This is a genomic window from Dokdonella aquatica (assembly GCF_051987395.1).
Classification (GTDB): Bacteria; Pseudomonadota; Gammaproteobacteria; order Xanthomonadales; family Rhodanobacteraceae; genus Dokdonella.
In genome coordinates, this window is sequence record NZ_CP197094.1 from 3,926,134 (window position 1) to 3,982,634 (window position 56,501).

Below are 56,501 nucleotides of genomic sequence, written 5' to 3' on the forward strand. Positions count from 1 at the left end.
GGGGCCGGGCCAGAAGGTCACAGCCAGGCAGATCAGGCCGGCGCCCACCATGCCGAAGCCGACGTCGGCTAGCCGACGGAACCTCCACGTGGGCCCCTCCGCAGGCAATCGCCGGAAGTTCTTTCTGATCGCCAGTCCCCACACGATCACCGCAATGGCGAGCAATACACGAAGTGCCACTTCCACCGTCCTACCCCCCAACTCACTGCTTGCCCAAGCTCTAGAGTGATCGAGCTGCGCAACCACTCCACAGCTCCGCCCCCCCCGACTTCAGTAGCGGAGCTGTTTGGGGTCCATGTTCGCTAGATGAGACCTGGGAAGGGGATCGGGCGCCCCAATGCGACAGCGGCAATGTTGGCCGCCGCCTTCTTCTCACGCAGAGTCTGCTCGGCTATGAAGACGGCGTCCTCGTCATCACTGAGCAGTGCCGCGTCAAGCGCTCGCTGGGCTGCCGCCACAGCATTCATGGCGGTAAGGTACGTGCTGTCCGCAGGCGTCCACTCAGGCGCAGAGAGCTGGGTAGCCAACGCTTCCCCATACGCCGCTCCCCGGGTCTTGAGGGAGGTCGCAATCGCCTTTAAGAACTTGTTCTCGTCGCGCACGAGGGTAAAGCGCACCTGCACATTGGTGGTGCCAAGCTCCCGACTAAGGAAGTCGGCGTGGGGGAGACAGCCGGGAATTGTTGCTCCGTCCTCGCCCACCGTATCTTTGCAGGTGTTCGACGTAATGAAGCCTGCGCGGTACCCGTCAAGGGTCGCCATTGCGCGCCTGGAATCCACAACGCTCTCCTCAAGCGTGCGCCGCGCCCTGCGCTGTTCTTGCGTTTCCTTGGCTGAGCCCTTGGGGTCTTTCGTGGCCCCTTTTCGCGCATCATTCATGACCTGCAAGTCTTCTTCTGCGCCGCGCAGTTTGCGCTTCTCGGTGAGCCACTGAGAGTAGTAGGTGGCCAACGTCTGAGCGGCGTTAGACGCGCTGCCGTCGAGGGGACGCATCGGCATGACCGGACTCACGAACTCGATCAACTGTGCGGGGTTCATGGACTCGCCTGGCGCAACCCGAGGAAGCTGGATCCTTGCCAGCGCAAAGGGAGACGGGCCTGCTGTCCCATTGGCCGGCGCGCCAGGCGTCGCAAACGCCATATGGATCTCCGCTGGAAGTGGCTTACCAGGAATCCCCTTCAACGCATGGCGATACCAAACCAAGGTCGGGCGGACCACAAAGCCGTCCGGTCGGGCCTGTAGCTCGGCCTCTACATACACGTCAGGGCTATTGGGAAGATTCCTGTTAGTCCACTCCGCACTGTATGTAGCGTGCGTCTTGGTATCCGAGAGATTGAGTCGGTCAAGCTCCTCGGGACTCGGAAAGGCCACCGCCGGAGGCGGGTTCGAAGTGGCGTTTGCAGTGTTCTTCTGCGGCATTGAACTGGAGTAAGAAATCACAACACAGTGAACGGATTCAGCGGCGGCTACTTCGGGATTGGGCATCGCCGGTCTGACTGTAGCGACCGGTGCTTCGTGTTCTCCCCAAGCGCGTGCTTGTTTCACCATATAATCGTAGAAGTACAGATTCGCCTGCGCTGATACGTTGAATCCCTTTTCCTTGGATGCCTCCTCAAGCGCCTCTGCGAGTGCAGCGAATCCAGCACCCACGACGTCACCCGCAATGCCTGCAGCCAGTGCTACCCCAGCGGCCCCAAGGGCTGACTCTCCAGACTTGGCAGGCTTGTCATAAGAAGGCGCCAAAGGACAGGATGTTAGTACCTTGGCGACGGCATGAAAATCCACCTCGGCTCGATTGGTCTGCCCGAAGGCTGGCGAGACAGCCACGAGAATGGCGATGACTGAAAAGATACACCTTGGAAACATCGGGCATCTCCTACTTGAGCAGTGGAATCCTGGATCCTGAAAAGGCCATGGTGGTGTCATCTGACACGACCCCACAGCGGGCATCCGGATGGATCGGGGCGCTGACCAAGCCAAGAACTACAAGGGGTTGGCGCTCAGAGAAAATCGGCGAGCCGGAGTATCCAGGGGTGGTCTGGCATTGAAAGGGGGTGCAGCCGGATGAGGACGACAGCACGTGGCAAAGTCCTGGTTTGGACCAGCGCAGCGCCTGGTACCAGGTAGGCACCGCTGCAGAGAGGAAGCCAGCAGACGCGTCAGCGGAGCGGGACCGGTTGAAATGCTGGAAGTGCCCAAGGATCACCGCGCGCTCTCGTCCTCGGGGGTCACGGAACACGATGTCGGGCAGGAGTAGCTCGTCGGACGCCTCGAAGTCGAGCACGACCCCATCGGTCGCAGACATGATTGGCTCGGAGACAGGATCAATGGTCTTGTAGATCAGCTTGTAGCCAAGCCCTGCAACGTCGCTGACCTGACGGACATACGCCCTTCCCTCCTTCAAGGCTGTCTTCGCCCCATAGCTACTGAAGCAATGCCGCGCGGTCGCAACACGTTTGCCAGGCCGCAGCAGGCCACCACAAATGTGCTGCCGGGCGTCGCCTTCAACGATCTCAATGACCGCAATGGCACGCCGTGCATCATCAGGTGGCAAGAACACTGCTGGAAGATCCACCGGTTTCGAATCAATCGGCAGCCCGCTGGAGATCGGAAGGGAAACCAAACACGCGTCGTCGAAGGCGGAACCGGTAGCTTTGCAATCCTTCTTGCATTGCCCTTCCACCGCTGCTTTGTATGAGGCAGCGGCCGGCCCGCACTGATCGAGATGAGGCTCAAGATCGGCAATTGTCTGCCTCTCCTCTGGGACGCCTCTTTTTATCAAGCAGGCGTTGAATCCGGGGCTGCCCTTCTTCGCCACTGCAGCGCAGTCCGCTTCAGCCTGTCGAATTTTCGCGATTGTCAGGTTCATGCTGTATCTCGGGTCGCGAACCTGCAGAAGGTAGAGCTCCTCGTTGTGGATCCCGGATGACTCCAGCCCCCCGATCAACTTTGCGATTCGCTCTTCTAGAGGAGCGGGCTCGATGCCTTCTACGGGGAGTCTTTCCTGAGAGCTGGCAAGCATTTCAGCTAAGGAACCTTCCGACAGGCGACGTGCATCTGCAGATCGGCGCAGCAGCCCTTCGATAAGGGCTCGGCGCTCGACTATGAATTTGCCGTCGCTGCGTAGGCGCCATGCGTTGAAGAGCGCCAGCACGGGAGCCATGGCAGGATCGCTTGGATCGACCACTAGCGGGTCGTTGGGTACGTCATGGGGGTGCATCTCTTGGCCGAAAACTGGGCCAGCAAGAATGGACATCATGATCGAAACGCCGAATGCTGTTGCCAGCATGCAAGTACGCGCTGCCACAACAATGTCGCGAAGATTGCGCATCGATTTCACCTGTGCGGCGATGGTGCAGTAAAGTTCGCCGCAGCAGCGATAGCGCTGGCGCGTTGCTTGTGCCGTACGGCACAGTGGCCGTTGCGCTCATAGGCACTGCGCTGAAATCCTGCGGTAGTCGCCAGGGCAGTCACCTTGATGAAGGTGCATGACATTTGCTGGTCGTTCGCTCCCCGCTTCACGCTGTAGGACTCGCATGCGCCTAGGAAGAGCGTGAGGAAAACTGTAATCGCGGGGCGCAGCAGACCCCGATGACAATGCCGGTGCATCGCCCCCCCCCGCCCGCGGGGGATAAAAAGCGTAGTGATGTAGTGAAGTCTCAAATCCCAAACGAGAAAACATGCCCATCGGTGACGAAGTCCTAAAGTTGCCGCCCGATCACCCTGGTCGATGGTGGCCTCCGCCCTACCTGCTATAGCCTCCTGTCACGGCGGTAGGTTTTACTAAAGCGTGATCAAATCTACGCTTTGATGTTCAGCTTTCAACCTGTCAATTCTTACAGCTATCATTGCGTTAATTTTTGTGATAGGCGAGGCCTTGATTCTGGTCTGGTAGGAAAAAATCGACCGTCCCACGAAGCTCGCAAGGGCTCTTTCGCAGACGTCGCTGCCTTTGCTCTCTTTACTGGCGCGCTCTCAGCCGCGCCCCATGATCCACCCCGCCGCCGCAGTCATCGGCCGATCGAAGCCGGCACCAATGTCCGCGGCCGTCACCGTCGCGCGCACATCGGGAGCGATGCCCGCGTCCGGCGGGCTGCCGGGCGGGAAGTAGCCGATCAGTGGCAGATCGAACTCGAGGCCGCTCGCGGGAAGCCTGACGAAGAAGAAGCAGCCGCCGTTGATGCCGCGGCGGTTGCCGCCGGTGGGTTCGCCGAACAGGCGGATGCGGCCGCTGAGCTTGGCCTTGGCGGCGAACTGGAACGTGGCCGAGCTGTTGACGGGGCCGATCAGGGCCGCGACCGGCAGGGTCAGGCGTGGTGCGATCGGCTGGATCGCGTCGTTGCCGCGTTTGCCGGCCAGTCGCAGGAAGCCGCCGCCGATCGGTTCGGCGCCGACACCGAGGGTGCGGAAGCTGTCGTCCCAGGTGTCGAGGTGGCGATCGATCGCGGCGGGTGTCCTCGTGAAGCGCACGCGGCGTTCGGCGCCCTCCTCCACCAGCGGACGGTCGATGAGCCTGGCGAGGATCGGATCACCGCAGTCTTGGCCGCCCTCGTTGTCGCGCAGGTCGATGATCAGGCCTTTCGCGTCATTCAGGCTCGCGAGACGGTCGTCGAGCCAGCGCCGCCAGTCCCAGGTGCTGTCGTAGAGTGCCCAGCCCGGCATGGTCAGCAGCGCGATGCCGTCCGGACGCATCGTCCACGTCCACACGGGCTGGTCGCCCCGGTAGTCGCGCGGTGTCATCTGCGCTTGGCGCGTGGCCAGATCGATCGCGGGCAGCTCGCGTGAGTGCTCGCGTCCGTCGGGTGTACGCAGTGCGAGGCGATGCACGCCGCCCTCGGGAGCACCGTAGACGAGGCCATGGAACACATCGAAGGTTTCGATCGTGTCGCCACCGGACACGCCGAGCAGCGAGACGCGCTTGGCATCGTTGTGCCCGTCGGCACGGGCGTACGGCATCAGGCTGGCGAGCATTCGCGCGGCGCGGACGCCGTTGACAGACGTGACCTCGGTTCCCGGCGCGAGGCCGTGACCGCCCGGGTCGCCGGTCACGATCATGCGGTCGCCGATCCAGCGGAAATGGAACGGCAGCCGGGTCCGGCCCGCGAACAGGTCGGCCACGACGGCCTTCTTCTGGTTGAAGAAATTGGCGTAGCTGTGCCCGCACAGGATCGTGGCGAGGAATCGCGACAGCACGAGGTAGCGCTGGGCCGATGTCGGCGCCGCGACGAACGCGCGTTCGAGACGCTCGATGCGCGCCTCCACCTCGGGTGGGCTGGCGTAGCGGTACAGGCCGGGATGCAGCGCGAGGGCTTGTCGCAGGATCGCGATGTCGCCTTTGAGGTCGGCTGCGGTGGCGGACTGTGCCGCGCAGGTGGCGTAGGCACCGAGTGCCGCGAGGGTGGCGAGGAAGCGTCGTCTGTTCATGCGGCCAGCCTAGTCGGCCATGCGGAACGACGCGTCCCGGATCACGAAAAACGAGGATTATTCAGGATGTGAGACGCGGCGATACGCCGTGGGGCTTTGGCCGAAGCGCGCCTGGAAGGCCCGGTTGAAGCTCGCCTTGGAGGCGAACCCTGCCTCGAGGGCGAGATCGAGCACGGACCGGCGGTCGCCGCCACGCAAGGCCGCCGCGACCGTCTCGCTGCGGATCGCGTTGACGAAAGCCGAGAAGCCCGTGCCCAGGCCTTCGTTGAGGGCACGCGAGAGGTAGCTCGTGTTGGTGCCGAGATGGCGCGCCATCGTGGCCAGGCTGAGGTCCGGGTCACGCGCCCAACCTTCCGCCCTCACCCGTGCGGCCCATTCTTCTCCGAGCGCGGTCCAGTCGCGGGCCGGGATCGGCTCGGCGGGCGTGTCGTCGAGAACCGGAAACGGCAGCGCGGCATGGCGCCAGCCTTCCACCGCGAGGTAGAGCGCGAACGCGGCGATGGCGAGGTACAAGCCCATCAGGTTGCGGTAGCCGAGCGGCGCGATCGCGTCCCACACCGCGTAGGTCGCCCAGATCGGCAGCAGCACGAGCGCGGCGCCGATGGCACGGCTGAGCCAGGCCGCCGCAAAACGGGTGTCATCGCTGCGTTGTCCGGCCAGCGATTCGCGGTAGCGCCTCAGCAACCGCAGCGAGGCCAGGCCGTACCAGGCCAGCCCTGCCACGGTTCCGATGCCGGCGATGACGCCGTAGGTCGACATCGCACGGTCCGCCCATGCATCCTTGAGCGGCATCGGCAGCACGAACCCGGCGGCGAGGAACAGGACCTGCGCGGTGGCCGGCATCAGATGGCGCCAAGCCAAAGGTGGCCATCGCCTCTCGACCAGCGCGGTCGCATACAGCCAGAGCAGTGGCGCCACCGCGAGCGTGATCGCGAACGGTGCGAAAGTCAGCCAGCGCCAGCGGTCGTAGAAGCCGGCGAACCCGATGGTCCAGGGCATGAGGATGCCCACGAGCACGATCAGCAGCAGCGCCAGCGTCCTGTTGGCGCGCCGGTTCACGATCGGGCGCGTCAGCGCGACGGCGATCGCGAGGATCTGCACGATCGCGACCGTCAGCACCGCCGTACGCCAGCCGAAGCTCAAGTCCATTCGTCGTATCGTCTTGCCCGGTTCGGGCATGGCCCGGTCAAGGATCCGAGGGGCGAGACGTCCCCCTCCACACGATGCGGTCGCTATGCGAGAAGCGACCGCCCGCCGTTCGGAACAGGCTTACGTGCCGGATTCACGATGCCGAGGTGGAGCGATTCCGGATCACCCCGGAAACTTCGGAAACTTCTCGTCCGGATGCGCGGCCTTCCACTGGTTGTAGGCGGCAGTGCCCTCCCAGGCGGCGAAGGCACGCGGGGTGCGGCCACGGCCGGTCCAGGTCTCGCCGTTGTGCGGCAGCCAGTATTTCGGGGCGACCGACTTCTTGTCCGCAGCGGCCGGCTTGCTGCTGGCGGCGGATTCGGGGCGGACCGCAGCGACGATCTCGGCCTTCTGCTTCGCCGTGAAATGCGGACCGAACGCGTTGATGCGCTCCATCACCTCGAGGAATGCGTCGGCGGCGTGACTCTGGCGCAGTTCGGCTTCCTGCTGCTCCAGCTGGCGGAGTTCTTCGGCGAGCTTGGACTTCGCGGCGGCGAGGGAGTCGAGGGTGGGCTTGCTCATGAAGCGCGGGACCTTGGTTGGGGGAGTGGAGCCGTACAGTCTAGCTGACCGCCCCGTCGACCGTCGGGAGGGCACTGTGCGCAGGAGCACAGCTCCCTGCCCTCGGGCTGTCGCACTATGTCCGGGGCTCGGGTCAGGACACGGCGTTCCGCATCGCGAGCGTCGCCACGGTGCCCTGTCCCTGCGTCGAGGTGACGTCGAGCTTCCAGTCGAGGTGTTCGCAGAGCCGCGACAGGAACGACAGGCCGATACCGGCGCCGTCGCGGCTCGAACCGCGCGCGAGGCGTGCGTACACGGCCGCGATCTCCTCGGGCGACATGCCGTGCCCGGGGTCCTCGATGACGACGGTCGCGGGCGCCTGCACGGTGATCGTGATCGTGCCGCGATCGCTGTTCTCGATCGCGTTGCGCAGCAGGTTGCCGATCGCGGATTGCACGATGGCCAGCGGAGCGACGACGGCCTCGTCGCCGCTGGCCACGAACGTGATCGACAGATCCTTGTCGCGCATGAGGTGGCGATGATCCTCGATGATCTCGGGAATCAGCTCCGACACGACGACGCGATCGTGCGTCCTGGCCAGGCGAGCAGGATCCTTGGCGAGCACGAGCAACAGCGTGATGAGCTGCTCGACCTCACGGGTCGTGCGCTGGATGCGCGACAGCTGGCCATGCACCGCAGGCGGTACGTCCGGTTGCTGTAGTGCGATCGAACTCGCGCCGGCGATGACCGCGATCGGCGTTCGCAGCTCGTGGCTGGCGCTGTCGATGAACGCGCGTTCGCGCTCGACGAAACGCTCGTGCCGCTGCAGGTAGTCGTTGAGCGCGCCGGTGATCGTCTCGATCTCCGCACTGGTCGGGCCGTCCACCTGGATGCGCTGGCCCGCCGCGTGCGGGCGCAGCTCGCCGATCTTCTGTGCGAGTTCGGTGACGGGCTGAACGAGCCGGTTGGCGCTGTAGGCGACCGCGATACCGAGCAGGGCGATCATCGCGAGTGCGGAGCCGATCACGCCGAAACCGAGGTCCATCTCGTTCTGCTCGAGATCGGTGATGTCGAGCGCGAGCCCGACGCGTCGGCCGTCGATGTCGCGCAGGAGCACGACCTGCTGCACGCCGCCGACCATGATCTCGTCGTGCACGCCGGGCGACAGGCCGCGCAGTTCCACCGGGATGCCGGCGGGATCGCGCTCGTCGTAGTAGGCGAGCGTGCTCGTGTTGTCCCAGTGGTAGTCCGGTTCGCGCGCCATGCGCTCGAGCACGAAATCGAGTTCGGAATCGAGCAGCGTCGTCCAGACCAGCGCCTCGGCATGTTCGTTGACGACGAAGCCGTGGATGCCGACCGCGAGCGACAGCAGCGCGACATAGGCCAGCAAGCCACCGATCAGGCGCCTGCGCAGGCTCGGTACCGAGCTCACGATGTTGCCCCGGCGTCCGCAGGCGGTGCGATGCGGTAGCCAACGCGCGGCAGCGTCTGGATCAGCTTGACGGGGAACGGACCGTCAACACTCTGCCGCAGTTCGTAGACATGCGAACGCAGCATGTCGCCGTCGGGCGGCGAATCGCCCCACAGCGCGTGCTCCATGCGTTCGCGCGTGACCGCGGCAGGACTCGCCTGCATGAGCACCTCGAGCAGCTTGCGGCATGCCGGATACAGATGCAGCCTGCGCCCCGCGCGGCTGGCCTCGAGCGACGAGAGGTCCAGGCGCAGGTCGGCGACTTCGAGCACGCGTGAGCGGCCACGTCCGGTCGCGCGTGCGACGATCGCTTCGAGGCGCACCTCGAGCTCGGGAAGATCGAACGGCTTGGTCAGATAATCGTCCGCGCCGGCGCGGAAACCCGCGATCTTGTCGGGCAGATCGTCACGGGCCGTGAGCATGAGCACGGGCACGCCCTGCCCCGCCTCACGCAGCGCATGCAGCACCTGCGGCCCGTCCATGCGCGGGAGCATCCAGTCCAGCACGATCGCGTCGTAGGCCTGTGTCGTCGCGAGGTGCAGGCCGGTGCGGCCGTCCGGCGCGGCGTCGAGCACGTGGCCGCGTGCTTCGAAATACTCGAAGAGGTTCGCCACCAGGCTGCGGTTGTCTTCGACGACGAGCAGGCGCATCGCGCATCTCGGAAGGAACGGGACGTCAGTCTGCACCAGGTGAGGTCGGAAGATGGTCGAAGTCCCGGCCCGGGTATCACCTCGATCCATCGAGCAACGGTTCGGCGGGTGGCTTAACGCGTCCGCAACACCGCTCCCACCGTTCTCCGACGGTCGCCTGACGAGGATGCGCGCCATTCCCGCAGGCCCACGGCGCGCCGATGACGTCCCTTCCCCTCCCCGAGCCCGTCGCGGCCGTTCCCCGTGGCCTCGACGTGCGCGTCCCGCGCGTGAAGGCGAAGACCTCGTCGATGCTCATCGTGGCACCGACGATGCTGTTGCTGGCAGCGGCCGCGGCGACGGCAGGTTCCGGCCTCGACACGTGGGTCGCCGATCGGCTCTACGCCTGGCAAGGCGGTACCTGGGCGTTGCGCGACGCGTTCCTGACCTCGCGCATCGCCCACGAAGCCGGGCGTGACCTCAGCACGCTCGCGTGGCTCGGCGTGTTCGCCGCATGGCTCGCGACATGGTGGCGTGCCGGCATGCGCCACCTGCGTGCCCCGCTGATGTGGCTGCTGCTGACGACGCTGGTCGCGTCCCTGCTCGTGGCATGGACGAAGTCGCTGACCAACATGGACTGCCCCTGGGACCTGCTCCGCTACGGCGGCGATCGACCGTTCATCGGCCTGTTCACGGCGCGTCCCGACGGCATGCCGCGCGGCGTGTGCTTCCCGGCCGGACACGCGAGCAGCGGCTATGCGTGGCTGTCGCTCGTGTTCTTCCTCGGCGAGATGCGACCGCGCTGGAAGACCGCCGGGCTCGCCCTCGTCGTTGCGGCCGGGCTCGTCTTCGGCATCGCGCAGCAGCTGCGTGGTGCGCACTTCCTCTCCCATGACCTCGTCACCGCGGCGCTGTGCTGGTGCGTGGCGGCGGCGTCGTGGCGCTTCACGTGGCCGCGCCGCACGGAGGTCCGTTCGTGAGCGCGTGGATCGAATCGGAGTCGAACCGCATGCCGAGCCCGTGGAAAGCGCTGGCCTCGCGCCTCGCATGGCGCCCCGAACTGTCGATCGAGCAGCTCGCACTGCTGGTCAGCGTCTACTTCGCGCTGTTCTGCAACGCGACGTTCTTCCGCGCGGTCGAGGGTACCGGCGCACTCGACGGTCCGCGCGGCCTGCTGTTCATGGGCTGCCTGTTCGTCGCGATCGCGGCGATCAACCAGGTCCTGCTCTGCCTCGTGCTGAGCCGTCCGCTGGCCAAGCCCGCACTCACCGCGATCCTCATCGCGACGGCGCTCGCCGTGCATTTCATGGGGGCGTACACGATCTATCTCGACACCGACATGCTCCGCAACATCCTGCACACGGACGGCAAGGAGTCGTCGGAGCTCGTGACCTGGGGGCTGGTCGGTCCCGTGTTGCTGTTCGGCGTGCTGCCGTCGATCGCGGTCTGGCGCGTACGCCTGCGCAAGCGCCCGTTCGCGCGCGCGGCGCTCGCCCGCAGCCTGTGGGTGGCCGGATCGTTCGCGGTCGCGGCGATCGCCGGACTCGTCTCGTTCCAGGACCTGTCGGCGCTCATGCGCAACCACAAACCGGTGCGCTACCTCGTGACACCGGCGAACTACATGGTCTCGCTCGCCAACGTCGCCCTCGACGAGGGCAAGACGATCCAGCGCACGAAGGAGCCCGTCGGTATCGATGCCGTGCTCGCCGCGCGGCCCGCGGGAGCGAAGCCGCGGCTGCTCGTGCTCGTGATCGGCGAGACCGTGCGCGCACAGAACTGGGGCCTCAACGGCTATGCGCGGCAGACGACGCCGCAGCTCGCCGCGCGCGACGACGTGATCAACTTTCCCGACGTGACCGCGTGCGGATCGAGCACCGAAGTCTCGCTGCCGTGCATGTTCTCGCCGTACGGCCGCCGCGACTACGACGCGGACCGCATCAAGCATTCCGAATCGCTGCTGCACGTGCTCGAGCGTGCCGGCGTCGCCACGCTGTGGCGCGACAACCAGACCGGCTGCAAGGGCGTCTGCGAGGGGCTCGCGTTCGCATCGTACGAACATGCCACCGATCCCGCGTTCTGCGACGACGAGCGCTGCCTCGACACCGTCCTGCTCGACGACCTGAAAGCCACCGTCTCGGCGCACGCCGGCGACGTCGTCATGGTGCTGCACCAGCTCGGCAACCACGGACCGAGCTACTACCGGCGCTACCCCGACGACATGCGGCGCTTCACGCCGGCCTGCGAGACGCCCGAACTCGGCCGCTGCACGCGTGAATCGATCACCAATGCCTACGACAACGCGATCCTCGCGACGGACGACCTGCTCGCGCGCACGATCGCGTTGCTGTCGACCTGGCACGATCGCGACACGGCGCTGTTCTACGTCTCCGACCACGGCGAATCGCTCGGCGAGAACGGCCTTTACCTGCACGGTGTGCCGTACGCGATCGCGCCGGACACGCAGACGCGCGTGCCGATGCTCGCGTGGTTCTCGCCGGCGTTCGCGGCTGCCCAGGGCCTCGACACGGCCTGCGTGCGCGAGGCCGCGGCACGACCCGCGAGCCATGACAACCTGTTCCCGTCGGTGCTCGGCCTCATGCAGGTACGCACCGCGGCACGCGACGAAAGCCACGATCTGTTCGCGGCCTGCACGCGACCGGGCAACGTGCGGCGCCCCGATGCGCACGGGCTCGACGCGGCAGGCCGCATCGCCGCGACGACGCCGCCCCGGAAGGAAGTCACCGGAACGACCGGCGGCACCGCGGCGACGTCGCGGTGATCGCCGCGATCCTGCGCGAGCGCGCCCTGTGGGTGACGGTCGCGGTGGCCTGCCTCGTGTTCGGCATGCTCGGCACGCGCGGCATCTGGGATCCCGACGAAGGCCGCTACACGAACGTCGCGCTCACGATGCTCGACAGCGGCGACTGGATCCACCCCAGGCGCAACGAGGACACGGGGCACTGGACCAAGCCGCCGCTGGCCTACTGGGCCATCGCGGCGAGCGTCTCGGCGCTCGGCGAGCACGCGTTCGCGGCACGCCTGCCGGCGGCACTGTCCTACCTCGCCTGTATCCTCCTCGTGGCCCGGCTCGCACGACGGCTCGCGCCGGGCCAGGAACGCCTCGCCGCGATGGTCTACGCGACGATGCTGCTGCCGGTCGGCGCCTCGCAGCTCATCACGACGGACTTCATACTCGCCGCGCTGCAGACGCTCGCGGTCACCGCGTACGTGGAATCGCGGCATGCGCAGCGTGGACAGGCACGCCTCTGGATCGTCGCGATGTGGTTCGCGTTCGGGCTCGGCTTCCTCACCAAGGGACCGCCGGCACTGCTCGCGCTGCTGGCGATCGCGGTGTACGAACGCCTCGTCCGCGACGCCGCACGGCCCGGCATATGGTCGCCATGGGGCGTGCTCGTCTTCCTCGCGACCGCCCTGCCCTGGTACGTCACGGTCGTCACCACCACGCCGGGCCTACTGGACTACTTCCTCGGCACCGAGGTGGTCGAGCGCATCGCCGGCAGCGGCTCGGGACGCCATCCCGAGTGGTACGGCTGGCTGCAGGTCTACGTGCCGACGCTCGTGATCGGCACGATGCCGTGGATCGCCGACGTCGCGCGATGGTGCGCGACGCTGCCGTCGGGCTTCGGTCGATGGCGCGATGCGGCGACACGGCGTGACGATGCGCATCGGCTGTTCCTCGCGTTGTGGATCCTGGTCCCGCTCGCGGTGTTCTGCCTGGCGCGATCGAGGCTTCCGCTGTACCTGCTGCCGCTGTTCGCGCCGCTGGCGCTCGTGGTCACGATGGAGCGCCAGCGTCGTGCCGCGCCGACAACTTCGAGGCGCATGCTCGTGGCGTGGCTGGTCGGCCTGTTCGCGCTCAAGGCGATCGCGGCCTCCTGGTCCACGCACAAGAATGCCGACGAGTGGGCCACCGCGATCGCCGGGAGGGCACCATGGCCCGTGCACGAGGTCGTGTTCGTCGAGGACATGGCCCGCTACGGGCTGCACCTGCACCTCGGCGCCGAGATCGAGAAGGTGTCGATCGACGTGCGTGACGGCCGCCGCTTCAATCCCGAGTTCGACGAAGGCCTCGAGACCGAGCTCGCCGACAGCGAGGACGGCGTCGTGTTCGTCTGCAAGTCCGACGCGTGGGAGGCGATCAACGCACGCATCGCCTCGCACGGCTACACGACGACGGTCCTCGGCGAGCCGTTCCACGGACGCGTGATCTTCCGCGTCGAGAACGACGGCGTCGCCGGGAACGACATCGGCCGCTGACATTCCGCGCTACTGCAGCCGACGCGCTGTGGTGTCGCGTTCTCAGGACTCGGTCACGCGCGTGCCGCGGTAGCGCTTCTGCAGCCACATCACGCCGCGCAGGTCGCTGATCCCGACCCAGAGCCGGTCCAGCGTGCCGTACTTGGAACGGCCGGCCACGCGCGGCCGATGGTTGACCGGGACATGCATGACTTCGGCACCGGTCCTGCGCACGAGGGCGGGAAGGAAGCGGTGCATGTGGTCGAAGTACGGCAGCTCGATGAACACGCTGCGCGTGAACAGCTTGAGTCCGCAGCCGCTGTCGGGCGTGAGGTCGTCGAGCAGCCAACCGCGGACGCCGTTGGCGATCTTCGAGGCCCATCGCTTGGCGACGCCGTCGCGCCGACGCGTGCGCACACCGGCCACGAGGCGCACGAACGCCGGCAAGGCATCGCGCTGGTCGAGCATGCGCGGAATATCGGCCGGATCGTTCTGGCCGTCGCCGTCGAGTGTGGCGATCCATTCGGAACGGGCCGCCAGCACACCCGAGCGGATCGCCATGCTCTGGCCCGCGTTGCGGCTGTGGCGCAGGACCCGCAGTTCGGGAACACGTGCCTTGAGCGAGGCGAGCACCGCCGCCGTCCCGTCCGTGCTCGCGTCATCGACCACGATCACCTCGAACGTGGTGCGCCGACGCAAGGCCTCGACGACTTCGTCCACGAGCGACGCGATCGCGTCGGCTTCGTCGTGGACCGGGATGACGATGCTCAGTTCGGGCCAGGGATCGGCGGTCGCCGGGACGTGCGTTGAAATCATGTCGTGTGACGCGCAGGCGGCATGCCGCGGAGCGATCGAGCATGGGCGGCGCGATGTCGGAGCGCGGTCGGAGCGTCCTGCCGGCCGGCACGCGCCGAACGAACGCGGGGGACGACAAATTCCCTACATCCCGGATCGTCCAATCGACGATCCGGCGCGCGCGCCTGTCGTGCCTCTCTTATCGACCTCATGACTGCCCCGCTTTCCAGCATCGACCGGCGCGAGCTGGCGCTGTTCATGCTCTTCGCGTTCGCCGTGCTCGCGGTGGGCATCGGCCTGCGCGCGCCGTGGCCGTCCGACGAACCGCGCTTCGTGCTGGTGGCCCAGCAGATGTGGGCATCGGGCGACTGGCTGTTCCCGCACCGCGGCCACGAGCTCTACGCGGACAAGCCGCCGGTCTACTTCTGGCTGCTCAACCTCGCCTACGCAGGCGTTCGCGACTGGGGCATCGCCTTCCTGCTGCCGTCGCTGCTGGCCGCGCTCGGTACCCTGCTGCTGACCGCCGATCTCGCACGCAGGCTGTGGACGCCGCGCGCCGGCCTCTTCGCGGCCGCAGCCGTGCTGTGCGCGGTGCAGTTCACGTACCAGTCCAAGCGTGCGCAGATCGATCCGACGCTGGTCTTCCTCGTCACGTTGTCGTGCTACGGCTTGCTGCGGCATCTGCTCGTGGCGTCGAACCTGCGCTGGTTCGCGGCAGGCTGCTTCGCCGCGGGACTCGGTGTCGCGACCAAAGGCGTCGGCTTCCTGCCGCTGCTCATGCTCGTGCCGTACGCCTGGATGCGGATGCGCGCGTGGAACGGGCTTGTGGCGACATCCGGCGGAGGCGTGCGCACGTCGGCGTGGGGCGCGCTCGCCTTCCTCGCAGGCGTCGGACTGTGGTTCGTGCCGATGCTCGCGACGGCGCTGACCAGCGGCGATCCCGAGCATGCCGCCTACCTGCACGAACTGCTCTACCGGCAGACCGCGACGCGCTACCTCGATGCCTGGCACCACACGCAGCCCGTCTGGTACTTCGCCGAAGTCGTCGTGTTCTTCTGGCTGCCGTTCTCGCTGATGCTGCCGTGGCTGGCCGGCCCGTGGCGCGACGCCTGGCGTGCACGCGATGCGCGTGTCGTGCTTCCGCTGGCCTGGGTGGTCATCGTGATCGCGTTCTTCAGCGCGAGTCCGGGCAAGCGCGACATGTACATCCTGCCCGCGCTTCCGATGCTCGCGCTGGCCGCAGCACCGTTCCTGCCTGCGATCCTCGAGCGTCGCGGTCCGCGCCGCGCACTGGTCGCGTTCTTCGGCCTGCTCGGTGCGTTGTTCGCGGTCGCCGGGCTCTGGGCACTGCTCGGCACGCCGTCGTTCGCCGCGAAGCTCCAGCTGTCCAGGGGCATCACCGACGACGAGACGCTGCGCGCGTGGAAAGTGCTCGCGACGATGGGCTGCGCCATGCTCGTCGGCCTCGCCGTGCTGCGCACCAGGCGTGCAATGGCCGCGAACGCACTGTCGGTCTTCATCCTCTGGTCCGGCTACGCCGTCGGCATCGTGCCCGCGCTCGACACCGAGAGTTCGGGACGCGGCCTCATGACGCGTGCACGCGTGGCGGCGGGCGCGGACGCCACGATCGGGCTCGTGGGCTGGTCCGAGGACATGCTGCTGCAGGCGCGCGGGCCCGTGGAGGAATTCGGCTTCAAGGCGGAACTGCGCACGCAGTGGCGCGACGCGCTGGCGTGGCTGCGCACCGCTCCCGCTTCGCGGCGCGTGCTCGCGGCGGCAGAGTCGCTTCCCGCGTGTGCCGGCGCTGGCCGGGAGGTCGGCTCGTCGCGCGAGGACTGGCGCCTGCTCGATGCCGACGCCTTGCAGTCCTGCCCTGCCGATCCGCACGCGCCCGACGATACCCGCGTACACCTGCCCGATGAGTGACGTCGCGGCGGTGCGCCCGGCGTCGACGACCCGCGCCGCGGAGGTCGCGCATGCGCATCCTCGTCATTGACGACAACATGGCGCTCGTCGCGAACCTCCTCGATCACTTCGAACGACGCGGCCATGTGCTCGATGCCGCTCCCGACGGCGAGATCGGCCTGCAACTCGTGGCGTCGCACGAGTACGACCTCGTCGTCCTCGACTGGATGCTGCCGCGACGCGAAGGACCCGAGATCCTGCGCATGCTGCGCGAGGACATGGGGTCGACGGTGCCCGTCATCATGCTGACGGCGCGTGCCGAACTCGTCGACAAGATCGCCGGTTTCCGTGCGGGCGCGGACGACTACCTCACCAAGCCGTTCGCGCTCGGGGAACTCGAGGCACGCATCGAGGCGATCGTGCAGCGCACGCGCGGCCGCGCCCAGCCGGCGCGCCTCCGCGTCGACTCGCTTGTCTACGACCTGCAGACGCTGGTGATCGAACGCGCGGGCCGCGTAGTCACGCTGTATCCGCTGTGCCGCAGGATCCTTGAGGTGCTGATGCGCGCGAGCCCCGCCGCGGTTCCGCGCGAGCGGCTCGAGGAGGCCTTGTGGGGCGACCGACCACCACCGAAGGACGCGTTGCGCGCGCACATGTATGCCCTGCGCCGCAACGTCGACGCGCCCGGCGAGCCCAAGCTCGTGCATACGCTGCCGAGGATCGGCTACCGCATCGGCCCGGCCGAGGACGTGGATCCGCATGGACCGTAGGCCCAGCCTCCGCACCCGGCTGACCGCGGGCCTCGTCGGCTACCTGCTCGTGATCACCGCAGTGGTTGGCGTCGGCGGCTTCGTCTTCAACGAGCACGCGGAGCGGCTCGTGTGGGCATCCCTGCTCGATGCGGAACTCGACCATTTCCTGCAGCGTCGCGCGCAGGATCCCGGTTATGCATGGCCCGAAACCGAAACCCTGTCGCTGTTCTCCCGCCCCGGGACACGCGTGCCCGATTCACTGGCGGAACTGTCCGAGGGCGTGCACGACGAGGTGCTCGTCGACGGGCGGCTGCGCATCGTGCTCGTGCGCGATGTCGGCATGCATCGCTACTACATGACGCTCGACGTCAGCCGGCTCGAGGCCGCCGAGTTGCACGGCAGCCTCGCCTTTGCCGGCCTCGCGTTCGCGGTCGTGCTGCTCATGGCAGGCCTCGCGGCGTGGAGCGCGGGCAGGCTCACGCGGCCGCTGACGCGACTCAGCCAAGGCATCGGTGCGCTGCGCCCACAGGCCGGCCACGAGCGCCTCGACGTCGATGACGAAGCCTCGAGCGAGATCATGAGCGTGACGAACGCGTTCAACGACTACCTCGTGCGCCACGAGCAGTTCGCGCAGCGCGAGCGCGCGTTCATCGACACGACCAGCCACGAGCTGCGCACGCCGATCGCGGTCATCGCGGGGGCGGCGTCGCTGGCGCTCGAGGATGCGCGGCTCGGCGAGGCCTCGCGCAAGCACCTCGTGCGCATCGCCGACACGGCCGCCGACATCGACCACCTGATCACCCTCCTGCTCATCCTCGCCAAGGATCCGCAACGCCTCGCCACGCACCACGAGGAAGTCGCGCTCGACGCGCTGCTGCCCGAGATCGTCGAGGCTCACCGGCACCTCTGCGTCGACAAGGATCTCGTGCTGTCGCTGGATCGCGTCGAGGCCTGCCGCGTGCTCGCGCCCTTGCACGTGGTCCCGGCGGCGATCGGCAACGTGCTGCGCAACGCGATCGAGAACAGCGATCGCGGCACGATCGCGATCACGCTGGAGCGCACAGGCCTCGTCACGATCGAGGATCCGGGCCACGGCATGTCGGCCGACGAGGTGAGCCGCATCTACGCACGCCTCGCCCGTGGAACCTGGCGACGCGGCACCGGTATCGGGCTGCAGCTCATCGGCCGCCTGTGTGCGCACCTCGGCTGGACGCTCGTGATCGATTCGAGCCTCGGCGTCGGCAGTAGGGTCACGCTGGATTTCGGCGCTTCGCTGCGGCGCTGATCCACCGCGGATCGCGGTTTCATCTCAGGCGCCATGTTCACTGCCGTCATCTCCCCGACGTCATCGCATCACCGACGCTTGAGGGGATGAACAGCGCGAAGCGCTGGTCATCCCTTCAAGCCTGCAACGTGAGGCGCGTTCCCGGTCCGGACAGCGGTCTTTCCCCTGCCACGTCGTCGTCGGGTGCCGGCCATTCGGACATTTCTTTCACGTCCCGCACGGGACCATCGCGAATGCAGTTGGGATTGATTCTCATTCCTGACCTTCTTCGACGATTCGTCCCTTGTGGAGATCCACGCCGTGAACCCGCGCTTCCCCGTTCCGCCTCGTTGCAACCCTTCCCGCCATCTTCTCGCGCTCACGATCGCGACCGTGCTTGCCGGCGCGACGCTGGCTCCGACTGCATGGTCCGCGGAGGCCACCGCTATCCAGCGCTTCGACCTGAAGGCCGAGCCGCTCAAGCTCGCCGTCGAGCGCTGGTCGCAGCAGACCGGTGTCCGCGTCGAGGCCGATGCCCGAACCTTGGCTGGCGTGACGTCGTCGCCGGTGCACGGCGACTACAGTGCGGGCGACGCACTCGCCGCCCTCGTCCAGGGCACCGGCCTGCGCGTGGTGCAAGGCCCTGACGGCTTCACGATCTCGGGTGATCGCGCGACCGCGCTGGACAAGGTCGAAGTCAACAGCAGCCGCGTCGGCTACGCCACCGAGCGCACCAGCAGCGCGACCAAGACCGACACACCGCTGCGCGACGTGCCGCAGTCCGTGACGGTCGTGGGCCAGCAGCTGATCCGCGACCAGGCCATGCAGAGCATGGCCGACGTGGTGCGCAACATCCCGGGGTTCGGCATGGCACAAGGCGAAGGCAACCGCGATGCACCGGTGCTGCGCGGCTCGCCGTCGACCGCGGACTTCTTCGTCGACGGACTGCGCGACGACACGCAATACTTCCGCGACCTCTACAACATCGAGCGCGTCGAAGGCCTCAAGGGTCCGAACGCGATGATCTTCGGTCGCGGTGGCTCGGGCGGTCTCATCAACCGCGTGACCAAGGTCGCCGACTTCAACGACGGCAACGAGCTGTCGTTCCTGGCCGGCTCGTGGCGCAACCTGCGCCTGACCGGCGACACCAACCACGCGATCAACGACCGCGTCGCGTTCCGCGTGACCGGCGTCTACGAGGATTCCGACAGCTACCGCGACGGCGTCTCGATCGAGCGTCGCGGTATCAACCCGACGGTCGCGTTCAAGCCCGGCGACGCGACGCGCATCGTGCTCGGCTACGAGTACTTCGACGACGATCGCGTCGCCGATCGCGGCATTCCCTCGCTGGCCGGTCGCCCGTATCGCACCGGCACCTCGACGTTCTACGGCGATCCGGACCAGAGCCCGACCGGCGTGACGATCCATGCGTTCAATGCGCTCGTCGAACACCGCTTCGACAACGGGCTGGAACTGCGCAACAGCACGCGTGTGGCCGACTACGACAAGTTCTACCAGAACGTGTTTCCGGGAGCGATCAACGCGGCCGCGGGTACCGTGGCGATCGCCGCGTACAACAACCAGACCGACCGTCGCAACACGATCAACCAGACCGACCTCACCTGGGTCGCCTCGACCGGATCGGTCCAGCACACGCTGCTCGGCGGCATCGAGCTTGCGCGACAGGAGACCGACAACCTGCGCCTGACCGGCTACTTCACCGGCATCGGCCCGAACGTGACGACGTTCAACGCGCCGCTCGCGTCGCCGCGCATCGCGCTCCCGATCGAGTTCCGCCAGAGCGCGACCGATGCGCAGAACCACGGCATCGCCGAAACGAAGGCGATCTACCTGCAGGACCAGATCGAATTCTCTCCGCAGTGGAGCGCCATCGTCGGCGTCCGTCACGACAGCTTCGATGTCGATTTCACCAACCGTCGCAACGGTGTCGAGACGAGCGCGAGCGACGGCCTGCTGTCGCCGCGCGCGGGCCTCATCTACAAACCTGCCGAGGCGGTGTCGCTCTACGGCAGCTACAGCATCGCCTACGTGCCGCGTGCGGGCGAACAGCTGTCCTCGCTGTCGCCGACCAACGCGGCGTTCGATCCCGAGAAATTCAAGAATCTCGAGATCGGCCTGAAGTGGGACGTCATGCAGGACCTCGCGTTCACGGCAGCCGCGTACCGCCTCGATCGCACCAACGTCGTGGTGCCGGATCCGAACGATCCGACGCTGTCGATCCTCGTCGACGGCCAGCGCGTCGAAGGCGTCGAGCTCGGCCTCGCCGGCAACCTCACCGAGAACTGGAGCGTGATGGCCGGTTACGCCTGGCAGGACGGCACGATCACCGCCACGCAGTCGGCCACCGTCACGCGCGGCAACACGCTCGCCCAGGTGCCGCGCCACAGCGTGTCGCTGTGGAACCGCTACGACTTCTCGCCGACCTGGGGCATCGGCCTCGGCGCGATCCACCGCAGCAGCATCTACGCCTCGACCGACAACCTCGTCGAGCTGCCGGGCTTCAGCCGCTTCGACGGCGCGGTCTATTACACGATCAGCCCGCGCCTGCAGACCCAGCTCAACATCGAAAACCTGTTCGACAAGCGCTACTACCCGAACGCGCACAGCAACACGAACATCACGCCGGGCTCTCCGCGCGCGGTGCGGTTGTCGCTGACGGCGCAGTTCTGATGCAACGGGCCGGTGGCCGCGATCGGCCACCGGCCCGGTCCGTACGAAGGATCGAACGGTGACACAGGCGAACCGCGACGGGATGGCGTTGCTGGCACGGCACGGCCTCAGGGTGACGCGGCCAAGGCTCGAGGTGCTGCGGGCCTTCGATCACCACGACAGGCTGACGGGCGAAGACGTCTACCGCCTGCTCGCGCGTGATGCGTCCGGCATCAGCATGGCGACGATCTATCGGGTGCTCGCGGAGCTCGCCGGCGCGCACATCCTCGATCGCTACGTCCTCGGTCGAGGCGCTTCGGTCTTCGCCCGGCACCGCGGCGGACATTCCGTCCATCTGGCCTGCTGCCGATGCGGCCTCGTCGAAGCCTGCGACGACGAGCATGCGTCGGCCGCGCTGGCCATGCTCGCGGCCTCGCGCGGATTCGTGATCGCCGAGGCTGGGGTGGTCGTGAAAGGCGTGTGCATCGCCTGCGCGGCATCGCCCGACGAGGACGTCGCTTCCTGACGACCGCACACTCGGCGCAGGCTGGGCCTTGCGGTTCCGCGGGACCTAGCATTGGCGTGTGACGTTTGGCGCTCTCGCCGCGTGCGCCGTACAGTGTGTGCATGCAGGAGCACACGACCTCGGACGCCTCGACGTCCGGCAGCGGCGACTGGCGATCGGCGCGGATCGCCAGTACGGCCACGAGGCACCGGAGGGCTTCGTGGCGAAGCCACGTGGGCAACGTCGTCTTCGTGCTCGCGTTCGTGGGCGGCAACGTCGGGATCGGGTACATCGGATGGACGATCTGGCGCAGCAACCAGCCGTCACCGGCGATGACGGCTCCGCTGCCCGCGGATGCACGCTCCCCCGGAAGATCGCCCTCCACGTCGCAACGGAATCCACGGCCGAGCGTGTCGCGAGAGTCTCCCGCGGCTCCACAGGGAGGTGACGCCGCCGATGCGGGAACGACGCGCTGGACACGTCGCGACGGCGTGACCCTCGAACCCGGTTCGGATTGGCGTTGCGTGGGCGGGCTCCAGTACCGGACGACCCTCGATCAGAACGGCACGACGGTGGTCACGCTGCGCCAGCGCGGTGGCAAGCCGCTGCCTTGTTGAGGTGTCGCGGCGCCACGGTCGCCGCTCCCTCCGTACGCGAATGACACGGAAGGGCCCGACTCAGCAGACACGCGCGAAGAAGCCGCTTGCCCAGCCGTAGACCACCATCACGATCATCCAGATCGCGATGGTCGCGATAAACATGCTGGTGATGAGCCTGTGCCGCGCGTTCATCTGCGCTTCGAGGGCGGGGCCGGTCAGCGGTGCGCCGTGCGGCTTTCCTTGCTTGTACTCCCGTGCGTGTGCGTGAGCCTTCCCCGAAGACTGGCCGCGCTGCTCGCCGGGCGCCGATGGGACCTCCTTCACGCGTCCACGCTCGTCCTTCACCTTCCCGAGTTTCATGCCGTCCCCTGCCCTGGCTCTTTCGGACGATAGCGCATGTCGCGGTGATCGGCGCGATCGTTCAGCCCTCCATGGCATGTGCACCAGAAACGAAGAAAGCCGGCACGAGGCCGGCTTTCAGATGACGCGATGGAACCGTTCGATCAGTCGACGAGCTTGAGCGTGCCCTTCATCATCGACCAGTGGCCCGGGAACGAGCAGAAGAACGTGTAGGCCTCGCCGGCCTTGAGCTTGCTGACCGGGAACGTGACCGAGGTCTTCTCGCCCGCGCCGATGACCTTGGTGTGCGCGATGACGCGCGCGTCGTCCTTCTTGACGTACTCGTTCTCGAGACCTGCGCCCATGCCGTCGGTCGCGGCGGGCTGGAAATCGGCCGTCGTCGTCAGCACCCAGTTGTGGCCCATGATGTTCTTGGCCAGCGTGCCCGGATGCGTGAGGTTGACCGTGAAATCCTTGCAGCTCTTGCTGACGCTGATCTCGGTGACGTTGAACTGCATGGCGTCGTTGCCTTCGATGTCGACCGAGCAGGTCGCGGCGAAGGCGGCCGGGGCGGCGAAGGCGAGGAGCGAGGCGAACGCGAGCGTGCGGATCATGTGAAGTTCCTCCGATAAGATGTGGACGGACCTTCGACGCGGTCGCGCGAGATCCGATTTCTCGACATTTGCGGCGGCGAAATGCGCGGCGATTGTATGCCACCGACGCGAATCCGTCGCGCCTCCGCAAGCGTCCGATTGACGCACGCGCGGAACACGCGCATCGCCTCGATCAGAACCTCACGCCCGCGAGCAGCATCGTTTCGCCGAGGTTCTTGCCACCGAAGAAGTTGGCGTTCGAAATGTGGCGGATCGTCCAGACGAAACGCTCGCCCTCCCAGCCGAGCGAGCTGATGAACTGGCCGTGGCTGCTCAGCGCGTCGGTGCGCTCGCTCGCGTAGCCCAACTGGAACGAGAAGAAGGCCTGCTTCCACCAGTCGACGAGCCGCACGCCGGCGCCTAGCACGGCGACATCGTCGTCGAGCGTCGGACGCACGTCGCGTGCTCCGACCCAGCCGACCGAAGCGACCGGCTGCCACGTCACGCGGCCCCACTGGCGCGACGCACCGTTGACGTCGAACGACACCGTCGGCGTGAAATCCCTCGAGGCGGTGACGCTCGTGCCTGCGCTGATGCTGAAGTCCACGGCATGGGCCTGCCCGGTGGCGAGCCCGCATGCGAGGACGACACCGGCAGCGAGGAAACGGGATGTCGGGGAAAAGCGCATCGGCATGGCGTGATCCTGTTCAGGAAGATGATCGCGTCGCGATGCGGTGGTAGCTCCTACATCGTCGCGCGCCTCCCGCATGGAGGCGCGCCTCGCCGATATCAACGGGCCTGCGACGAAGGTCGCAGGCAACGTGTTCAGCCGTGGCCGCCGAGGCGGCCCATGAACACGCGGTAGTGGCGCAGCTCGGCGATCGAATCGCGCACGTCGCTGAGTGCCGTGTGGGCCGACTCCTTCGAGAACCCTCGCGAGACCTCGGGCGCCCAGCGGCGCGCGAGTTCCTTGAGCGTGGAGACGTCGAGATTGCGGTAGTGGAAGAAGCGCTCGAGCCGCGGCATGAGCCGATGCATGAAGCGGCGATCCTGGCAGATCGAGTTGCCCGACATCGGCGACTTGCCGGCCGGTACCCACTGCGCGAGGAACTCGACCGTGAGCGCCTCGGCCGTGGCCATGTCGACCGTCGAATCGAGCACGCGCTGCCACAGCCCCGACTTGCGGTGCTGGTTGCGGTTCCAGTCGTCCATCGCGAGCAGACGCGCTTCGTCGTGGCGGATCGCGAACTCGGGACCCTCGGCGAGCAGGTTGAGGTCGCGGTCGGTCACCGCGGTCGCGATCTCGAGGATCGAATCGTTGTCGGTGTCCAGACCGGTCATCTCGAGATCGATCCAGATGAGGTTGTCCTCGTGGGCGAGGCCCGCGCGTGGTGACGACATTCGCTGCTCCAGGACGAGGATCCGGCGATTATTGCCGGCCGGTGACGATCCGCCAAGCCGCGCAGGCCGTGAGACGGCCATCGGCTACGATGCGCGCGTCCCCTTTCCGGCACGACGATGGTCGCGACGACACTCTTCTGGCACGACTACGAGACCTCCGGCGCCGACACGCGTCGCGACCGCCCGACCCAGTTCGCGGGCCTGCGCACGACGCTCGATCTCGAGCCGATCGGCGATCCGGTCATGCTGTTCTGCAAGCCCGCCCCCGACGTGCTCATGCACCCCGAGGCCTGCCTGATCACCGGCATCACGCCGCAGCAGGCCGAACGCGAAGGCGTCAACGAGGCCCAGTTCGCCGCGATCGTGCAGGAGGAGCTCGGCGCGCCGGGCACCTGCGGCGTCGGCTACAACTCGCTGCGCTTCGACGACGAGATCACGCGGCACCTGCTCTACCGCAACTTCCACGATCCGTACGAGCGCGAGTGGAAGGATGGCAACTCGCGCTGGGATCTCATCGACCTTGTGCGCATGTGTTATGCGCTGCGCCCCGGCGACATCGAATGGCCGCGGCGCGAGGACGGCACGCCGAGCTTCCGCCTCGAGGACCTCGCGCGCGCCAACGGCCTCAAGCAGACGCGGGCCCACGATGCCTTGTCCGATGTCGAGGCGCTCGTCGCCCTCGCCCGCCTGATCCGCGACAAGCAGGCCAAGCTGTTCGAGTTCCATTTCGCTCTGCGCCGCAAGCAGCGCGCCTTCGAACTGCTCGACGTCGCGCGCGCGACGCCGGTGCTGCACGTGTCTTCGCGCTACCCGGCGAGCCGCGGCTGCATCGCGGTCGTCGCACCGCTGGCGATGCACCCCGACAACGCCAACGGCGTCATCGTCTACGACCTCGACGTGGACCCCGCCCCGCTGCTCGAGCTCGACGCCGACGATATCGCCGACCGCGTGTTCGCCTCGCGCGAGGACCTGCCCGAAGGCGTCGAGCGCATCCCGCTCAAGCTCGTGCACGCGAACCGCTCGCCGGCGCTCGCGCCGCTGTCGGTGCTCAGGAAGGACGTCGACCTCGACCGCATCGCGCTCGATCCTGCGCGCGCGCTCGCCCACGCCGAACGCCTGAAAGGCGTGCCGGGCCTCGCCGCGAAGCTGCAGCAGGTGTTCGCGCGGCGCAGCGACGACGACGCCACGCCCGATCCCGAACTCGCGCTCTACGCCGGCTTCCTGCCCGACGCCGACAAGCGCCTGCTGCGCGAGGTGCGGCGCACGCCGCCCGAGCAGCTCGGCCAGGTCGCGTTCGCGTTCCGCGACCCACGTTACGCCGAACTGCTGTTCCGCTACCGCGCACGCAACTGGCCGCATACGCTCGATGCCGCCGAGCGCGAGCGCTGGGAGGCGTTCCGCACGCGTCGCCTCGATACCGAAACCACGCTGACCACGCTGACGCGCGAGCAGTATTCCGCGACAATCGCGCGCCTCCGCGGCGAGGTGCCGCCGGAACGCCAGCCCCTGCTCGACGCGCTCGAGGCGTGGGCGATCGACCATCCCTGAGGCTCCATGGGCACGACGTATTTCAGCGCCGCCACCTTCCGCTTCCTGCGCGATCTAGGCCGCAACAACAACCGCGAATGGTTCGCCGCGAACAAGGCACGCTACGAGGACGTGCTGCGCCAGCCGTACCTGCAGCTCGTCGCCGACCTGCAGGCGCCGCTCGCGACGATCAGCGAGCACTACCGCGCCGATCCGCGTGCGCAGGGCGGCTCGCTGTTCCGCATCCACCGCGACACGCGCTTCGCCCACGACAAGACGCCGTACAAGACGTGGTCCGGCGCGCGCCTGTTCCACGAACGCGCCAAGCAGGTCGAGGCGCCGTCGTTCTACATGCACCTCGAGCACGGCTCGTGCTTCGCCGGCGCGGGCATCTGGCATCCGGGACCCGAGACCACGCGACGCATCCGCGATTTCCTCGTCGACAACCCCGGTACCTGGAAGAAGGCGACACGTTCGAAGGCGTTCCTCGCGCATTTCGCGCTCGGCGGCGCTTCGCTCGTGCGTCCGCCGCGCGGCTACCCGGCCGACCACGAACTCATCGACGACATCAAGCGCAAGGACTTCACGGCCTGGGAGACCTTCCCCGACGCCGTGGCGACCTCCGACGAGCTCAAGCCCTTCCTCGTCGACCGCTTCCGCCGCCTGTCGCCGCTCGTCGACTACCTCTGCGCCGCGCTCGACCTGGAGTTCTGACATGGCCGGGGCGGCCGATGCCGCGACACCGGTGACGGTTCCCGCCGCGCGCCTGTCGAGCTTCTACTTCGCGTACTACGCAGCGCTCGGTGCGTTCAACCCGTTCTGGGGCCTGTTCCTCAAGGCGCGCGGCCAGGACGTCGCCGCGATCAGCGTGCTCATGAGCCTGTGGTACGCGACGCGCATCGTCGCGCCGAGCAGCTGGAGCTGGCTCGCCGCGCGTTCGGCGCGACCGATCCTGTGGCTGCGCGCCGGCTGCGCGCTGACGCTGGCGAGCTTCGCGGTGTTCGTCGTGCCGATGGACTTCACGGCGTTGTTCATCGCGATGTGCGTGTTCTGCTTCCTCTACAACGCGGTGATGCCGCAGTTCGAGGCGATCACGCTGTCGCACCTGCCCGGCAAGAGCGAGCGCTACGGCCGCATCCGCGTATGGGGATCGATCGGTTTCGTCGCGGTCGTGGCCGGATTCGGCGCGCTGTTCGACCACGTACCGGTCACGGCGCTGCCCTGGCTCATGCTGCCGCTGTTCGCAGGCCTGTTCGCGGCCTCGTGCCTCAACGACTACGGACGCCCACCAATCGGCCCGGCCGCGGTCGACGACAGCGGCTTCGCCGCGCGCCTCAAGCGTCCCGAGGTGATCGCGTTCTTCGTCGTCGCGCTGCTCATGCAGCTGTCGTTCGGGCCGTACAACACGTTCTACTCGATCTACCTCGACGAGCACGGCTACTCGCCGTCCGCGCTCGGCCTGTTCTGGTCGGTCGGCGTGGTGCTCGAGATCGCGGTGTTCTTCCTCGCCGCGCGCATCTTCACGCGCTGGAGCGCGACCACCGTGCTGGTCGCCTCGCTCGTCGCGGCGAGCCTGCGCTGGGCGACCACCGCGCTGTGGCCCGACAGCGCCGTACTGATGGCCTGCGCGCAGGCGACCCACGCGATCAGCTTTGCGGGCTTCTTCGCGGCGAGCATGCAGTTCCTCGCGCGCTTCTTCCCGGGCCGCATGAACGGCCACGGCCAGGGCGTGTTCTACGGTTTCTCGTCCGGCGTGGGCGGCGTGCTCGGCGCGCTGCTGTCGGGCTGGGTATGGAAGCACGCAGGCGGCGAAACCGCATTCCTGCTCGCCGCAGGCACGGCCGCGATCGCGATCGTCATTACGCTGGCGTGGCTGCGCGCGCCGCGCACGCCGACCTGAGCGCACGATCAGGTCTCGTGCTCAGGCCTCATGGAACGGGAACGCGACGAGCTCGCGCAGGTCGTCGGTATCGGCCATCACCATGAGCAGGCGCTCGATGCCGAGCGCGACGCCGGCACAGTCGGGCAACCCGGCCACAAGGGCGTCGAGCAAGGCCTCGTCGATCGGCGGCACGACCTGCCCTCGCGCACGCCGACGAACGTGGTCGCGCTCGAAGCGCGCACGCTGCTCGGCCGCATCGGTGAGCTCGTGGTAGCCGTTGGCGAGCTCGTACGCCCCGAGGTACAGCTCGAAGCGCTCGGCCACGGGCGGATCGCCGGGCCGCAGCTTCGCGAGCGCACACTGGCTGGCCGGCCAGTCGTGGATCACGGTGATGCGGTCGCGCGGAAACGCGTCCTGGATGCGGTGCGTGACGATCAGGTCGAGCCAGTCGTCGCGCTCGAGGCCCGCGGGATCGATCGCGGTGTCGCCGAGCGCGCTGCGCAGCGCCTCGACCGGTGCCGTGAACGGATCGAGGTCGACCGCGTCGACGAAGGCCTCGCGGTACGTGGTGACGTGCACGTCGGCTCGGCGACCGACCGCGCCGAGCATCGCCTGCACGAGTTCGACCACCTCGCCGGCGAGGCGGCGATCGTCCCAGCCGACGCGGTACCACTCGAGCATCGTGAACTCGGGGTTGTGGCGCCGTCCGGCCTCGCCGTTGCGGAACACGCGGCCGAGCTCGTAGCAGTCGCCGATGCCGGCGGCGAGCAGGCGCTTCAGCGCGTGCTCGGGCGAGGTGCGCAGCCAGCGCTCGGCCGGGCCCGCGTCGACATGGCCCTTGAACACGGTCGAGAAACTCTCGATGTTCGGTTCCGTGTTGCCGGCACGCGAGAGCACCGGCGTCTCGACCTCGAGCACGCCGCGCGCGGCGAAGAAGGCGCGCAGGCGTGCGTAGAGGTCGGCGCGCAGCCGAAGGGCGACGAGGCCGGCGCTCATCGCGTTTCACCGCCGGCATCGCTCATCATAGACGCCATCAATCGCAGCCATCCCATCAATTGATTTTACCAACCGCCGCCCGATGCGTAGGCTACACGGGCTGCTCCACCTCCTTCACCCACCAAGGAAGCATCGAATGTCCCTGATCAACACCGCCGTCAAGCCGTTCAAGGCGCAGGCGTTCCACAACGGCAAGTTCGTCGAAGTCAGCAACGAGTCGCTGAAGGGCAAGTGGTCCGTGCTGATCTTCATGCCGGCCGCGTTCACCTTCAACTGCCCGACCGAAGTCGAGGACGCCGCGACGCATTACGCCGAGTTCCAGAAGGCCGGCGCCGAGGTGTACATCGTCACGACCGACACGCACTTCTCGCACAAGGTGTGGCACGAGACCTCGCCGGCCGTCGGCAAGGCGCAGTTCCCGCTCGTCGGCGACCCGACCCACCAGCTGACGCGCGCGTTCGACGTGCACATCGACGAGGAAGGCCTGGCCCTGCGCGGCACCTTCATCATCAACCCGGAAGGCATCGTCAAGACGCTCGAGATCCACGACAACGCGATCGCGCGTGACGTGACCGAGACGCTGCGCAAGCTCAAGGCCGCGCAGTACGTCGCGAGCCACCCGGGCGAAGTGTGCCCGGCCAAGTGGAAGGAAGGCGCGCAGACCATCGCGCCGTCGCTCGACCTCGTCGGCAAGATCTGACGAACCCGCCGCTTCGGCCTTCCCCGCTTGGGGAAGGTCGCGGCGGCAGACCGGAAGCCGCCGGCCGGCCGCTTGCGTTCTGCCTCCGCCCCGCACGCCCACGGCGTGCCGCCGACTCCCCTCTTCACCTGCTGGAGCCTCCCATGTTGGACGACGCCCTCAAGACCCAGCTCAAGGCCTACCTCGAGCGCGTGACGCAGCCGATCGAGCTCGTCGCCGCGCTCGACGACAGCGACACCGCGCGCCAGATGCGCGACCTGCTCGAGCAGATCGTCTCGCTGTCGGACCGCATCACGCTCGTCGAGCGCGCCGACGAAGGCGTGCGCCGCCCGTCGTTCGCGATCGCGCGTCCCGACGGCAGCGTGCACCTGCGCTTCGCGAGCATCCCGCTCGGCCACGAGTTCACCTCGCTCGTGCTGGCGCTGCTGCAGGTCGGTGGCCATCCGTCCAAGGAAGCGGCCGACCTGCTCGAGCACGTGCGCGGACTCGACGGCGACTACCGCTTCGAGACGTATTTCTCGCTGAGCTGCCAGAACTGCCCGGACGTCGTGCAGGCGCTCAACCTCATGGCCGTGCTGAACCCGCGCATCGAACATGTCGCGATCGACGGCGCGCTGTTCCAGGACGAGGTCGAGCAGCGCCAGGTCATGGCCGTGCCGACCGTGTTCCTCAACGGCGAGCCGTTCGGCCAGGGCCGCATGGGCCTCGCCGAGATCGTCGCCAAGCTCGACACCGGCGCCGTGGCACGCGAGGCCGAGAAGATCGACGCCAAGCCCGCGTTCGACGTGCTCGTCGTCGGCGGTGGCCCCGCGGGCGCCGCGGCGGCGATCTACGCCGCGCGCAAGGGCATCGTCACCGGCATCGCGGCCGAGCGTTTCGGCGGCCAGGTGCTCGACACGCTCGGCATCGAGAACTTCATCTCGGTCAAGGAGACCGAGGGCCCGAAGCTCGCCGCCGCGCTCGAGCAGCACGTGCGCCAGTACGACGTCGACATCATGAACCTGCAGCGCGCCGAGAAGCTGATCCCGGGCGAGGACTTCATCGAGGTCAAGCTCGCGAGCGGCGCGACGCTCAGGTCCAAGACCGTCGTGATTTCGACCGGTGCGCGCTGGCGCCAGATGAACGTGCCGGGCGAGAACGAGTACCGCAACAAGGGCGTGGCGTACTGCCCTCACTGCGACGGTCCGCTGTTCAAGGGCAAGCGCGTCGCGGTGATCGGCGGCGGCAACTCGGGTGTCGAGGCCGCGATCGACCTCGCCGGCATCGTCAGCCACGTGACGCTGATCGAGTTCGACAGCCACCTGCGTGCCGACGAGGTGCTGCAGCGCAAGCTGCGCAGCCTGCCGAACGTCAAGGTCATCGTGTCGGCGCAGACCACCGAGGTCACCGGCGACGGCCAGCGCGTGAACGGCCTCGTCTACAAGGACCGCCACGGCGGCGAGCTGCACCGCGTCGAGCTCGAGGGCATCTTCGTGCAGATCGGCCTGCTGCCGAACACGGAATGGCTCAAGGGCACGCTCGCGCTGTCGAACCGCGGCGAGATCGAGGTCGATGCGCGCGGCGAGACGTCGCTGGCCGGTGTGTTCGCAGCCGGCGACTGCACGACCGTGCCGTACAAGCAGATCGTCATCGCGATGGGCGAAGGCTCCAAGGCCGCGCTGAGCGCGTTCGACCACCTGATCCGGTCGTCGGCACCGGAAACGAAGGAAGCGAAGGCCGCCTAGGCGGCCCGCCACCCGACCGTCGCGGCAGCGCCCTCCCTCCCACTGCCGCGACGATCCGAAGGGCCCGGTGCGCATGCGCACCGGGCCCTTCCCTTTTCACGCAATCAGAACTGCCAGCCGAACTCGCCGAACACGCTGCGGCCGATGCCGACCTGCGCCGTCGTGCCGGTGTAGCCCGGACGGATCACGCGCTGGTCGAACACGTTGCGCACGCCGCCGCCGAGCGTGATGTCCGGAAACGCCTTCGGGCGCCAGCCGACGAACACGTCGTGGGTCTTGAAGCTCTTGTCGATGAGCACCTGGCCCGAGGCGTTGCGGGCCGGGTTGTTCGGCGCGGCGAAGTACCAGTTGAGGCGCCAGTCGAGCTGCACGTCGATCGGCGCGATGCGGTAGCCGGCCGTCAGCAGCAGCTTGTCGGCGAACGCGTGCGGCACGTCCCTGCCGGTCTCCTTGTCGCGCACCTCGAGCTGCGAGTAGACGAGGTTGCCGCTCCAGTTGCCCTGGCGGAACGCGGCCTCGATCTCGACGCCCTTGCGCTCGACCGCGTCGAGGTTCTGGTATTGGTTGAGGCGGTTGCGCAGCGTGCCGCCGATGCCGGTGTCGCCGGCGATCGGCGTGCGCGGGTCGATGTCGACGAGGCTGATGAAGTCCTCGAAGTCGCCCGTGAACGCATTGACCTTGACCAGCAGCGCGTCGACGCCGGCCATCGCGCTGAAGTCGAGCGCGACGCCGCCTTCGAGCTCGCGGCCGGTCTCGGCCTTGAGGCCGAGGTTCGGCACCCAGTACGTCCACGGGTTGCCGGCACCGGTCGCGTAGAGCTCGAATGCCGACGGCGCGCGGAACACTTCCGAGTAGTTCGCGAACAGGCGCAGCACGTCGTTGGCCTGCCAGCCGAGGCCGAGGCGCGGCGACAGGCGGTGGCTCGAGTACGTCGCCGTCGATTCCTCGGGCAGCGGGTTGGTCAGCCGGTCGGCCTCGCGCTCGAAGCGGTCGTAGCGCGCGGCGGCGAGCAGTTCCCACTGCTGGCGCGCGCCGAACGTCATGCTGTCCTGCACGTAGAGGCCGTAGTCGCGCGAATCGGCCGAGGCGAGCAGCGCGTATTCACGCGTGTACTTGTCGACCTGGTCTTCCTTGCGCGCGGTCGCGTCGAAGCCGAACTGCACCGTGTGCTGGACGCTGCCGGTCGTGAAGCGCGTGAGGTTCTGCGCGTTGACGCCGCTGTAGCGGTTCTTGTCGATGAGGCCGCTGTACTCGTCGATCGGCGGCAGGTCCCAGATCTTGCGGTCGTACTCGGTGCGGTTGGCGAACACGTCGACGGCGAGGTTGATCCACGAGTCGGCCGGCGTGTAGTACCAGGTAGCGGTGAGGTCCTGCTGGGTGTGCGTGCCGGTGATCTCGGTGTCGGTCCACTCGGTCAGATGCCAGAGCGTGTTCCACGGGTTCTGCACGTCCATCTTCGAGCTCTGCAGCTTGAGGTGCAGCTCGTGGTCCCTGGCCGGCGCGTAGCGCAGCTTGAGCATACCCTCGCGCTTGTCGTTCCTGGTCGGCACCTCGAGGCCGCCGGCCAGCTCGTGCGTGCGCGCGTTGGTGCCGAGCGCGCTGACCAGGTAGTCGAAGTTGCGTGCCTCGTTGGTGCCGAAAACATGCGCGGCGACGTGGCTGCGGTTGTTGTCGTTGTAGCCGAGCTTGAGGCGCGTGCCGAACGATTCACCGTCGCGCAGCAGGTCGCGCGCGTCCTTGGTGCGCATCTCCATGACGCCGCCGAACGCGCCGCCGCCGTGCACGATGCTCGACGAACCGCGCACCACCTCGACCTCGCGCAGCATTTCCGGATCGACGCCGAACGTGCTGATCTGGTTGGCGAAGTTGAACGAACGGCGGGCACCGTCGACCTTGACGATGACGCGGTCCTCGTCGGCGAAACCGAAGCCGCGCAGCGTGAAGTTGCGGCCGATGTCGCGGCCGACGTCGTAGTCGAGGTTGAAGCCCGGCACGAGGTTGAGCAGATCGATCATGTTGGTCGCCTGCTCGCGCTCGATCACCTCGGGCGAGAGCACGCTGACCGCGCCCGGATACGACAGCGCATCGCCCTTGATGCGGCGCGCAGTCACGGTGATCTGCTCGAGCGACGTGGTCTTGCCTTCGGCGCTCTTCTTCTCGCTGTCCGAGGTGGACGAGAACGGGGAATCGGTGGCGTCGTCCTGCGCGAACGCGCCCGACGACAGGCACAGGGCGATGGCCGAGAACAGCAATGTCTTCTGCATGGTTTCCTCGCTGATAGCGTGAGAGATCGCTGGCGAGGCATCGGGCGCGCGGGCCCGGAACAGCTGGCGTGGGATGTTTCGGGACCCCCGTCCCGAAAAGGCGCGGCATCGTAGTCTGCGCGCGGCGTTACCGCAACCCGTGCGTATCCCGATCAAGTGGTTGCATGACGAAGCATGCGAAGGACCGACGTTGTACCGCTGGGGTCAGGTTCATTTCCCGGCATGGGGTCCGGACATGGGGTCAGGTTCATTTTTCCACGAAGGCTCGCATGTCATCTTGCGACATCGCTGGAAAAATGAACCTGACCCCGGCTGTACAACCCGACCCCATTCGGCTTTTCCCTTACGCGTGCTCCGCGAACAACGCCACGAGGCGGTCCTCGTCCCAGATCTCGACGCCGAGCTCCTGCGCCTTGTCGAGCTTGGAGCCGGCCTCGGTGCCCGCGACGACGACGCTGGTCTTCTTCGAGACGCTGCCCGCGACCTTCGCACCGAGGGCTTCGAGGCGCGCCTTGGCCGCGTCGCGTGTCAGCGAGGCCAGCGTGCCCGTGAGCACGAAGGTCTTCCCGTCGAGCGGCAGCGACGCGACGGCGGCGCCCGACGCATCGAGATCCGCGCGCAAGGCCGCGAGCGCGCCCAGCGTGTCGTCGAGCAGACGCGCGTGGGCGGGCTCGGCACGCCAGGCGACGAAGGCCGCCGCGGTGTCGGCCGGCAGGCCCGCGGTGACGAGCTGGTGCTCGGGCGCATCGGCGATCGCGTCGGCGGCGAACGCCGCGGCGAGCTGCTCGGCACGCTTGGCGGTGAGCTTCGGGATGCCGATCGCGGCGAGCGCGCCCGCGACCTCGAGCGCGGCCGCGAATTTCGCCGACACGCCGTGCTCGTCGCCGATGCGCACGCCGCGTGCGAGCAGGCCGTCGATGACGGCCTGGTTGCCGTCCTGTTCGAAGAAGTGGCCGATCGAATGGGCGACTTCGCCGCCGATGTCCGGCACGAGCGTCAGCAGCGGCCACGGCATGCGGCGCACGCGTTCGAGGCTGCCGAACCACGTCGCCAGCGCCTTGGCGGTGCTCTCGCCGACGTGTTCGATGCCGAGCGCGAACAGGAAGCGCTCGAGCGTCGCCGCGCGGCTCGCCTCTATCGCCTCGACGAGGTTCTCGGCCCACTTCGTCGCGACCTTGCCGGCCTTGACCGTCTCGGGCGTGGTGCCGTCGCGTGCGTCGGCCTGACGCCGCATCTCGACGAAATCCTCGACCGTGAGCTTGTAGAGGTCGGCCACCGAGGCGACGAACCCGAGGTCGCACAAGTCCTCGATGAGTCGACCGCCGAGGCCTTCGATGTCCATCGCGCGACGCGAGGCGAAGTGGATCACGGCCTCCTTGCGCTGGGCCGGGCAGACGAGCTCGCCCGAGCAGCGCCAGACCACTTCACCTTCCTCGCGCACGAGCTCGGAGCTGCAGATCGGGCAGTTCGCGGGCATCTGCCAGACCGGGGCGTCGGCGACGCGTGCCTCGTCCACGACACGCACGACCTCGGGGATCACGTCGCCGGCGCGGCGCACGATCACCGTGTCGCCGACGCGCACGTCGAGGCGGGCGATCTGGTCGGCGTTGTGCAGCGTCGCGTTGGTCACGACGACGCCGCCGACCTGCACCGGTTCGAGGCGCGCGATCGGCGTCGCCGCGCCGGTGCGGCCGATGTTGATGTCGATCGCGACGAGACGCGTGGTCTGCTCCTGGGCCGGGAACTTGTGCGCGATCGCCCAGCGCGGCGTGCGGCCGACGAAGCCGAGCTCGCGCTGCCCGGCGAGATCGTCGAGCTTGTAGACGACGCCGTCGATGTCGAATGGCAGCGCATCGCGCTGCGCACCGATCGACCGGTAATAGTCGAGGCAGCCCTCGACGCCACGTGCAGTGGATACGAGCGGGCTGACCGGGAAACCCCAGTCGCGCAGGCGCACGAGCGTGGCCGAATGCGTCGCCGGCAGGTCGCCGCCTTCGACGACACCGAGCGCGTAGGCGTAGAACGCCAGCGGTCGCGAGGCTGTCACCGCGGGATCGAGCTGGCGCAGCGAGCCAGCCGCGCCGTTGCGCGGGTTGGCGAGCACCTTGCCGCCGTGCTCGCGCGCCCTGGCGTTGTAGGCCTCGAACGCGGCACGTGGCATGTAGACCTCACCGCGCACCTCGAGCACGCGCGGCACGCCTTCGCCACGCAGGCGCAGCGGCACCGCGCGCACGACGCGCAGGTTCACGGTGACATCCTCGCCGGTCGCGCCGTCGCCGCGCGTCGCACCGCGCACGAACACGCCGTCCTCGTAGCGCAGGCTGATCGCGAGGCCGTCGAACTTGGGCTCGACCGAGAACACCGGCGCGCGCAGGTCCAGACGCTCCTCGATGCGCGCGACGAAGTCGGCGACCTCCTCGTCGGCGAACGCGTTGCCGAGCGACAGCATCGGGATCGCGTGGCGCACCTCGTCGAACGCGCGCGACGGCGCCGCGCCGACGCGACGCGTCGGAGACGCCGGGTCGGCGAGCTCGGGATGCGCTGCCTCGAGCGCCTCGAGCTCGCGCATGAGGCGGTCGTACTCCGCATCGGTGATGTCGGGCTCGTCGAGCACGTGGTAGCGCTGGTTGGCATCCTCGAGGCGCGCGCGCAGGTCGGCGGCGCGGGCGGCGGGCGTTGGCGTGTCGGTCATGGCAGGGGCGCGGGGCGCGAGTCGGGCGCGAGGTCCGCGAGTGTAGCGGCGGCACATGCTGCGCGGCGCCTTGCCGCGCCGGCGCGAAGCGGTGCACGATGCGAGCCGGCAACCGTGGCGGAGGCATCGATGGCGAAGAAGGCGTGGACCGCGTTCCCCTACCCCGACAAGGCATTCGATTACGCGGGTGCCGCACTCGCCAAGGCGTGGCCGAAGCTGCACGCGGGCGACCTCGAACCGTTCCCCGACGAGGCGCACGTCGCCGCGTTGCTCGAGGCCAACCCGAAGCTCGGCAAGGACGCGGCCGCCATCGCGACCCAGCTCCAGGACGCCTGGCGCGCGTTCCACAAGGGCGACTTCCAGAAGGCCTACGAGGCCGGCGTCGCGCTCAAGGCGATCGGCGCGTCGGTCGCGATCAAGGCCTCGGGCATCCATGCATCGCACCTGCTCGACGACGAAGCCGCCAAGACCGCACGCTACGAGGAGCTCATGCGCCTCGCCGACGAGGCCGTCGCGGCGCTGCCCGGCCTGGCCAACAGCCATTACCGACGCGCGTTCGCGATAGGCCGCCTGAGCCAGACCATCTCGATCACCAAGGCGCTCGCCCAGGGCCTCGCCGGCAAGGTCCGCGAGTCGCTCGACCGCACGCTCGAGCTCGCGCCGAAGCACGCCGAGGCCGCCACGGCGCTCGGCCTCTACCACGCCGAGATCGTCGGCAAGGTCGGCGGCATGCTCGCGCGGCTGACCTACGGCGCCAACGCCGCCGATGCCGAGAAGCACCTCAAGCACGCGCTCAAGCTCACGCCCGACTCGCCGATCGCGTGGATCGAGTACGGCAACGGCCTGCAGCTGCTGCACGGCGACAGCCGCGACGACGAGGTCGCCGAGGCCTGGGACAAGGCCGGCAAGCTCAAGCCGCGCGACGCGATGGAGGCGCTCGATGCGGCATGGGCGCGCGAACAGCTGGAGTGAACTCCGCGGCGCCCTGCCGCATGACGTGATTTCACTTCAAGAATACACCGCAATCGATTGTTCTTATTGATATAACGGCGCGTCACGCGCGCCGAGTGCCTGCGCCGCGAACCCCGGCGCACAGCCGCGTGCGTTGCATGCTCCCCGCATGATCAACACGCCCAGCGCGGATTGCCTTACCCTCAGGCCCATGGGGGAAGAACGAACGGACGAATACCTGATGCTCGCGTATGCCGGAGGCGACATGATCGCCTTCGAGACGCTCTATCGACGCCATCGCGGCACGCTGTACCGGTTCCTGATGCGATCCCTGCGCCAGCGCGCCGATGCCGACGAGGTGTTCCAGGAGACCTGGAGCCGCGCGATCGCGGCCCGCGGGCGCTACCGTCCCGACGCGAAATTCACCACCTGGCTGCTGCAGATCGCCCACAACCTCGTGGTCGACCGCTTCCGCCGCGCCCGCCCGCAGGCCTCAGAGGAAGAGACCGAGGCCGTGTTCCGCGGCCTCGATGCCCCTGAAGAAGAACGCCCCGAGCGCGTGCTCAGCGAGTTCGAGCAGCGCCGCCGCCTGCAGCTCGCGCTCGAGGAACTGCCCGAGGAGCAGCGCGTCGCGTTCCTGCTGCGCATGGAGAACGGCCTCGGCCTCGAGGAGATCGCCGATGTCACCGGCGCGGGACGCGAGACGGTCAAGTCGCGCCTGCGCTACGCGTTCGCGCGCATCCGCGCGAGGTTCGACGCATGACCACGCCACGCGATCACGAGTCCGAACTCGATCGGCTGATCGACGGCGACGGCGGCGACATCGGCGGCGTGTATCGCCGCCTGTCGCGCGCCGAGCCGCCGCGCCGCCTCGACCGCATGGTGCTCGCCGAAGCGGCGCGTGCCGTGCGGGCGCAGCGCCCGCGCGGCCCACGCTGGCTGGTCGGCTTCGGTTCGGTCGCGGGCGTCGTGCTCGCGGCCGGCATCGCCTGGCAGGTCGGCGAGCGCATGCAGAACGAAGCCCCGGGCGGCGCACAGGCACCTGCACCGGCCAGCGCACCGGCCACGGCGCCGCGCGAGGTCATCCAGATCCAGACGATCGCGATCCCTGACACCACGAGCGATGCCGCGTCACGCCAGGCCGCTCCCGCAGCAGAGGTGATGGCGCGCAAGGCCGAGCCCGAGGCGAAGAAGGAAGCGCCACGCCAGAAGCAGCAGGCTTCGAAGCCTGCCCCCGCTCCTCCGCCGCCCCCACCGCCGGCGCCCGCGGCGTCGGCACCGCCCGAGCCCGTGCTCATGCAACGCCGTATGGAAGCGGTGCCTGTCGAAGCGGCACCCGAGGCGGCATCGCGTGCCTCGGCCGAGGCCGCCGATGCCGCGCCGTCCAGCCATGCCGGCGAAGCCAAGGCCGGGGCTGCCGCCGAAGCCGAACTCGGCGGCAACGCCACGGGTTCGCGCATCAAGGACGACGGCGTTCGCGCCCTGCCCGCACGTGCGCCGAGCGCGTCGGTGCAGCTGCGTCGCAACATGCAACTCGCGCCCGAGACCTGGCTCGCCGAGATCGTGCGCCTCGAACGCGCGGGCCGGCACCAGCAGGCACGCGAGAACCTGAGCCTGTTCCGCCGCCTGCATCCGGACTGGGAACTGCCCGAGTCGCTCAAGCACCTTCAGGAATGACGGCGTCGCACACGCTGGAACGGCCGGCGAGCCTGCTGCAGGAGATCCGCAAGAGCCGCTTCCTCGCCCAGGCCGAACCGGTCGACGATGCGCGCGGCGCGCTCGCCGTGCTCGCGCGAGTGTCCGATCCGCTCGCGACCCACAACTGCTGGGCCTACCGCATCGGCCAGGCCTACCGCTTCTCCGACGACGGCGAGCCCGGCGGCACCGCGGGTCGCCCGATCCTGCAGGCGATCGAAGGCCAGGGTTTCGATCGCGTCATCGTCGTGGTCACGCGCTGGTACGGCGGCACCAAGCTCGGCGCCGGCGGTCTCGTGCGTGCCTACGGCGGTTGTGCGGCTGAGTGCCTGCGCACGGCGCCTCGCGTGACCATCGTCGACAAGACCGGCGTTCGCGTGCACTGCGCGTTCGCGCCGCTGCAGGTGCTGCGCGCGCGCCTTCGCGAGTTCGCCGCCGAGGTCGTCGAGGAGCGTTTCGACGGCGACGGTGCCGACCTCGTGCTGAGCCTTCCGCGCGAGCACGTCGACGCGCTCGCCGAGGTCGTGCGCGACCTCACGCGGGGTCGTGGGCGCTACGAGGTGCTCGACGCCTCTTGAATCCGGTCGCGGTCGCCTGCACTGCTCGTGTTCCCGACGCTTCCACGACGACCTGCATGGCCGATCCGGCACCCGATACCCCACGCCGGCTCGGCGCCTACCGCCGCCTGCTGCCCTACCTGCGCGACCAGCGTGCGCTCATCGCGGGCTGGCTCGTGTTCCTCGCGATCTCCTCGGCGGCGACGCTCGCACTGCCAGCCGCAGCGCGCTTCATGATCGACCGCGGCTTCGGCCAGACCGATCCCGAGCAACTCAACGCAGGCTTCATCGGCCTGTTCGCGGTCGCCGTGGTCATGGCCTTCGCGGGCGCGGCACGCTACTTCTGCGTGACGCTGCTCGGCGAGCGCGTCGCCGCCGCGCTGCGTACGCGCCTGTACTCGCACCTGCTCATGCTCGACCAGGCGTTCTTCGAGCGCACGCGCTCGGGCGAGCTCGTCTCGCGCCTTGCCGCCGATACCGAACTCGTGCAGACCGTGGTCGGCTCGACGCTGTCGCTGTCGGTACGCAGCGTCGTCATGCTGATCGGCTCGACGACGATGCTCGTGGTGACCAGCCCGGGCCTGGCCGGCCTCACCGCACTGGTGATCCCGGCCGTGATCCTGCCGATCGTGTTCCTCGGCCGCCGCGTCGAGCGCCTCTCGCGCGAGAGCCAGGACCGCATCGCCGATGCCTCGGCCGTCGCCGCCGAATCGCTCAACGCCGTGCACACGGTGCAGGCCTACACGCGCGAGCCTTACGAGTCGCGCCGTTATGCCGACGCGGTGGCACGCGCGCTCGGCACCGCACGTCGCCGCATCACCACGACCGCATCGCTGACCGCGATGGTGATCCTGCTGAGCTTCGGCGCGATCACGCTCGTGCTCTGGGCCGGCGCGCACGACGTGCTGCGCGGCACGATGGACGCCGGCGTGCTCGCCCAGTTCGTGCTCTACGCCGTGGTCGCAGCTGGTTCGGTCGGCGGCCTCACCGAGGTGTGGGGCGAACTGCTGCGCTGTGCCGGTGCGCTCGGCCGTATCGGCGAGCTGCTCGACACGCCGGCGACGATCGCCTCGCCGGCCGAGCCCGTCGCGCTGCCAAGCCCGTTGCGAGGCGAGCTGCGTTTCGAGAACGTCGGCTTCCGCTATCCGACACGCCCCGACCGTGCCGCGATCGACGGCCTCGACCTCGTCGTCGCACCGGGCGAGACGATCGCGCTGGTCGGTCCTTCGGGCGCCGGCAAGACCACGCTGTTCCAGCTGCTGCTGCGCTTCCACGATCCGCAGCACGGCCGCATCACGCTCGACGACATCGACCTGCGCGCACTGGAACTGGCCGAGCTGCGCGGCTGCTTCGCGCTCGTGCCGCAGGATCCCGTGCTGTTCGGTGCGAGCGCGGCCGACAACATCCGCTTCGGCCGGCTCGATGCCGACGAGGCCCAGGTCGAAGCGGCGGCGCGCGCGGCCGAGGCACACGAGTTCCTCGCCGCCCTGCCCGATCGTTACGACACCGATCTCGGCCAGCGCGGCGTGCGCCTCTCGGGTGGCCAGCAGCAGCGCGTCGCGATCGCGCGTGCCGTGCTGCGCGATGCACCGATCCTGCTGCTCGACGAAGCCACCTCGAGCCTCGACGCACAGTCGGAGCGCCTGGTCCAGCACGCGCTCGAGAACCTGATGGCGACACGCACGACCCTCGTGATCGCGCACCGCCTCGCGACCGTACAGCGCGCCGACCGCATCGTCGTGCTCGACCAGGGACGCATCGTCGCCCAGGGCACGCACGCGGAACTGCTGCGCGAGGACGGACTCTACGCCGAGCTCGCGCGCCTGCAGTTCGTCAGTTGACGCCCCGCCGGAGCACGCGGATCTCCCCGATCCGCGTGCTCGACGGCGGGGCGTGCTTCAGGTGCAGGCGTCGGTCATCCGACGACCTGCACGCCCGAGGCCTGCGAGCCCTTCGGGCCCTTCACCACCTCGTAGCTGACCTGCTGGCCTTCCTGCAGCGACCGGAACCCCTGCGCGTTGATCGCCGAGAAATGCACGAACACATCCTCGCCGCCGTCTGCCGGCGAGATGAACCCGAATCCCTTGGCATCGTTGAACCACTTCACCGTACCCGTGAGCATCGACGTCGTTCCCCTGAGCTGGACACGTGCCGCATGAGCGCGCGACGCCGCCGCAACGCGGCGTCCCCGGCCGGCACGCGCGCTCATTAAACGCCCGCTTAACGGGTGATTTCAAGTGAATGACGGGATCGGATGCCATCGCTCGCTAGCGGACGCATCCGTAACGAGACATGACGTGAGGAATGACCTTCAAGTCATTGATATGACTAGATGCTAGCGCGTGAGCTCTCGAACACCTTGCCCGGATTGAGCAGGCCGTCCGGATCGAGCACGCCCTTGATGCCGCGCATGACGGCGATCTCGGCGGCACTGCGGGTGCCCTCGAGGTACTTCTTCTTGACCAGGCCGATGCCGTGCTCGGCCGAGATGCTGCCGCCGAAACGCGCGAGCGTCTCGCTGAGCGCGGCGGTCACGTGCTCGCATTGGGCGACGAACGCGTCGTCGGCCATGCCTTCGGGGCGTAGCACGTTGATGTGCAGGTTGCCGTCGCCGATGTGGCCGAACCAGACCACGTCGAAGTGCGGATACTCGCGCTCGAAGAGCGCCTCCATCTCACGCATGAACGCCGGGATCGCGCCGATGCGCACCGAGATGTCGTTCTTGTACGGGCGGTGCGGGGCGAGGCTTTCGGTGATGCCTTCGCGCAGGCGCCACAGCGCCGCGGCCTGCGCATCGCTCTGGCTGACCACGCCGTCGTCGACCCAGCCCTGTTCCGCGCAGTGCTCGAACACCTCGAGCGCGGCAGTCTGCTGCGCCTCGTCGGCGGCGTCGAATTCGGTCACGACATAGAACGGCGAGACCTGGGCGAAAGGATCCTGCGCACCGTGCGCGACGACATGGCGCAACGCGCGATCGGTGAAGAACTCGAATGCACTGAGCACGAGGCGGCGCCGGCAGGCCTCGAACACCTGCATGAGCGCGTCCATCGCCGGCAGCGCGAACACCATCACATTGGACGCCGGCGGCGGATCGGTCAGGCGCACGGTGGCCTCGACGACGAGGCCGAGCGTGCCCTCCGACCCGATCACGAGGTGGCGCAGGTCGTAGCCGCTCGAGTTCTTGACGAGGCCGCGGTTGAGATCGAGCAGTTCGCCGGTGCCCGTGACGACCTTGAGCCCGGCGATCCACTCGCGCGTGTTGCCGTAGCGGATCACGCGGATGCCGCCCGCATTGGTCGCGATGTTGCCGCCGATCGCGCAGGAACCGCGCGCCGCGAAGTCGACCGGATAGATCAGCCCGTGCTCGCGCGCGGCGCGCTGCAGCGCCTCGAGCGGCAGGCCCGGCTGGACCGTGAGCGTGCGGTCGGCCGCGTCGAACGCGAGCACCTTGTTCATGCGCTCGAAGCTCACGACGAGCTCGCCGTGCGCCGCGACCGCGCCGCCCGACAAGCCGGTGCGTCCGCCCGACGGCACGATCGCGACACGATGCTCGCGTGCCCAGCGCACGATCGCGACCACCTCGTCTGCGTTCGACGGCAGCGCGATCGCGAGCGGTGCCGGCGTCCAGCGGCGCGTCCAGTCGCGACCGTAATGCTCGAGGTCGGCGGCATCGGTGCGCAGCGTGAGCGCAGGCAGGCGCGTGGCGAGTTCGGCGAGGCGGGCGTCGGTCATCGTAGGCAGGTATGCAAAAGCGAGAGGCCACCCGGCGGTGGCGTCGCGGCAGCCTGCCAGCGATGCGGCAACCCGTCCACTGGCGCGATGCCGCGCCCCTCGGCGCTTCTGGCATAGTCACGCCCCCGCCCGGCCGCGCATCGGTTTCGGGTGCAACAAGACCGCCGTGAGCGCCCCATGAAGAAGACCTCGTTCCCGAAGCAGGACATCCGCGTGCTGCTGCTCGAAGGCGTCAGCCCGAGCGCGGTGGAGACGTTCAAGGCGGCCGGTTATTCGCAGATCGAACTGCATGCGAAATCGCTGCCCGAGGACGAGCTGCGCCGCCGCATCGCCGATGCGCATCTGGTCGGCATCCGCTCGCGCACGCAGCTCAGCGCCGAGGTGCTCGCCGAAGCCAAGCGCCTCATCGCGGTCGGCTGCTTCTGCATCGGCACCAACCAGGTCGACCTCGGTGCTGCGCAGGCCGCCGGCGTGCCCGTGTTCAACGCGCCGTACTCGAACACGCGCAGCGTCGCCGAACTCGTGCTCGCCGAGGCGATCATGCTCATGCGCCGCATCCCGCAGAAGAACGCCGAGTGCCATCGCGGTGGGTGGTCCAAGAGCGCCGCCGGCAGCTTCGAGGTGCGCGACAAGACCCTCGGCATCGTCGGCTACGGCCACATCGGCACGCAGGTCGGCCTGCTCGCCGAAGGCCTCGGCATGCGCGTGATCTTCCACGACGTCGAGAGCAAGCTCACGCTCGGCAACGCGCGCCCGTCGACCGGCCTCGACGACCTGCTGCGCCGCGCGGACATCGTCACCCTGCACGTGCCGGAGACGCCGCAGACCGCCAACCTGATCGGCGCGGAACAGCTCGCGCTCATGAAGCCGGGCGCCTCGCTGATCAACGCCTCTCGCGGCACGGTCGTCGACATCGACGCGCTCGCCGAGGCGCTGCGCAGCGGCCACATCGCCGGTGCGGCGATCGACGTGTTCCCGGTCGAGCCCAAGGGCAACGACGACGCGTTCGTGTCGCCGCTGCTCGGCATGGACAACGTGATCCTGACCCCGCACGTCGGCGGCAGCACGCTCGAGGCACAGGACAACATCGGCATCGAGGTCGCGGCCAAGCTCGTGCGCTACAGCGACAACGGCACGACGCTGTCGGCGGTGAACTTCCCGGAGGTGACCCTGCCCGAGCATCCGCGCAGCCGTCGCCTGCTGCACATCCACCGCAACGTCCCGGGCGTGCTGTCGCGCATCAACGAGGTGTTCTCGCACGAGAACGTCAACATCGACGGCCAGTACCTGCAGACGACGCCGGCGATCGGCTACGTCGTCGTCGACGTGTCGAGCTCCGAGGAACAGGCCTCGCGACTGCGCGAGGCCCTCGCGGCGATCCCGGGCACGTTGCGCACGCGCGTGCTGTACTGACCTCGTTACATCGTCGTCTGATTTCAGGGCGGCGGCTTGGCGTTGAGCCCCTCTCCCTCCGGGAGAGGGGTTGGGGAGAGGGTGCGACCAAGCGATGCGATCCAATGCCTCGTCGCAAGACCGGACCCTCATCCGGCCCTTCGGGCCACCTTCTCCCGGAGGGAGAAGGGAGAAGCGTCGCGTCACGCGGTGCGGCAGAAAGCGGCACTTCGCCGCGCAGACCGATCATGTCTCGAGATGCGAGGGTGAGACGTTCCGTGCTTGCGATGAAGCGTGCGCTTGGTTTACCGCTACCTCAACACCTGCAACCGCGCGCACGCCCATGGCATCCCGATGCGAGCCCTCGTCCCTTCGTGGACGCGGGGTTTCCGCCACTCGCATCGAAGGCGATCCATGGTTCCCGAACATCGGCACGCGCGCGGCGCTTCCCGCCGGCGCGCACTCCGTCTCGCATCGTACGTCTGCGTGCTGATGGGCGCGATGCCCTCGCATGCCGCACGCGAAGCCTGCTCCGACATCGACACGATGCGCACCGGCGCGCTCGTCGACACGCCGTTCGAGCTCGTCGACGGGCGCATCTACGTGCAGGCCGACGTCGACGGCCGCGGGCCGTTCCGATTCGCGGTTGACACCGGGGCGAGCGGCACGGCGCGCGCGGACACACGCCTCGTCATGGCCCTGGATCTTCCTCGCGAAGGGCGTGCCGCCAACAGCGACGGCGTGGCCTCGACGACCTCGGAAACGGTGCGGCTGGGCACGCTGGCGCTGCAAGGCCTGCGGCGTGACGACGTGGTCGCGATCACGCGCGACTACAACACACGGCAATCGCACGAGGCGGCGTTCGACGGCATCCTCGCACGCGACTTCTTCGCCGACGGCCTGCTCGTGATCGACTACCCGAAGCGCAGGCTCGCCTACACGCGCACGGCTTCGCTCACCGAGGACTTTCGCGACACGCTCGCGTACGAGAAGCCATTCCGCATTCCGGTATCGATCGGCGGGCACGAGGTCGAGGCCCAGCTCGACACCGGCGCGAACGTCGCGATCGTGCTGCCGAAGGCGGTGCACGATGCAATCGCGCCGGCGTCGACACTCACGGCCGACACGCTCACGCTGACGAACGGGGATGTCGAGAGCCGGCGCACGCGCATGCACGGCCCGTTCCGCATCGGCACGCTGACGCTGACCGACGTCGAGGTGCGCGTGCCGACGCGATTCCCGGCACCGCTGGTCGGCGCGCATGCCTTGCAGGACGCCGTGGTCATGATCGACCCGCGCACGCGGCGGGTCGCCGCATGCGGGCCTGCCGTCGCAGCGAAGGCCGTGGCGTCCGACGCCGCGCGCTGAGCCTCAATGGTGGTGGTGATGCCCTTGGTCGGCGCCGGCCGCGTCGTCACGCACGTCGAGCGTGAACGTGCAGCCCGCCACGCGGAGTTCGACCTGGTCGCCCGCCGCGAGCGGCTTCATGGGGCGCATGAGCATGAGGTGCCCGCCCGACGGCTCGAGGCGCAGCTCGCCGCGCCCCGGCACTTCGGCGGCGTCGACGCGGCGCATGCGCGCGACGCCATCCTGCTCACGCGTCTCGTGCAGCTCGACGGCTCCGAACTGCGGCGAGGTCATCGTCCCGAGGGCGACGGCCGCCGCGCCCTCGGCCTTGAGTACGCCGTAGCCGGCCATGACCGGCGCCCCGGGCGGCGCCGTACGCACCCAGCCCTGCTCGATCGTGAGGTCGCAGGCCGCGGCCGGCACGGCGGCGGACACGGCCAGGGCGGCGAGGACGGTCGGAACGATGGACGGACGGAGCATGGCGACGGATCCCGGAGCGGCAAACGGCGGACGATAGCGCGCCGCGCAGGCGCCCGCATGTGACCGGCTGACGCACGGCCGGATGCCGGTTATGGCCGCGGCGCATCGCGGCATGAGTGCTGCGCATTTGCGCCCGGCGCGCGCTTCGGATCGAATAGCGGGTTCGGAGCCTGCCCGGTGAACGCGGGCGCACCGATCCTCCCTGCCATGGAACGCCCTGCCGGCCCGCGATGACCACGTTGACCCACCTGCAACGCCTCGAAGCCGAGAGCATCGACATCCTTCGCGAGGCCGTCGCCGAAGCCGACAACCCGGTCATGCTGTACTCGATCGGCAAGGACAGCGCGGTCATGCTGCACCTGGCGCGCAAGGCGTTCTTCCCGTCGCGGCCGCCGTTCCCGCTGCTGCACGTCGACACGACGTGGAAGTTCCGCGCGATGTACGAACTGCGCGACCGCGCCGCGCAGGAAGCCGGCATGAACCTGCTCGTGCACCGCAACCCGGAGGCGCTCGCGCGCGGCATCAACCCGTTCGAGCACGGCTCGTCGCTGCACACGGACCTGTGGAAGACCCAAGGCCTCAAGCAGGCCCTCGAGGCACATGGTTTCGACATCGCGTTCGGCGGCGCGCGCCGCGACGAGGAGAAATCGCGCGCGAAGGAGCGCGTGTTCTCGTTCCGCTCGGCCCAGCAGCGCTGGGATCCCAAGGCGCAGCGCCCCGAGCTGTGGCGCCTCTACAACGCACGCCGCAATCCCGGCGAGAGCATCCGCGTGTTCCCGCTGTCGAACTGGACCGAGCTCGACATCTGGCAGTACATCGCGCAGGAGCGCATCGCGATCGTGCCGCTGTACTTCGCCGCGCCGCGCCCGGTGGTCGCGCGCGACGGCCAGTGGATCGTCGTCGACGACGACCGCATGCCGCTGCGCGACGGCGAGGTGCCGCAGACGCGCACGGTACGCTTCCGCACACTCGGCTGCTGGCCGCTGACCGCGGCAGTCGAATCGGAAGCCTCGACGCTCGAGGCGATCGTCGACGAGATGCTCGCCACGCGCACCAGCGAACGCCAGGGCCGCCTCATCGACCGCGACGTGAGCGGTTCGATGGAGAAGAAGAAGACCGAGGGCTATTTCTGATGAACGCGCGCCTCGACGACACCCCGCGCGACACGCCCGCCGCCGAAGGCTCGCTGCTGCGCTTCATCACCTGCGGCAGCGTCGACGACGGCAAGAGCACGCTGATCGGCCGCCTGCTGTACGACTCCAAGTCGCTGCTCGAGGACCAGCTCGGCACGCTCGAAGCCGATTCGCGCCGCTACGGCACGCAAGGCGACGCGCTCGACTTCGCGCTGCTGCTCGACGGCCTCAGCGCCGAGCGCGAGCAAGGCATCACGATCGACGTGGCCTACCGCTTCTTCGCGACACCGGCGCGCCGCTTCATCGTCGCCGACACGCCGGGCCACGAGCAGTACACGCGCAACATGGTCACCGGCGCCTCGACTGCCGACGTCGCGGTGATCCTCGTCGACGCGCGCAAGGGCCTGCTCGCGCAGACGCGCCGCCACAGCACGATCGTCTCGCTGGTCGGCATCCGCCACGTCGTGCTCGCGATCAACAAGCTCGACGCCGTGGACTACTCGCGCCAGGTGTTCGAACGCATCGATGCGGACTACCGCGTGTTCGCCGCGAAGCTCGGCTTCGCTTCGATCACGTCGATCCCGCTGTCGGCCCTGCGCGGCGACAACATGACCGAGGCGCCGAGCGCGAACACGCCCTGGTATCGTGGACCGAGCCTGCTCGGCCACCTCGAGAACGTCGAGGTCACGGCCCCGGCCGCGCAAGGTCCGTTGCGCTTCCCGGTGCAATGGGTCAACCGGCCCGACGCCGATTTCCGCGGCTTTTCCGGGCGCGTGCTCGGCGGCGAGGTGAAGCCCGGCGACGCCGTGCGCGTGCTGCCGTCGGGCCGCACGAGCCGCGTTGCGCGCGTCGTCACGTTCGACGGCGACCTCGATCAGGCCGCCTACGGCCGTTCGGTGACGCTCACGCTCGAGGACGAGATCGACGTCAGCCGCGGCGACGTCATCGCGGCGGCCGATGCGCCGCCTGCCGTCGCCGACCAGTTCGAGGCGACGATCGTGTGGATGGACGAGGCGCCGCTGCTGCCGGGGCGCACCTACCTCGTCAAGCTCGGCACGACGACGGTCAACGGCTCGCTCGGCACGCCGAAGTACCAGATCGAGATCAACACGCTCGAGCACCACGCCGCGAAGACGCTGCAGCTCAACGACATCGGCGTGTGCACGCTCACGCTCGACCGCGCGGTGCCGTTCGATGCCTACACCGACAACCGCGACACCGGCAGCTTCATCGTCATCGACCGCATGACCCAGCACACGGTCGGCGCCGGCCTGCTGCACTTCGCGCTGCGCCGCTCGCAGAACGTGCACTGGCAGGCGGTCGAGGTCGACAAGGCCGCGCGCGCGCGCCTCAACGGCCACAAGCCCTGCGTCGTCTGGCTGACCGGCCTGTCGGGATCGGGCAAGTCCACGATCGCCAACGAGCTCGAGCGCCGCCTGCACGCGCTCGGCGCGCGCACCTACCTGCTCGACGGCGACAACGTGCGCCACGGCCTCAACAAGGACCTCGGCTTCACGGCCGCCGACCGCGTCGAGAACATCCGCCGCATCGGCGAGGTGGCCACGCTCATGGTCGATGCCGGACTCGTCGTGGTCACCGCGTTCATCTCGCCGTTCCGCTCCGAGCGCGAGATGGCGCGCCGCCTCGTCGCCGACGGCGAGTTCATCGAGGTGTTCGTCGACACGCCGCTCGCGGTCGTCGAGCAGCGCGATCCCAAGGGCCTCTACCGCAAGGCGCGTGCCGGCGAGCTCAAGAACTTCACCGGCATCGACTCGCCGTACGAGGCGCCCGAATCGCCCGAGGTGCACGTCGAGACGACGCGCCAGTCGATCGAGGACGCCGCCGAGCGCATCGTCGCGGTGCTGCGCGAACGCGGGCTGATCGGCTGAGCAGGCTCGAACGGTCTCATCGCGGCTGAACGGCGCGCGACGTTCGCGCGCAACGGCTGCAACCAGGCAGCGGCTTGCGACGTATGGTATCGGCATGCAAACACCCGCCCTGCTGCGCCGCGCCCTCGCGCTCGCCCTGCTGCTCGCCGCCACGGTGCTCGCCGGCTGCCGCGGCACGTTCTTCGGCGCAATCAACGCCGGCGTGCGCACGCCGGAGCCCGTCGAATCGGTGGTCTACTCACCCGCCCACGCCCTCTCGCTCGACGTGTACCGTCCCGCGGCGGCGTCACGCGGCGCACCGGTCGTCGTGTTCTTCTACGGCGGCAGCTGGCGCGGTGGTCGTCGCGGCGACTATGCGTTCGTCGGCAAGGCGCTGGCGCGTTCGGGCGTGCTGGCCATCGTCGCCGACTACCGCACGTGGCCGACCGGGCGCTTCCCCGATTTCGCCTACGACGGTGCCGAAGCCCTGCGCTGGGCGCACGACCACGCGGTCGAGCATGGTGGCGATCCCGGTGCGCTGTTCGTCGCCGGGCACTCGGCCGGCGCACACATCGCGGTGCTACTCGCGACCGATCCACGCTACCTCGTATCGGTCGGCCTGGTGCCTCATGACCTCGCGGGAGCCATCGGCATCGCCGGACCCTACGATTTCCTGCCGATCACCGATCCGGACCTCGTCGACGTATTCGGCGCCGACACGTCGGCCTGGCCGTCGACGCAGCCCGTGAACTTCGTCGACGGCAACGAACCGCCTGTCCTGCTCCTGCACGGCCTTGCCGATCGCGTCGTCCTGCCGGCCAACAGTGCGTCGCTCGAGGCGAGCCTGCGCGCGCACGGCGCATCGGTGACGTACCTGACCTATCCCGGCGTCGGTCATTTCCGGATAGCACTCGCGCTGCGCTACCCGCGCCTCGCACCGACACTCGCCGACATGCTCGCCTTCATCCGCGAACACGCGCCGCGCTGACGCGGCATCAGCGGCAGGCGCCGAAGCCGCCACGGTCGAAGTGGAAGTGATCGCGATGCGCAGTGTTGTAGTCGGGGCCGAGTGCCGAGCCGAAGAAGCCGCAGGCGCCTCGGTGGACCTCGTGCAGGAAGCGGCCTTTCGCGCCGTCGTCGTCCCAGTGTGCGAGTACGCGGACACGCGAGCCGTCGTCGAGCACGAAGCCGGTGAGATCGATCGCATCGGCCGTGGCGTGGCGGCTGCGCGGACCCGTGGCCCGGCTGTAGGTATTGCGGCAGGCGTAGCTGCCGGCATGTTCGAAGCGCACGACGCGATGCCCGAGGTGGTCACGCGCCGCAGGTTCGAGCACGTGGCGCTCCCACAGCGCGAACGCCACGGCCGCACGGCACGACAACGGAAGCGAAGGCCCCTTGCCGACACGCGTCGAGGTCAACATGACCGCGTCGCGGAACCCACAGCCTTCTCCCGTGGAACGATCCGGCAGCACGCGGAACCCGAAGCCGGATGTTGCGAGCGCGGCGCGACAGGCATCGGCATCGCGATCGAGCCGCGCGAGCTTGAGGCGGGTCAGGACATTGGGCGTGTCCGCAACGTCGAGCGGGCGCCACGGCAACCAGCGATCCTCGACGACGAGGCGGCCTTCACGGTGCAGATGCCACAGGCCGAGCAAGCACGCGAGCACCGCCAGGGCCACGATCCAACGCCGCACGGATCACTCGTCGTCGATGATCTCGAGCGCGACGCCGAGATCCTCGGCGAGCGCTTCGGCGGCATCGCGCACGCGGCGCGCCGTGTAGTCGTTCGGCGCTTCGACCTCGATCGCGTGGAAGCCGGGGCCGACGTCGTCCGGCAATCCCGCCGAACTGGAATCGTCGTCATCCATGTGCGGCATGAGGTCGTCGACTTCCTCGACGTGCTCGATGCCTTCGATCGAGCCGATCAGGTTGATCATCGTTCGCGCGGCGTCGTCGCTGCCGGTGAGGCGCAGGTGCACGGTGGGCATGGCGGTTCTCCTGGAGCGTCCAAGACAGTAGACCTCGCGGCCACGGAATCGCCGCGTAACGCCGCGCTACTTCGCCTTCACGGCCGGCTTCGGCGGAGCCTCGGGCTTGCCGGCCCTGACGCGTCCCTGCATCTCCTCGAGCAGTTCGCCGCAGCGGTCCGGCTCTCCGTGCCTCGGCGCGATGAGCGGGATCAGCGCGGCCGCGGGCGCCGCGAAGATGCCGAGCACGAGCGCTCCGCCGCCACGCGCGATCAGCGGCCCCTTCTTCACACCGACGTCGGGTGACGCGAACGTGCCCTTGACGTACAGCGGCGAACGCAGCGACAGGATGCGCAGACCACGCGTGTGCGGTCGCACGTCGAGCGCGAGTGCCTCCTCGCCGAAGTCGACCGAGCCTTCCACGTTGATGATCGCGTCCTCGGTGTCGAGCACGAACAGCTGCGATTCCATGAGGCCGTCCTTCGCGACGAGATGCGTGGCCGCGCAATGGATCGCCACGTCCTTGTCGCCGAACAGGCGCGTGATCACGATGTTGGCGAGGTTGAGGCCGGCCATCTCGAGCAGGCTCTTGCTGATCGCGCCGTCGTTGACGAGCAGCTTGACCTCGCCCGTCGCGGTGCCGAGCAGCGCGGCGATCGAGTTGCCTTTCGCGCCGAGCGCGATCGAGCCGTTGATCTCGCCGAAGCTCGTCTGCATCGGCGCGAAATCGGGGAACATCTCCTTGAGGCGCAGGCCGCGCAAGGTCACGTCGACGTGGCCGTTCATCGGTTTCGCGTTGCCGTCGAGCGCGATGCGCGACTGCACGCGCCCTCCGGCGAGGCCGAAGCGCAGCGGCACGAGCTGCAGACGCCCGTCCTCGAGCAGGATGCGCGCATGCACGTCGTCGACCGGTAGATCCTTGGTCTGCACGACGCGCTTGCCGGCGAAATCGACGTCGGCGTCCATGACCGACCAGCGATCCGTCTCGAACGCCTCGACCGGCAGCACCTTGCCGGCCGGCGGCGCGGGCGCGGCCTTGCCGCCGTCCGAACCGTCATCGGCGCCGACCAGCGGGCCGAGATCGGAGAACTGCAGCAGGTCCGAGGTCAGCGCGCCGACCAGCAACGGACGCGGTTCGCGGTCGATGTAGGTCGCCGAACCCGACAGGTCGCTGTTGCCGACGCGGCCCGTGAAGTCCTCGTACTCGTAGAGGCTGCCCTTCTCGCGCAGTGTCGCGGTGAGGTGGCCTTCGGTCGCGAACGGCGGCGTTTCGGGCAGTGCGACGCCGGTCAGCGGGAAGAGATCGGCCATGCTCTTGCCGGATAGCCACAGGCGAAGGTCGAGCGCGGCGAGTTCGGCGGGATCGGTCAGCGTGCCGACGAACGCGATGCGCGTCGTGCCGACCTGCAGGCGCGCCTGGATCGGGAACGGATCGTCGGGCGCACGGATCGCGAGCAGGCCGCCCGAGCGCCCGCGGCCGGTGAACGGCATGCCACGGAACGAGCCGCTCGCGCGCCAGGCGAACTCGTAGCCGCGCACGGCGTCGCGCTCGCGACGCGTCTGCTGTTTGGCGGCATCGTCACGGAAGCGCTTAGCGCCGGCTTCGCCGATCGCCTTGGCCGATTCGGCGCGCTCCTCGTTCTTCTGCTCGTCGAGGATCTGCTCGAACGACATCGGCGCGCCGAGCGGCTCGAGCTCGATGTCGATCTTCGCGCGCTCGATCGCATCGTCGAGCACGATATGGGCGCGGTCGAGCGAGATGCTGCCGAGATCCATCGTCCAGCCCGGGCCGTCGTCGGACGGATCGAGCTCGAAGGTCCAGTTGTTGCGGCCGTCGGCAAGACGCTGCAGGTCGACGTCGGCACCCGAGACACGCACGTGCGGGACCTTGACCGTGCGCTTGAGCAGCGGCCACGGCGAGACCGCGAACGCGACCTCGTCGACTTCGGCCATCTCGCCCGTGGTCTTCCAGTCCGGCTGGCCCACCGCGAGTTCGCGCGCGGTCACGTGCGGCCACGGAATCCAGCCTTTCGTGCCGTCCTCGCGCTCGACGCGCCGCCAGTCGACGCTGAGGTCGCCGTGGATCGCGAACGGTCGCTTGATCACGGCCGAGACACGCTCGCCGATCCACGGCCGCGCACGGTTCCAGTCGTACAGCGCGACGAACACGATCGCGCCCGCGACGAGCAGCACGAGGATCACGACGAACCACGTGCCGAGGCGGACGACCGGCCTCATCGACATGCTCCGACGACGATGACGTGATGCTCAGCCCGAACGGCGTGGCACTTCACGACGGGCCACACCGCCGCTGTCACATTCGAGGAATGAGTTCGAGGTCCTCTCGGCATCATGTCGACCATCCTCACAGCACCGACTGGCGCGGATAGTGGATGCGGTGGATGCCGACCGCGTTGTAGCGACGTGCGTAGATCGGATGCGCGAACGTGAGGACATCCGTGGCACGCGCGGTAGTCTCGTCGTCAGGCGCATAGGCGAACACGAACGCGCCGCCCTTCTCGGCGATCTTGCGGTCGTCGTCGAGGTAGCCGAACTCGGTGCCGACCGCGCGCACGACGGTCTGCTGTGCCTTCTCGATCAGGTTCGAACCCTCGGTCGTCTCGAGCAGGTCGACGACGAAACGGCCGTCGGCGACCGCGACGTCCTCGCGCGCGAAGCCCGCATCGAGGAAACGGATCTCGACGATCCGCGCGCGCTCCTCGCTTTCGAACGCCGCGACGACGTAGTGCAGCGGATAGAACACCCCCATCGAGGTGTCCGATTCCTTGAAGAAATCCCAGTGCTTGCGCATGGCCATCCTCCGTTGGGGATGGCCACGACTCTAGTCACGCGGGTCCGACCGTCACATGAACACGCCGCCTCACGCGGCGGCGACATTCCTCGCCGCAGCGCGGCATTCACGTACGGCGGCAGCCAGCACCTCGAGCACGCGCACCGAGTCGTCCCAGCCGATGCAGCCGTCGGTGATGCTCTGCCCGTAGGTCGCCGCGCGGCCCGCGACGAGGTCCTGACGGCCCGCAACGAGGTGGCTCTCGACCATGAGGCCGAAGATGCGCGTGTCGCCTGCCGCGATGCGCGAGGCGACGTCGGCGACGACACGCGGCTGGTTGGCCGGATCCTTCGCACTATTGGCGTGGCTGGCGTCGATCATGAGGCGCGGCACGCGGCCGGCCTTCGCGAGCAGCGCGACCGCCGCGTCGACGCTGGCGGCGTCGTAGTTCGGCGTGCGGCCACCGCGCAGGATGACGTGGCAGTCGCGGTTGCCGGTCGTCGTCGCGATCGCCGAACGGCCGTCCTTGGTGACCGCCATGAAATGATGCGGCGAGGCCGCGGCCTGGATCGCGTCGACCGCGATGCCGACACCGCCGTCGGTGCCGTTCTTGAAGCCGACCGGGCACGACAGGCCCGAGGCCATCTCGCGATGCACCTGGCTTTCCGTCGTGCGCGCGCCGATCGCGCCCCAGGCGACGAGGTCGGCGATGTACTGCGGCGTGATCATGTCGAGGAACTCGCATCCGGCCGGCAAGCCCATCGCGTTGATGTCGCGCAGCAGGCCGCGTGCGAGTCGCAAGCCCTTGTCGATGCGGAAGCTGCCGTCGAGGTCCGGATCGTTGATGAGGCCCTTCCAGCCGACCGTCGTACGCGGCTTCTCGAAATACACGCGCATGACGATCTCGAGGTCGTCGCCGAAGCGTTCGCGCTGCGCAAGCAGGCGTCGCGCGTAGTCGAGCGCGGCCGTCGTGTCGTGGATCGAGCACGGTCCCATGACCACGACGAGGCGGTCGTCGCTGCCGGCAAGGCTCGCGTGCACGGCCTGGCGTGCAGCGCTCACGACCGCGGCGGTACGGTCGTCGGCGGGAATCTCGTGCATGACCTCGGCGGGCGTGCTGACGGTCTGGATGGCCTGGATGCGCAGGTCGTCGGTGGGGCGGTGCATGGTCGTTCTCCGGGGCTTGTCGTTTCCGGGCGGCCATGAAAAAAGCCGCCTCGTGTGGGGCGGCTTTCGTGGGGGGATCCGGTGTGTCCGTGCGATCGCTACGATCGCCGTCCGTCCTCCGCGTGCCGCGCGCGGTCGTGGCGATACCAGCAATAAAATCGGCGGCAGGGACGGTTCATGGCGTGCTTGATAGCACGCCCCGACAGCCGCCACCACCGTTGCTTTCGCAACCAAACGTGAATGCCCCGCTTGCCACGCCCACCACGCATCACGAGGCGCGGGCACAATGCGGCTCCTTCGACGCGAGCCCGATCCCGATGACCACGACGTCCCCCGGGATCGCGCCTGCGGATCCCGAACCGCTGCCTGCCACTGACACCACCGTCGCCGAGCCTGCACACACACCTTACCGCTCGCCGCATGCCGGCGCTGCGATGCGCCGGGCCTCGCATGAAGCGGCGCTCGACCTCAACGCACGCATCCATCGCCTGCTCGGCATCATCGTCGTGGGTGCCCTGCTCTACACGCTCTACTTCGCCAGCGAACTCATCCTGCCGATCCTGCTCGCGGCGTTCTTCGCGCTGCTGCTGAGCCCGCTCATGAAGCACCTCGTACGGCGCTGGCTGCCCCGCTGGATCGCCGCGCTGCTGCTCATGGCGCTCACCCTCGCGACGTTCGCGGGCATCGTCAACGCGCTGTACCCGTCGGCGGCCGAATGGGCCTCGCGCGCGCCGCAGGTGCTGCGCGACGCGACGCCGAAGATCAAGGCGCTGACGCGCCCGTTGCTCGAAGCGAGCCGCATGTCGGCCTCGCTCGGCGAGATCACCGGCGAGGAAAACAGGACCACGCGCTACGTCATGCAGGCACCGTCGCGACTCAGCCTGCTCGCGACGACGCCGCGCGTGCTCGCCGCGGCTCTCGCGGTCGTGTTGCTCACCTATTTCTTCCTGCTGTACGGCGAGACGCTGCTGCGGCGCTTTCTGCTGCTGCGGCCGACCTGGGCGGCGAAGCGCCTCACCGTCGACATCGTGCGTGCGATCCAGAACGACGTTTCTCGTTACTTCCTCACCGTCTGCCTGACCAGCATCGGCCTCGGCGCGGTGACGGCCGCCTACTTGTGGATGCTCGGCGTCGAGACGCCGCTGCTGTGGGGTGCGCTCGCGGCCCTGCTCAACCTCACGCCGTACGTCGGCCCGATGGTCATGGCCGCGCTGCTCATGCTGATCGGCCTCGCGCAGTTCCCGACGCTGACCGCGGCCGCACTGCCTGCGATCGGCTACCTCGGCCTGCACACCGTGGAGAGCCAGATCGCGACGCCGCTGGTGCTCGGCCGCACGATCAACC

The 56,501-nt window shown here is 68.4% G+C and carries 49 protein-coding genes (2 of these 49 only partly in view); 25 read left to right on the top strand and 24 right to left on the bottom strand.

Features of this window, described 5'->3' with window-relative positions; all coding sequences use genetic code 11:
• The 8 genes from ACQQ2N_RS17460 to ACQQ2N_RS17495 form a co-directional block, all read right to left on the bottom strand.
• Positions 1-186, bottom strand: partial view of a hypothetical protein gene (locus tag ACQQ2N_RS17460; RefSeq protein ID WP_440222843.1) — the 5' portion only. The gene continues 168 nt to the left of window position 1, outside the view; the window shows 186 of its 354 coding nt (coding positions 1-186); the start codon lies at positions 184-186; its stop codon lies off the left edge, out of view.
• A gap of 116 nt (positions 187-302) precedes the next feature.
• Positions 303-1,865 (bottom strand): hypothetical protein, encoded by a 1,563-nt coding sequence (locus ACQQ2N_RS17465; RefSeq protein WP_440222844.1) that lies wholly within the window; start codon positions 1,863-1,865, stop codon positions 303-305.
• A gap of 10 nt (positions 1,866-1,875) precedes the next feature.
• A complete protein-coding gene (locus ACQQ2N_RS17470) occupies positions 1,876-3,330 on the bottom strand; it encodes a hypothetical protein (protein ID WP_440222845.1) in 1,455 nt (484 codons plus the stop codon).
• 644 nt (positions 3,331-3,974) lie between these two features.
• Complete coding sequence (locus tag ACQQ2N_RS17475) at positions 3,975-5,423, bottom strand: S41 family peptidase (protein WP_440222846.1); 1,449 nt, start codon at positions 5,421-5,423, stop codon at positions 3,975-3,977.
• Between the two features lie 57 nt (positions 5,424-5,480).
• On the bottom strand, positions 5,481-6,572 hold the full coding sequence (locus tag ACQQ2N_RS17480) for a helix-turn-helix transcriptional regulator (protein WP_440222847.1): 1,092 nt from the start codon (positions 6,570-6,572) through the stop codon (positions 5,481-5,483).
• A 162-nt stretch (positions 6,573-6,734) separates the two neighbouring features.
• Entirely contained in the window at positions 6,735-7,133 is a 399-nt protein-coding gene (locus ACQQ2N_RS17485) for an H-NS histone family protein (RefSeq protein ID WP_440222848.1), read from the bottom strand.
• A gap of 133 nt (positions 7,134-7,266) precedes the next feature.
• Complete coding sequence (locus ACQQ2N_RS17490; protein ID WP_440222849.1) at positions 7,267-8,544, bottom strand: sensor histidine kinase; 1,278 nt, start codon at positions 8,542-8,544, stop codon at positions 7,267-7,269.
• A complete protein-coding gene (locus ACQQ2N_RS17495) occupies positions 8,541-9,233 on the bottom strand; it encodes a response regulator transcription factor (RefSeq protein WP_440222850.1) in 693 nt (230 codons plus the stop codon). The genes ACQQ2N_RS17490 and ACQQ2N_RS17495 overlap by 4 nt, the downstream gene beginning before the upstream one ends.
• A 200-nt stretch (positions 9,234-9,433) precedes the next feature.
• Between ACQQ2N_RS17495 and ACQQ2N_RS17500 the strand changes: the two genes are divergently transcribed.
• From ACQQ2N_RS17500 to ACQQ2N_RS17510, 3 genes are read left to right on the top strand one after another with little or no spacing between them, the layout of a single operon-like run.
• Positions 9,434-10,192 (top strand): phosphatase PAP2 family protein, encoded by a 759-nt coding sequence (locus tag ACQQ2N_RS17500; RefSeq protein WP_440222851.1) that lies wholly within the window; start codon positions 9,434-9,436, stop codon positions 10,190-10,192.
• Between the two features lie 29 nt (positions 10,193-10,221).
• A complete protein-coding gene (locus tag ACQQ2N_RS17505) occupies positions 10,222-11,991 on the top strand; it encodes a phosphoethanolamine transferase (RefSeq protein ID WP_440225795.1) in 1,770 nt (589 codons plus the stop codon).
• Complete coding sequence (locus ACQQ2N_RS17510) at positions 11,988-13,490, top strand: ArnT family glycosyltransferase (RefSeq protein WP_440222852.1); 1,503 nt, start codon at positions 11,988-11,990, stop codon at positions 13,488-13,490. Before ACQQ2N_RS17505 ends, ACQQ2N_RS17510 begins: the two co-directional genes overlap by 4 nt.
• A gap of 42 nt (positions 13,491-13,532) precedes the next feature.
• On the opposite strand, the gene ACQQ2N_RS17515 is transcribed toward ACQQ2N_RS17510, so the two are convergent.
• On the bottom strand, positions 13,533-14,285 hold the full coding sequence (locus tag ACQQ2N_RS17515; protein WP_440222853.1) for a glycosyltransferase family 2 protein: 753 nt from the start codon (positions 14,283-14,285) through the stop codon (positions 13,533-13,535).
• A 189-nt stretch (positions 14,286-14,474) separates the two neighbouring features.
• Here ACQQ2N_RS17515 and ACQQ2N_RS17520 point away from each other — a divergent pair, with 189 nt between their 5' ends.
• From ACQQ2N_RS17520 to ACQQ2N_RS17545, 6 genes are all read left to right on the top strand, one after another.
• Positions 14,475-16,190, top strand: coding sequence for an ArnT family glycosyltransferase (locus ACQQ2N_RS17520; RefSeq protein ID WP_440222854.1), 1,716 nt, complete (start codon positions 14,475-14,477; stop codon positions 16,188-16,190).
• A 50-nt stretch (positions 16,191-16,240) separates the two neighbouring features.
• Complete coding sequence (locus ACQQ2N_RS17525; protein WP_440222855.1) at positions 16,241-16,939, top strand: response regulator transcription factor; 699 nt, start codon at positions 16,241-16,243, stop codon at positions 16,937-16,939.
• On the top strand, positions 16,929-18,206 hold the full coding sequence (locus ACQQ2N_RS17530) for a sensor histidine kinase (protein ID WP_440222856.1): 1,278 nt from the start codon (positions 16,929-16,931) through the stop codon (positions 18,204-18,206). Before ACQQ2N_RS17525 ends, ACQQ2N_RS17530 begins: the two co-directional genes overlap by 11 nt.
• Before the next feature lie 300 nt (positions 18,207-18,506).
• A complete protein-coding gene (locus tag ACQQ2N_RS17535) occupies positions 18,507-20,876 on the top strand; it encodes a TonB-dependent siderophore receptor (RefSeq protein ID WP_440222857.1) in 2,370 nt (789 codons plus the stop codon).
• A 58-nt stretch (positions 20,877-20,934) separates the two neighbouring features.
• Positions 20,935-21,381 carry a Fur family transcriptional regulator gene (locus ACQQ2N_RS17540; protein ID WP_440222858.1) on the top strand — a complete coding sequence of 149 codons (447 nt, stop codon included), beginning with the start codon at positions 20,935-20,937 and terminating at the stop codon, positions 21,379-21,381.
• A gap of 212 nt (positions 21,382-21,593) precedes the next feature.
• Entirely contained in the window at positions 21,594-21,977 is a 384-nt protein-coding gene (locus ACQQ2N_RS17545) for a hypothetical protein (RefSeq protein ID WP_440222859.1), read from the top strand.
• 60 nt (positions 21,978-22,037) lie between these two features.
• Here the strand turns inward: ACQQ2N_RS17545 and ACQQ2N_RS17550 are convergent, their stop codons facing one another.
• The 4 genes from ACQQ2N_RS17550 to orn all read right to left on the bottom strand — a co-directional run bounded on the left by ACQQ2N_RS17550 (position 22,038) and on the right by orn (position 24,292).
• Complete coding sequence (locus ACQQ2N_RS17550) at positions 22,038-22,319, bottom strand: hypothetical protein (protein ID WP_440222860.1); 282 nt, start codon at positions 22,317-22,319, stop codon at positions 22,038-22,040.
• 143 nt (positions 22,320-22,462) lie between these two features.
• Positions 22,463-22,912 (bottom strand): azurin, encoded by a 450-nt coding sequence (azu, locus tag ACQQ2N_RS17555; RefSeq protein WP_440222861.1) that lies wholly within the window; start codon positions 22,910-22,912, stop codon positions 22,463-22,465.
• A 172-nt stretch (positions 22,913-23,084) separates the two neighbouring features.
• Positions 23,085-23,585 carry a lipid A 3-O-deacylase gene (locus ACQQ2N_RS17560; protein ID WP_440222862.1) on the bottom strand — a complete coding sequence of 167 codons (501 nt, stop codon included), beginning with the start codon at positions 23,583-23,585 and terminating at the stop codon, positions 23,085-23,087.
• A gap of 131 nt (positions 23,586-23,716) precedes the next feature.
• Positions 23,717-24,292, bottom strand: coding sequence for an oligoribonuclease (gene orn, locus ACQQ2N_RS17565; protein ID WP_440222863.1), 576 nt, complete (start codon positions 24,290-24,292; stop codon positions 23,717-23,719).
• Between the two features lie 117 nt (positions 24,293-24,409).
• On the opposite strand from orn, the gene sbcB reads away from it, so the two are divergent.
• Genes sbcB through ACQQ2N_RS17580 form a run of 3 tightly spaced genes read left to right on the top strand, consistent with a single transcriptional unit; the run spans position 24,410 to position 27,719 of the window.
• A complete protein-coding gene (sbcB, locus tag ACQQ2N_RS17570) occupies positions 24,410-25,840 on the top strand; it encodes an exodeoxyribonuclease I (RefSeq protein ID WP_440222864.1) in 1,431 nt (476 codons plus the stop codon).
• A 6-nt stretch (positions 25,841-25,846) separates the two neighbouring features.
• Complete coding sequence (locus ACQQ2N_RS17575; RefSeq protein WP_440222865.1) at positions 25,847-26,533, top strand: DUF2461 domain-containing protein; 687 nt, start codon at positions 25,847-25,849, stop codon at positions 26,531-26,533.
• A gap of 31 nt (positions 26,534-26,564) precedes the next feature.
• Positions 26,565-27,719 carry an MFS transporter gene (locus ACQQ2N_RS17580; protein WP_440225796.1) on the top strand — a complete coding sequence of 385 codons (1,155 nt, stop codon included), beginning with the start codon at positions 26,565-26,567 and terminating at the stop codon, positions 27,717-27,719.
• A gap of 21 nt (positions 27,720-27,740) precedes the next feature.
• Here the strand turns inward: ACQQ2N_RS17580 and epmA are convergent, their stop codons facing one another.
• Positions 27,741-28,697, bottom strand: a complete 957-nt coding sequence (gene epmA / locus ACQQ2N_RS17585; protein ID WP_440222866.1) for an EF-P lysine aminoacylase EpmA — start codon at positions 28,695-28,697, stop codon at positions 27,741-27,743.
• Between the two features lie 136 nt (positions 28,698-28,833).
• Here epmA and ahpC point away from each other — a divergent pair, with 136 nt between their 5' ends.
• Together ahpC and ahpF are read left to right on the top strand one after the other, a co-directional pair.
• On the top strand, positions 28,834-29,397 hold the full coding sequence (gene ahpC, locus ACQQ2N_RS17590; RefSeq protein ID WP_440222867.1) for an alkyl hydroperoxide reductase subunit C: 564 nt from the start codon (positions 28,834-28,836) through the stop codon (positions 29,395-29,397).
• Positions 29,398-29,540: 143 nt separating this feature from the next.
• On the top strand, positions 29,541-31,121 hold the full coding sequence (gene ahpF / locus ACQQ2N_RS17595) for an alkyl hydroperoxide reductase subunit F (protein WP_440222868.1): 1,581 nt from the start codon (positions 29,541-29,543) through the stop codon (positions 31,119-31,121).
• Positions 31,122-31,225: 104 nt separating this feature from the next.
• On the opposite strand, the gene ACQQ2N_RS17600 is transcribed toward ahpF, so the two are convergent.
• Entirely contained in the window at positions 31,226-33,385 is a 2,160-nt protein-coding gene (locus ACQQ2N_RS17600) for a TonB-dependent receptor domain-containing protein (protein ID WP_440222869.1), read from the bottom strand.
• Positions 33,386-33,728: 343 nt separating this feature from the next.
• Positions 33,729-36,077, bottom strand: a complete 2,349-nt coding sequence (gene ligA, locus ACQQ2N_RS17605) for an NAD-dependent DNA ligase LigA (protein WP_440222870.1) — start codon at positions 36,075-36,077, stop codon at positions 33,729-33,731.
• A gap of 129 nt (positions 36,078-36,206) precedes the next feature.
• Between ligA and ACQQ2N_RS17610 the strand changes: the two genes are divergently transcribed.
• The 5 genes from ACQQ2N_RS17610 to ACQQ2N_RS17630 all read left to right on the top strand — a co-directional run bounded on the left by ACQQ2N_RS17610 (position 36,207) and on the right by ACQQ2N_RS17630 (position 41,121).
• Positions 36,207-37,049 carry a hypothetical protein gene (locus tag ACQQ2N_RS17610; protein ID WP_440222871.1) on the top strand — a complete coding sequence of 281 codons (843 nt, stop codon included), beginning with the start codon at positions 36,207-36,209 and terminating at the stop codon, positions 37,047-37,049.
• 190 nt (positions 37,050-37,239) lie between these two features.
• The gene (locus ACQQ2N_RS17615; RefSeq protein WP_440222872.1) at positions 37,240-37,791 is read left to right on the top strand and encodes an RNA polymerase sigma factor; all 552 of its coding nucleotides are present in this window, start codon (positions 37,240-37,242) and stop codon (positions 37,789-37,791) included.
• A complete protein-coding gene (locus ACQQ2N_RS17620) occupies positions 37,788-38,705 on the top strand; it encodes a hypothetical protein (protein WP_440222873.1) in 918 nt (305 codons plus the stop codon). The genes ACQQ2N_RS17615 and ACQQ2N_RS17620 overlap by 4 nt, the downstream gene beginning before the upstream one ends.
• Positions 38,702-39,301 carry an IMPACT family protein gene (locus ACQQ2N_RS17625; RefSeq protein WP_440222874.1) on the top strand — a complete coding sequence of 200 codons (600 nt, stop codon included), beginning with the start codon at positions 38,702-38,704 and terminating at the stop codon, positions 39,299-39,301. The genes ACQQ2N_RS17620 and ACQQ2N_RS17625 overlap by 4 nt, the downstream gene beginning before the upstream one ends.
• Before the next feature lie 56 nt (positions 39,302-39,357).
• Positions 39,358-41,121 carry an ABC transporter transmembrane domain-containing protein gene (locus ACQQ2N_RS17630; protein WP_440222875.1) on the top strand — a complete coding sequence of 588 codons (1,764 nt, stop codon included), beginning with the start codon at positions 39,358-39,360 and terminating at the stop codon, positions 41,119-41,121.
• 74 nt (positions 41,122-41,195) lie between these two features.
• Here ACQQ2N_RS17630 and ACQQ2N_RS17635 read toward each other — a convergent pair whose 3' ends face one another.
• A complete protein-coding gene (locus ACQQ2N_RS17635; RefSeq protein WP_440222876.1) occupies positions 41,196-41,402 on the bottom strand; it encodes a cold-shock protein in 207 nt (68 codons plus the stop codon).
• A 206-nt stretch (positions 41,403-41,608) separates the two neighbouring features.
• A complete protein-coding gene (locus tag ACQQ2N_RS17640; protein ID WP_440222877.1) occupies positions 41,609-43,012 on the bottom strand; it encodes an FAD-binding oxidoreductase in 1,404 nt (467 codons plus the stop codon).
• A gap of 177 nt (positions 43,013-43,189) precedes the next feature.
• Here ACQQ2N_RS17640 and serA point away from each other — a divergent pair, with 177 nt between their 5' ends.
• Positions 43,190-44,425, top strand: a complete 1,236-nt coding sequence (gene serA / locus ACQQ2N_RS17645) for a phosphoglycerate dehydrogenase (RefSeq protein WP_440222878.1) — start codon at positions 43,190-43,192, stop codon at positions 44,423-44,425.
• A 480-nt stretch (positions 44,426-44,905) separates the two neighbouring features.
• Complete coding sequence (locus tag ACQQ2N_RS17650; protein ID WP_440222879.1) at positions 44,906-45,772, top strand: aspartyl protease family protein; 867 nt, start codon at positions 44,906-44,908, stop codon at positions 45,770-45,772.
• A 3-nt stretch (positions 45,773-45,775) separates the two neighbouring features.
• Here the strand turns inward: ACQQ2N_RS17650 and ACQQ2N_RS17655 are convergent, their stop codons facing one another.
• A complete protein-coding gene (locus ACQQ2N_RS17655) occupies positions 45,776-46,231 on the bottom strand; it encodes a copper chaperone PCu(A)C (protein WP_440222880.1) in 456 nt (151 codons plus the stop codon).
• A gap of 230 nt (positions 46,232-46,461) precedes the next feature.
• On the opposite strand from ACQQ2N_RS17655, the gene cysD reads away from it, so the two are divergent.
• The 3 genes from cysD (at position 46,462) to ACQQ2N_RS17670 (ending at position 50,220) form a co-directional block, all read left to right on the top strand.
• The gene (gene cysD / locus ACQQ2N_RS17660; RefSeq protein WP_440222881.1) at positions 46,462-47,364 is read left to right on the top strand and encodes a sulfate adenylyltransferase subunit CysD; all 903 of its coding nucleotides are present in this window, start codon (positions 46,462-46,464) and stop codon (positions 47,362-47,364) included.
• Positions 47,364-49,253, top strand: a complete 1,890-nt coding sequence (cysN, locus tag ACQQ2N_RS17665) for a sulfate adenylyltransferase subunit CysN (RefSeq protein ID WP_440222882.1) — start codon at positions 47,364-47,366, stop codon at positions 49,251-49,253. Before cysD ends, cysN begins: the two co-directional genes overlap by 1 nt.
• A gap of 94 nt (positions 49,254-49,347) precedes the next feature.
• Complete coding sequence (locus ACQQ2N_RS17670) at positions 49,348-50,220, top strand: alpha/beta hydrolase (RefSeq protein ID WP_440222883.1); 873 nt, start codon at positions 49,348-49,350, stop codon at positions 50,218-50,220.
• 7 nt (positions 50,221-50,227) lie between these two features.
• On the opposite strand, the gene ACQQ2N_RS17675 is transcribed toward ACQQ2N_RS17670, so the two are convergent.
• From ACQQ2N_RS17675 to ACQQ2N_RS17695, 5 genes are all read right to left on the bottom strand, one after another.
• Positions 50,228-50,926 carry an extensin-like domain-containing protein gene (locus tag ACQQ2N_RS17675; RefSeq protein WP_440222884.1) on the bottom strand — a complete coding sequence of 233 codons (699 nt, stop codon included), beginning with the start codon at positions 50,924-50,926 and terminating at the stop codon, positions 50,228-50,230.
• A 3-nt stretch (positions 50,927-50,929) separates the two neighbouring features.
• Entirely contained in the window at positions 50,930-51,220 is a 291-nt protein-coding gene (locus ACQQ2N_RS17680) for a hypothetical protein (RefSeq protein WP_440222885.1), read from the bottom strand.
• Positions 51,221-51,286: 66 nt separating this feature from the next.
• Positions 51,287-53,437 carry an AsmA family protein gene (locus ACQQ2N_RS17685; protein WP_440222886.1) on the bottom strand — a complete coding sequence of 717 codons (2,151 nt, stop codon included), beginning with the start codon at positions 53,435-53,437 and terminating at the stop codon, positions 51,287-51,289.
• Positions 53,438-53,564: 127 nt separating this feature from the next.
• A complete protein-coding gene (locus ACQQ2N_RS17690; RefSeq protein ID WP_440222887.1) occupies positions 53,565-54,011 on the bottom strand; it encodes a hypothetical protein in 447 nt (148 codons plus the stop codon).
• 69 nt (positions 54,012-54,080) lie between these two features.
• Positions 54,081-55,157: a 3-deoxy-7-phosphoheptulonate synthase gene (locus tag ACQQ2N_RS17695; protein ID WP_440222888.1), complete on the bottom strand. Its 1,077-nt coding sequence runs from the start codon at positions 55,155-55,157 to the stop codon at positions 54,081-54,083.
• A gap of 317 nt (positions 55,158-55,474) precedes the next feature.
• On the opposite strand from ACQQ2N_RS17695, the gene ACQQ2N_RS17700 reads away from it, so the two are divergent.
• Positions 55,475-56,501 carry the 5' portion of an AI-2E family transporter gene (locus ACQQ2N_RS17700; protein WP_440222889.1) on the top strand. Its footprint extends 155 nt past the window's final position, so only the first 1,027 of its 1,182 coding nucleotides appear in the window; it begins with the start codon at positions 55,475-55,477; its stop codon lies beyond the right edge, outside the window.

Excerpts from the sequence above, each read along its gene's own strand:
- ACQQ2N_RS17465 (WP_440222844.1), bottom strand. The coding sequence starts at position 1,865 with ATGTTTCCAAGGTGTATCTTTTCAGTCATCGCCATTCTCGTGGCTGTC.
- ACQQ2N_RS17470 (WP_440222845.1), bottom strand. The coding sequence starts at position 3,330 with ATGCGCAATCTTCGCGACATTGTTGTGGCAGCGCGTACTTGCATGCTG.
- ACQQ2N_RS17475 (WP_440222846.1), bottom strand. The coding sequence starts at position 5,423 with ATGAACAGACGACGCTTCCTCGCCACCCTCGCGGCACTCGGTGCCTAC.
- ACQQ2N_RS17480 (WP_440222847.1), bottom strand. The coding sequence starts at position 6,572 with ATGGACTTGAGCTTCGGCTGGCGTACGGCGGTGCTGACGGTCGCGATC.
- ACQQ2N_RS17485 (WP_440222848.1), bottom strand. The coding sequence starts at position 7,133 with ATGAGCAAGCCCACCCTCGACTCCCTCGCCGCCGCGAAGTCCAAGCTC.
- ACQQ2N_RS17495 (WP_440222850.1), bottom strand. The coding sequence starts at position 9,233 with ATGCGCCTGCTCGTCGTCGAAGACAACCGCAGCCTGGTGGCGAACCTC.
- ACQQ2N_RS17500 (WP_440222851.1), top strand. The coding sequence starts at position 9,434 with ATGACGTCCCTTCCCCTCCCCGAGCCCGTCGCGGCCGTTCCCCGTGGC.
- ACQQ2N_RS17505 (WP_440225795.1), top strand. The coding sequence starts at position 10,222 with ATGCCGAGCCCGTGGAAAGCGCTGGCCTCGCGCCTCGCATGGCGCCCC.
- ACQQ2N_RS17515 (WP_440222853.1), bottom strand. The coding sequence starts at position 14,285 with ATGATTTCAACGCACGTCCCGGCGACCGCCGATCCCTGGCCCGAACTG.
- ACQQ2N_RS17520 (WP_440222854.1), top strand. The coding sequence starts at position 14,475 with ATGACTGCCCCGCTTTCCAGCATCGACCGGCGCGAGCTGGCGCTGTTC.
- ACQQ2N_RS17525 (WP_440222855.1), top strand. The coding sequence starts at position 16,241 with ATGCGCATCCTCGTCATTGACGACAACATGGCGCTCGTCGCGAACCTC.
- ACQQ2N_RS17530 (WP_440222856.1), top strand. The coding sequence starts at position 16,929 with ATGGACCGTAGGCCCAGCCTCCGCACCCGGCTGACCGCGGGCCTCGTC.
- ACQQ2N_RS17550 (WP_440222860.1), bottom strand. The coding sequence starts at position 22,319 with ATGAAACTCGGGAAGGTGAAGGACGAGCGTGGACGCGTGAAGGAGGTC.
- azu (WP_440222861.1), bottom strand. The coding sequence starts at position 22,912 with ATGATCCGCACGCTCGCGTTCGCCTCGCTCCTCGCCTTCGCCGCCCCG.
- ACQQ2N_RS17560 (WP_440222862.1), bottom strand. The coding sequence starts at position 23,585 with ATGCCGATGCGCTTTTCCCCGACATCCCGTTTCCTCGCTGCCGGTGTC.
- orn (WP_440222863.1), bottom strand. The coding sequence starts at position 24,292 with ATGTCGTCACCACGCGCGGGCCTCGCCCACGAGGACAACCTCATCTGG.
- sbcB (WP_440222864.1), top strand. The coding sequence starts at position 24,410 with ATGGTCGCGACGACACTCTTCTGGCACGACTACGAGACCTCCGGCGCC.
- ACQQ2N_RS17575 (WP_440222865.1), top strand. The coding sequence starts at position 25,847 with ATGGGCACGACGTATTTCAGCGCCGCCACCTTCCGCTTCCTGCGCGAT.
- epmA (WP_440222866.1), bottom strand. The coding sequence starts at position 28,697 with ATGAGCGCCGGCCTCGTCGCCCTTCGGCTGCGCGCCGACCTCTACGCA.
- ahpC (WP_440222867.1), top strand. The coding sequence starts at position 28,834 with ATGTCCCTGATCAACACCGCCGTCAAGCCGTTCAAGGCGCAGGCGTTC.
- ahpF (WP_440222868.1), top strand. The coding sequence starts at position 29,541 with ATGTTGGACGACGCCCTCAAGACCCAGCTCAAGGCCTACCTCGAGCGC.
- ACQQ2N_RS17600 (WP_440222869.1), bottom strand. The coding sequence starts at position 33,385 with ATGCAGAAGACATTGCTGTTCTCGGCCATCGCCCTGTGCCTGTCGTCG.
- ligA (WP_440222870.1), bottom strand. The coding sequence starts at position 36,077 with ATGACCGACACGCCAACGCCCGCCGCCCGCGCCGCCGACCTGCGCGCG.
- ACQQ2N_RS17610 (WP_440222871.1), top strand. The coding sequence starts at position 36,207 with ATGGCGAAGAAGGCGTGGACCGCGTTCCCCTACCCCGACAAGGCATTC.
- ACQQ2N_RS17615 (WP_440222872.1), top strand. The coding sequence starts at position 37,240 with ATGGGGGAAGAACGAACGGACGAATACCTGATGCTCGCGTATGCCGGA.
- ACQQ2N_RS17620 (WP_440222873.1), top strand. The coding sequence starts at position 37,788 with ATGACCACGCCACGCGATCACGAGTCCGAACTCGATCGGCTGATCGAC.
- ACQQ2N_RS17625 (WP_440222874.1), top strand. The coding sequence starts at position 38,702 with ATGACGGCGTCGCACACGCTGGAACGGCCGGCGAGCCTGCTGCAGGAG.
- ACQQ2N_RS17630 (WP_440222875.1), top strand. The coding sequence starts at position 39,358 with ATGGCCGATCCGGCACCCGATACCCCACGCCGGCTCGGCGCCTACCGC.
- ACQQ2N_RS17635 (WP_440222876.1), bottom strand. The coding sequence starts at position 41,402 with ATGCTCACGGGTACGGTGAAGTGGTTCAACGATGCCAAGGGATTCGGG.
- ACQQ2N_RS17640 (WP_440222877.1), bottom strand. The coding sequence starts at position 43,012 with ATGACCGACGCCCGCCTCGCCGAACTCGCCACGCGCCTGCCTGCGCTC.
- serA (WP_440222878.1), top strand. The coding sequence starts at position 43,190 with ATGAAGAAGACCTCGTTCCCGAAGCAGGACATCCGCGTGCTGCTGCTC.
- ACQQ2N_RS17650 (WP_440222879.1), top strand. The coding sequence starts at position 44,906 with ATGCCCTCGCATGCCGCACGCGAAGCCTGCTCCGACATCGACACGATG.
- ACQQ2N_RS17655 (WP_440222880.1), bottom strand. The coding sequence starts at position 46,231 with ATGCTCCGTCCGTCCATCGTTCCGACCGTCCTCGCCGCCCTGGCCGTG.
- cysD (WP_440222881.1), top strand. The coding sequence starts at position 46,462 with ATGACCACGTTGACCCACCTGCAACGCCTCGAAGCCGAGAGCATCGAC.
- cysN (WP_440222882.1), top strand. The coding sequence starts at position 47,364 with ATGAACGCGCGCCTCGACGACACCCCGCGCGACACGCCCGCCGCCGAA.
- ACQQ2N_RS17670 (WP_440222883.1), top strand. The coding sequence starts at position 49,348 with ATGCAAACACCCGCCCTGCTGCGCCGCGCCCTCGCGCTCGCCCTGCTG.
- ACQQ2N_RS17680 (WP_440222885.1), bottom strand. The coding sequence starts at position 51,220 with ATGCCCACCGTGCACCTGCGCCTCACCGGCAGCGACGACGCCGCGCGA.
- ACQQ2N_RS17685 (WP_440222886.1), bottom strand. The coding sequence starts at position 53,437 with ATGAGGCCGGTCGTCCGCCTCGGCACGTGGTTCGTCGTGATCCTCGTG.
- ACQQ2N_RS17690 (WP_440222887.1), bottom strand. The coding sequence starts at position 54,011 with ATGCGCAAGCACTGGGATTTCTTCAAGGAATCGGACACCTCGATGGGG.
- ACQQ2N_RS17695 (WP_440222888.1), bottom strand. The coding sequence starts at position 55,157 with ATGCACCGCCCCACCGACGACCTGCGCATCCAGGCCATCCAGACCGTC.